This is a genomic window from Spirochaetota bacterium (assembly GCA_017999915.1).
Taxonomy (GTDB): domain Bacteria; phylum Spirochaetota; class UBA4802; order UBA4802; family UBA5550; genus RBG-16-49-21.
Window position 1 is genome coordinate 57672 of record JAGNKX010000017.1, and the last position, 44232, is coordinate 101903.

At 55.2% G+C, this 44232-nt stretch carries 38 protein-coding genes and 1 tRNA gene (1 of these 39 cut by a window edge); 13 read left to right on the plus strand and 26 right to left on the minus strand.

The window, feature by feature from the left end:
• The 4 genes from KA369_20635 to KA369_20650 all read right to left on the minus strand — a co-directional run.
• Positions 1 to 3646 carry the 5' portion of a hypothetical protein gene (locus KA369_20635; protein ID MBP7738394.1) on the minus strand. The gene continues 2207 nt to the left of window position 1, outside the view, so the window shows 3646 of its 5853 coding nt (coding positions 1-3646); it begins with the start codon at positions 3644 to 3646; its stop codon lies beyond the left edge, outside the window.
• Positions 3647 to 3745: 99 nt separating this feature from the next.
• Positions 3746 to 4489 (minus strand): biotin--[acetyl-CoA-carboxylase] ligase, encoded by a 744-nt coding sequence (locus KA369_20640; GenBank protein ID MBP7738395.1) that lies wholly within the window; start codon positions 4487 to 4489, stop codon positions 3746 to 3748.
• Positions 4490 to 4496: 7 nt separating this feature from the next.
• Entirely contained in the window at positions 4497 to 4748 is a 252-nt protein-coding gene (locus KA369_20645; GenBank protein MBP7738396.1) for a hypothetical protein, read from the minus strand.
• A gap of 193 nt (positions 4749 to 4941) precedes the next feature.
• Positions 4942 to 7524, minus strand: coding sequence for a sodium-translocating pyrophosphatase (locus KA369_20650; protein MBP7738397.1), 2583 nt, complete (start codon positions 7522 to 7524; stop codon positions 4942 to 4944).
• Between the two features lie 472 nt (positions 7525 to 7996).
• Here KA369_20650 and KA369_20655 point away from each other — a divergent pair, with 472 nt between their 5' ends.
• Together KA369_20655 and KA369_20660 are read left to right on the plus strand one after the other, a co-directional pair.
• Positions 7997 to 9514 carry a sodium:proton antiporter gene (locus KA369_20655; protein MBP7738398.1) on the plus strand — a complete coding sequence of 506 codons (1518 nt, stop codon included), beginning with the start codon at positions 7997 to 7999 and terminating at the stop codon, positions 9512 to 9514.
• 80 nt (positions 9515 to 9594) lie between these two features.
• Positions 9595 to 10005 carry a universal stress protein gene (locus KA369_20660; GenBank protein ID MBP7738399.1) on the plus strand — a complete coding sequence of 137 codons (411 nt, stop codon included), beginning with the start codon at positions 9595 to 9597 and terminating at the stop codon, positions 10003 to 10005.
• Positions 10006 to 10053: 48 nt separating this feature from the next.
• Here the strand turns inward: KA369_20660 and KA369_20665 are convergent, their stop codons facing one another.
• The 6 genes from KA369_20665 to KA369_20690 form a co-directional block, all read right to left on the minus strand.
• Positions 10054 to 11775: a PAS domain S-box protein gene (locus tag KA369_20665; protein ID MBP7738400.1), complete on the minus strand. Its 1722-nt coding sequence runs from the start codon at positions 11773 to 11775 to the stop codon at positions 10054 to 10056.
• 144 nt (positions 11776 to 11919) lie between these two features.
• A complete protein-coding gene (locus tag KA369_20670) occupies positions 11920 to 12801 on the minus strand; it encodes a lysophospholipid acyltransferase family protein (protein ID MBP7738401.1) in 882 nt (293 codons plus the stop codon).
• Positions 12802 to 12921: 120 nt separating this feature from the next.
• The gene (locus KA369_20675) at positions 12922 to 13701 is read right to left on the minus strand and encodes a glycosyltransferase family 2 protein (protein MBP7738402.1); all 780 of its coding nucleotides are present in this window, start codon (positions 13699 to 13701) and stop codon (positions 12922 to 12924) included.
• Positions 13668 to 15380, minus strand: coding sequence for a DegV family EDD domain-containing protein (locus KA369_20680; protein ID MBP7738403.1), 1713 nt, complete (start codon positions 15378 to 15380; stop codon positions 13668 to 13670). Before KA369_20680 ends, KA369_20675 begins: the two co-directional genes overlap by 34 nt.
• A complete protein-coding gene (locus tag KA369_20685) occupies positions 15361 to 16320 on the minus strand; it encodes an SAM-dependent methyltransferase (GenBank protein MBP7738404.1) in 960 nt (319 codons plus the stop codon). Before KA369_20685 ends, KA369_20680 begins: the two co-directional genes overlap by 20 nt.
• A 61-nt stretch (positions 16321 to 16381) precedes the next feature.
• Positions 16382 to 17935 (minus strand): aromatic amino acid lyase, encoded by a 1554-nt coding sequence (locus KA369_20690; protein MBP7738405.1) that lies wholly within the window; start codon positions 17933 to 17935, stop codon positions 16382 to 16384.
• Positions 17936 to 18078: 143 nt separating this feature from the next.
• Here KA369_20690 and KA369_20695 point away from each other — a divergent pair, with 143 nt between their 5' ends.
• Entirely contained in the window at positions 18079 to 18489 is a 411-nt protein-coding gene (locus KA369_20695; GenBank protein MBP7738406.1) for a hypothetical protein, read from the plus strand.
• Positions 18490 to 18505: 16 nt separating this feature from the next.
• On the opposite strand, the gene KA369_20700 is transcribed toward KA369_20695, so the two are convergent.
• Together KA369_20700 and KA369_20705 are read right to left on the minus strand one after the other, a co-directional pair.
• On the minus strand, positions 18506 to 19021 hold the full coding sequence (locus KA369_20700) for a hypothetical protein (GenBank protein ID MBP7738407.1): 516 nt from the start codon (positions 19019 to 19021) through the stop codon (positions 18506 to 18508).
• A gap of 283 nt (positions 19022 to 19304) precedes the next feature.
• Positions 19305 to 20462 carry a hypothetical protein gene (locus KA369_20705; GenBank protein MBP7738408.1) on the minus strand — a complete coding sequence of 386 codons (1158 nt, stop codon included), beginning with the start codon at positions 20460 to 20462 and terminating at the stop codon, positions 19305 to 19307.
• Between the two features lie 275 nt (positions 20463 to 20737).
• Here KA369_20705 and KA369_20710 point away from each other — a divergent pair, with 275 nt between their 5' ends.
• Positions 20738 to 21283 carry a hypothetical protein gene (locus KA369_20710; protein ID MBP7738409.1) on the plus strand — a complete coding sequence of 182 codons (546 nt, stop codon included), beginning with the start codon at positions 20738 to 20740 and terminating at the stop codon, positions 21281 to 21283.
• Positions 21284 to 21352: 69 nt separating this feature from the next.
• Here KA369_20710 and KA369_20715 read toward each other — a convergent pair whose 3' ends face one another.
• Positions 21353 to 21961 (minus strand): HAD family hydrolase, encoded by a 609-nt coding sequence (locus tag KA369_20715; protein ID MBP7738410.1) that lies wholly within the window; start codon positions 21959 to 21961, stop codon positions 21353 to 21355.
• A gap of 132 nt (positions 21962 to 22093) precedes the next feature.
• On the opposite strand from KA369_20715, the gene ispE reads away from it, so the two are divergent.
• The 7 genes from ispE to KA369_20750 all read left to right on the plus strand — a co-directional run bounded on the left by ispE (position 22094) and on the right by KA369_20750 (position 27205).
• Entirely contained in the window at positions 22094 to 23005 is a 912-nt protein-coding gene (ispE, locus tag KA369_20720; protein ID MBP7738411.1) for a 4-(cytidine 5'-diphospho)-2-C-methyl-D-erythritol kinase, read from the plus strand.
• 70 nt (positions 23006 to 23075) lie between these two features.
• Positions 23076 to 23146: transfer RNA gene (locus tag KA369_20725), tRNA-Gln, on the plus strand.
• Between the two features lie 72 nt (positions 23147 to 23218).
• The gene (locus tag KA369_20730) at positions 23219 to 23905 is read left to right on the plus strand and encodes an NTP transferase domain-containing protein (protein ID MBP7738412.1); all 687 of its coding nucleotides are present in this window, start codon (positions 23219 to 23221) and stop codon (positions 23903 to 23905) included.
• 12 nt (positions 23906 to 23917) lie between these two features.
• Positions 23918 to 24859 (plus strand): ribose-phosphate pyrophosphokinase, encoded by a 942-nt coding sequence (locus KA369_20735; GenBank protein MBP7738413.1) that lies wholly within the window; start codon positions 23918 to 23920, stop codon positions 24857 to 24859.
• Between the two features lie 37 nt (positions 24860 to 24896).
• The gene (locus KA369_20740) at positions 24897 to 25568 is read left to right on the plus strand and encodes a 50S ribosomal protein L25 (protein ID MBP7738414.1); all 672 of its coding nucleotides are present in this window, start codon (positions 24897 to 24899) and stop codon (positions 25566 to 25568) included.
• A 69-nt stretch (positions 25569 to 25637) separates the two neighbouring features.
• On the plus strand, positions 25638 to 26264 hold the full coding sequence (locus KA369_20745; GenBank protein ID MBP7738415.1) for an aminoacyl-tRNA hydrolase: 627 nt from the start codon (positions 25638 to 25640) through the stop codon (positions 26262 to 26264).
• Positions 26265 to 26494: 230 nt separating this feature from the next.
• The gene (locus tag KA369_20750) at positions 26495 to 27205 is read left to right on the plus strand and encodes a hypothetical protein (GenBank protein ID MBP7738416.1); all 711 of its coding nucleotides are present in this window, start codon (positions 26495 to 26497) and stop codon (positions 27203 to 27205) included.
• A gap of 16 nt (positions 27206 to 27221) precedes the next feature.
• On the opposite strand, the gene KA369_20755 is transcribed toward KA369_20750, so the two are convergent.
• From KA369_20755 to KA369_20800, 10 genes are all read right to left on the minus strand, one after another.
• Positions 27222 to 28013: a HEAT repeat domain-containing protein gene (locus KA369_20755; GenBank protein ID MBP7738417.1), complete on the minus strand. Its 792-nt coding sequence runs from the start codon at positions 28011 to 28013 to the stop codon at positions 27222 to 27224.
• Between the two features lie 63 nt (positions 28014 to 28076).
• Positions 28077 to 30362: a transglycosylase SLT domain-containing protein gene (locus KA369_20760; GenBank protein MBP7738418.1), complete on the minus strand. Its 2286-nt coding sequence runs from the start codon at positions 30360 to 30362 to the stop codon at positions 28077 to 28079.
• Between the two features lie 7 nt (positions 30363 to 30369).
• Positions 30370 to 31221 (minus strand): hypothetical protein, encoded by an 852-nt coding sequence (locus tag KA369_20765; GenBank protein ID MBP7738419.1) that lies wholly within the window; start codon positions 31219 to 31221, stop codon positions 30370 to 30372.
• Positions 31222 to 31274: 53 nt separating this feature from the next.
• Entirely contained in the window at positions 31275 to 32231 is a 957-nt protein-coding gene (locus KA369_20770) for an MBL fold metallo-hydrolase (GenBank protein MBP7738420.1), read from the minus strand.
• A gap of 339 nt (positions 32232 to 32570) precedes the next feature.
• Positions 32571 to 33818: an acyl-CoA/acyl-ACP dehydrogenase gene (locus KA369_20775; protein MBP7738421.1), complete on the minus strand. Its 1248-nt coding sequence runs from the start codon at positions 33816 to 33818 to the stop codon at positions 32571 to 32573.
• A 28-nt stretch (positions 33819 to 33846) separates the two neighbouring features.
• The gene (locus KA369_20780) at positions 33847 to 34236 is read right to left on the minus strand and encodes a MerR family transcriptional regulator (protein MBP7738422.1); all 390 of its coding nucleotides are present in this window, start codon (positions 34234 to 34236) and stop codon (positions 33847 to 33849) included.
• Between the two features lie 65 nt (positions 34237 to 34301).
• Positions 34302 to 35912 (minus strand): hypothetical protein, encoded by a 1611-nt coding sequence (locus tag KA369_20785; protein ID MBP7738423.1) that lies wholly within the window; start codon positions 35910 to 35912, stop codon positions 34302 to 34304.
• A complete protein-coding gene (locus tag KA369_20790) occupies positions 35894 to 37189 on the minus strand; it encodes a helix-hairpin-helix domain-containing protein (GenBank protein MBP7738424.1) in 1296 nt (431 codons plus the stop codon). The genes KA369_20785 and KA369_20790 overlap by 19 nt, the downstream gene beginning before the upstream one ends.
• Positions 37186 to 38208 (minus strand): hypothetical protein, encoded by a 1023-nt coding sequence (locus KA369_20795; protein MBP7738425.1) that lies wholly within the window; start codon positions 38206 to 38208, stop codon positions 37186 to 37188. Before KA369_20795 ends, KA369_20790 begins: the two co-directional genes overlap by 4 nt.
• 252 nt (positions 38209 to 38460) lie before the next feature.
• On the minus strand, positions 38461 to 39354 hold the full coding sequence (locus KA369_20800; GenBank protein MBP7738426.1) for a nitroreductase family protein: 894 nt from the start codon (positions 39352 to 39354) through the stop codon (positions 38461 to 38463).
• 172 nt (positions 39355 to 39526) lie between these two features.
• On the opposite strand from KA369_20800, the gene KA369_20805 reads away from it, so the two are divergent.
• On the plus strand, positions 39527 to 40627 hold the full coding sequence (locus KA369_20805) for a hypothetical protein (protein ID MBP7738427.1): 1101 nt from the start codon (positions 39527 to 39529) through the stop codon (positions 40625 to 40627).
• Between the two features lie 5 nt (positions 40628 to 40632).
• Here KA369_20805 and dtd read toward each other — a convergent pair whose 3' ends face one another.
• The gene (gene dtd, locus KA369_20810) at positions 40633 to 41082 is read right to left on the minus strand and encodes a D-tyrosyl-tRNA(Tyr) deacylase (GenBank protein MBP7738428.1); all 450 of its coding nucleotides are present in this window, start codon (positions 41080 to 41082) and stop codon (positions 40633 to 40635) included.
• A 3-nt stretch (positions 41083 to 41085) separates the two neighbouring features.
• A complete protein-coding gene (trxA, locus tag KA369_20815; GenBank protein ID MBP7738429.1) occupies positions 41086 to 41406 on the minus strand; it encodes a thioredoxin in 321 nt (106 codons plus the stop codon).
• 245 nt (positions 41407 to 41651) lie between these two features.
• Between trxA and KA369_20820 the strand changes: the two genes are divergently transcribed.
• On the plus strand, positions 41652 to 42341 hold the full coding sequence (locus KA369_20820; protein ID MBP7738430.1) for a hypothetical protein: 690 nt from the start codon (positions 41652 to 41654) through the stop codon (positions 42339 to 42341).
• A gap of 71 nt (positions 42342 to 42412) precedes the next feature.
• On the opposite strand, the gene KA369_20825 is transcribed toward KA369_20820, so the two are convergent.
• Positions 42413 to 44232, minus strand: a 1820-nt coding sequence (locus KA369_20825; protein ID MBP7738431.1) for a hypothetical protein, incomplete at its 5' end; no start/stop codon positions are given.

The window sequence follows — 44232 nt, forward strand, 5'->3', positions numbered from 1 at the left end:
CAGGGGTGTTAAGCCGTTCCCTGTCGTGGTAGGGGTTGTTCCGGTCCATGGGCAGAAGGAGATCAATGACGGTGCCATCGTTGGCGCGATAGGCCAGTATGCTTCTATTTCGGATCTCCCGCGAACAGGTCATTTTCATGTCGACGGTCACAATGCACCGTAAATTGTCGATGTCGTGGATACCATTAATGCACGCCGAGCATATGCGTTTCAGATCCTTGAAGGGCAGGGCTCGTTCCGAATCGTCGCTGTTCCATGTAAGTGTGGCGTCCCGAACAATGATCTCGATCCACGCGCCGCCGCACTGCTCTACACTCTGGTAGAGCCTGATCACCTCCGATGCCTCGGTAAAGGCCGTTTTAATGGAGGCTTCAAGGCCAGGGCCATTGCCGTTAAGGGCCGTTGCGAAGGCCATGTAGGAGGGGGCGGCTTGAGTGTCGGGGGGCTCCAGCAGCACCACCGTCACGGAGGCCAGCGGAGACCGGAGTCCCCTGATCCCGAAGTTTTTTTGAAGCTTCGATATCCGTGCCGCGATTTCCGGGCCGGCCCCTGCCGGCATGGCGCCGTTCTCTGTCTTCGGCGCCGCCAGAGACTCTGCGCATAGACGGATCGAGTCCTCCCTGAATCGATTTCGAAGATGGCCCTCCAGGAGCTCGCGGTCGGCCAATAACGAAAGGTCCATGGGACGGGAAGAGATGCCGCCGCCGGGGAACTGTGATGAAAGGATCTTTTTTATGAATTTCAAAAGGGAGTCGTCCCGCTCGGCCTGCTCCTGCTCCATCAGCCGTGCCAGGGTGTCGAACATGTTCTTTTTCGGATGGCGGACGCCGGTCATGACATGAACGATTGTCTTTATCGTATCGGTCCGGTCGAGACAGAACTGGTAGGCCCTCTTGAACAGGAGGAACACGTACTGGTGCGCCATCCGGCTCATCTCGGATTTTCCGTCCCAGCGGGAGATGCCGTATGAATCAAGGAGGCTCTTCAGGAGCCGCTCGAAGGGACGGGACGCATCGGAGAGGCCGTCATGGCGGCCGGCGATATAGAGGCCCAGCTCTTCCTGGAACGAGAGACCGTCATCGGATACGACCGGAGAAAAGAGTTTTTTTATGTTCGCGTAATGGATGATTATATCGTTCATCGTGTCGATGGTTTCGCCGGTGATCTTGGCGCTGTCCCAGTCGTCAGGGACCTTCTTTATCATCTCCTCGAGGGAATCGACCAGGGCGGGCTGATAGACGTACCCCTTGGCCGCGGCATACACAAGATCGATGGCGGTCGTGAACAGCCGGCCGGTTACGCCGCTTCCGGAAGCCGTGCGGGCGACGCGGCCGAGGCCTTCGATGAGTGATGCCGGCGAGGGGAGCGTGACGATTGCGGCGCTATCAGGTTCCGACCCGGCTTCAGCTTCAGCTGCTTCATATTCTTTTTCAACCGCCGCCAGGAGCTCCCCTTCCTGTATACTCCGCCCGATTATGCGGCCCCCGGAGGTGCGCGCTATCTGGAGCCTGGCCATATCGCCGTCCTCGATGAGATAGACGATGCGGCCGCCTTCCGGGGAGGCGATGACGGTCTCCATCTTCATGGAGGACAGTATCAGCAGGGGTTCTCCCGCTTCCACCCTGTCTCCCGGTTGTATGTCACGGCAGAAGGAGACAAAAGAGCCCTGAAAGGGGGATCTGATCCTCTGAACTCGATCGTCCTCGGAATATCCCTCCGGGATGATCCTCACCCGGTAGTAGTTGATCTTGTTGGATTCGTCCTTCATGCGGATGTCGATATAACCGCCGTGGCGGTTTACCCTGACGCGGTACGAACTCGCTCCGAATATGATGAGCACGTCATCGCAGCGGTCATTCATTGCGGACAGGATGATCTCGCCGTTGTAGGTCCCGTTCACGAAGGCGTAAAAGGAATCGATGCCGGTCTGTATGAATTCCAGCAGGTAGCGCCGCCAGCCGTATTCAATGGTGTATCGGCTCGGCGTATCCGTGGCCGTCGGCGCCTCGGTTATATTTCCCACCGTGACGATTATGATGAATTCCTTAACCGCGTTCTGAAGCATCATGAGGTGCTCGGTGAAAGCGCCGAATATGATATGCTTCAGGAAACGACGGTCCCCGGGGTCCCGGGGGCCGTCGGACGGCTCAAGGGAATTGAGCTCTTTGTTGTCTTTCAGGAGATTGTTGGTGTAATCGCCATGAATGAATACCGGGTGCCTGACGATCCTGAGCAGCTGGGGGATGTTGGTCTTGACGCCGTTGACGTACAATTCCTGGAGGGCCCTCTCAAGGCGGATGATGGCTTCTTTCCGGGTCGATCCGTGGGCGATCAGCTTTCCGATCATAGGGTCGTACATGGGGAGGATCGTGTCCCCCTCCATGAAGCCGAAATCGCACCTGATGCCGTTGAAGGTCGGGAGGTCCATCTCGATAATGGTCCCCGGTGAAGGAAGGTAATCGTTTTCCGGCTCTTCCGCGTATATCCTGCATTCGATGGAATGATCGTTCTCGGAAACCCGGTTTTTCAGCCTGTCGATGCCGATAATCTCGTTCTCCCTTCCGTCAAAGATGAGAATCTGCCACTTGGCGATATCTATTCCCAGGGACTGGTCAGTGACGGCGTACTCGACCTGGAGGCGCGTATTTACCTCCATGAAGCCGAACCTGCCGGTCTCGGTGTCAATGAGGAACTCGACCGTGCCGGCGCCCCCTCCTTTGCTGTATCCCGACATGTCGGCGATTTTTTCCGCCGCGGCCAGGAGGGAGAGTGCCACATGGTCGCTCAGGAAGGCATGGCCGCTCTCCTCGATGATCTTCTGGTTGCGCCGCTGCACGGCGCATTTCCGTATGCCGATGGCCCATCCATTGAATATCTGGACCTCGATATGGACCGGTTTTTTAATGAACCTCTCCAGATAGAACGTATCGTCATGGTAAAGGCTTCGGCCTATACGGGAGGCCGATGAGACGGCCGCCGCCAGTTCCGCCTCGTTAGAAGCGGGGTACACGCCCTTGCCTCCGCCCCCGGAGCAGGGTTTCACCATGACCGGGTATCCGATGCGGGACGCCTCTTGTCGGGCGGTTTTTATATCATCGCCATCAATAGTACCGGAACTTTCAAAAAGGGGAATGTCGTTCTGCCGCGCGAGGCGGCGCGCGTTCATCTTTTCACCCACGGAGCGCATGGTGTCGTAGCAGGGGCCCATGAAGATGATTTCACGGCCGTAGAGCGATGCCGCCGATTCCACGGTGCGCACAAAGGACATGTTTTCCGAGAGGAACCCGTAGCCGGAGTAGATGGCGTTCGCCTTGACAAGGAGCGCCGCCGCAATGACGACCGGAATTGATCCATAGTTGTCCGGATCGCCGATGAAGATCACTTCATCGGCGAACTCGTACCATGACTGGCCGCGGTCCGGATCGGTTACGATGGAGACCGACGGGATTCCCTCCTCATGGAGGGCCAGGAAAAAGCGCTTGGCGATCTCGGCACGGTTCGCGACCAGGACTTTCTGCAGGCGGTGATTTCTCGGACCCAGGGAGGAAGGGAAATCCGATTTTCTGTTTCCGGAGATATTGGGATTGATATCGTGAAGCATTGTCAAGGCTTCATCGATGCTGTTTTTTATCGAGGTGGTATCCATGGATGGTTTTTTTGCTGTTGTTTTATACTTAGTACTCTATCGTGTATTTGTAAAGCAATTTTGGTCCGGATTTGGACAATGAGCCCGGGATTAGGATGCTTAGATATCATCGGGAAAGAGAACTTCGCCGCGATAACCGCTTATGGATTCGCCACGGTCGCTTTTGATCCTGAGGGAACAATCACTGTTTATTCCGGATAAAATGCCATGTTCGAGGCTGTTATTAATGGCAAACCTGACCGGGGCGCCAATGGAATGGGAGGCCTCCACCCATTCCTCGATCATGCTTTCATCGAGGGGAACTTTGAAATCAGATAAGAGTTCCATGCAACGGTGATGGATGGCGCTGAACAGTTCCTCCAGCGGATAATCAGCGCCTGTTGCTGTTTTCAGTGACCCGGCCGTGGTCCTGATCTCTTCCGGGAAATTGGTGCGGTTCACATTGATGCCGATGCCGATGATGACCGTCGATTTTCCCGAACCGGGAACCATCTCGCAGAGGATCCCCCCGATCTTTTTCTCGCCGAGGCGGATATCGTTGGGCCACTTGAGGTTTAGCTCCGTGCCGCAGTACGGCGCCAGGGCACGGCGGACAGCCAGTCCCGCCAGAAGGGTGACGCAGGAACAGTCGGACATACCGCCTGGCGGCGTGAATACCATGGAAAAGGTGAGGTCAAGGCCGGGCACGGAGAGCCATGTCCGGTAAAACCGCCCCCTTCCATCGGTCTGTTCCCGGGCCACTACGGCGCAGAACTGACGGTCCCACAAATCAGGATGGCTCCTGATATAGGTGTTGGTTGAATCCACGGTATCAAGCCGTATGATGAGAGGGCCCTGTGTCACGGTATAACTATTTTTTCCTGGTGCCGCGGCGTTTCACCACATAGGAATAGAGCCACGCAAAGGCGAGGAGGAAGACGACGATCCCCCATATCCTGGTGTTTTCATTTTTGATAAGATAGATGCCTGCAATGGCGGCGAAAAGAAGGAGAAGTATGTTCCTGGCCTTCCTTAAAATATTGGATATCCTTACCGCGCCATCCTCCATTTTTTTTGCCGTTGCGTCGATGATCTTGTCGGCATCTACTTTGAATTTTTTCATGATGTTTCGTCCCGGTATCCTTGAAGGACATGAATATAGGGCGGATGGGACAATTCAATAAAAAAATGAGCGGTTAAGTAAATTGTCAGTTGCGGACGCCCGGCAGAGGTGTCGCATCGGCGGGGAATAAAAAGGGGGCGTCTCTATGAGACGCCCCCGGTCATGCGATTAAGCGATAAGGATTCAATACCCGTTATACTTTGGGAGGAATCCTCATGGCGTAGAAGGACCGCCATACGAAGATCAGGCCGATGATGAAGAACGGAATGGCTATGAAAATTGTCCAGTCCGTCGTTGCAGCCTTGATGGCGTGCAGCTTCATTTCGATGGCGATTTCGGTGGCCAGAAGGCCGAACAGGGTGGAGAACTTGATGATCGGGTTCATGGATACGGAAGAGGTATCCTTGAAGGGGTCACCGACCGTGTCGCCAACGACTGAAGCGGCGTGAAGCTCGGAGCCTTTTTCCTTCAGGTCGACTTCAACGACTTTCTTCGCGTTGTCCCAGGAGCCGCCGGCATTGGCCATGTAGATGGCTTCAAAGAGGCCGAATACGGCGATGGATACGAGATAGGCGACGAAGAAGTTCGGATCCACGAAGGCGAAGGCCAGGGTCAGGGTCATCAGGGCTATGAAGATGTTCCACATGCCTTTCTGGGCGTACTGGGTGCAGATCCTGACGACCGTTTTGGAGTCTTCAAGGTCGGCTTCAGCCTTGTCCAGGTTCAGGTTCTTCTTGATGAACTCGACCGCCCGGTACGCGCCGGTGGTGACCGCCTGCATGGAAGCGCCGGCGAACCAGAAGATGACCGCGCCGCCGCAGATGAATCCGAGTAAGACCGGTGCGTCGGTGAGGGAAAGCTTCAGGAATCCGACCTTCTTGAGGAGCAGGATGATCGCGAAGATCATGGTCGTTGCCCCGACAACCGCGGTACCGATAAGAACCGGTTTGGCGGTAGCTTTAAAGGTGTTGCCCGCGCCGTCATTGGCCTCGAGGAAGTGCTTGCCCAGCTCGAAATTGGGGTCAAAACCGAAATCCTTTTTGATTTCCGCTTTGATATTGGGAATGGCTTCGATCTGTGACAGCTCGAAGATCGACTGCGCGTTGTCGGTAACGGGACCGTAGCTATCAACAGCTATGGTGACCGGGCCCATGCAGAGGAAGCCGAAGGCGACCATACCGAAGGCGAAGATCGACGCGTAGGGTCCCATGACATCGGCCAGTCCATAGAGGCTGGTGACATAGGCGCCGGTCATGAGGCCGGCGATCAGAATGCCCATCCAGAAGGCGCTGAAGTTACCGGCAACGATACCGGAGAGGATCGTCAGGGACGAGCCGCCCTCGCGGGTAGCGGTAACGATCTCGTTAACGTGCTTCGACTTGGAGCTGGTGAAAATCTTGGTGAATTCGGGGATGAGCACAGCGGCGAGGGTTCCGCAGCTGATGATCATGGCCAGTTTCCACCATATACCGGCATACGAAGCAAAGGCAACTGTCGCGGTGACGCCTTCAACGCCGACATTCTTCAGTTGGTCGGCCGTCATGGTCAGTTCAAGGTTTCCCAGCAGCAGGTAGCTCATACCGAAGGATACGCTGATGCAGAGGACAGCGGCGATCCAGATGAGCCTCATGAGGGGCTCTTCGAAATCGAACTCTGTTTTCCCTTTGTATTTGACCGTGGAGATCACCTGGTTCACGAAATAAGAGCAACCTGACAGGAAGTCCATGAGGAACCGCATGGCGAAGATCCAGACGATGAGCTTCGACTGGAGCTCGGCCTGGAAGAGGGCGGCGATTTTATCGATGGATTCCTTTGCTACCTCGGCAACGCCGGCGGCGGCAAGAATTTTTGCTATGTCGATGCGGCCCATGATGTCGGGAACGGTGATGGCCAGCGTGATGAAGGAGATCAGGGCAACGCCGGTTACGCCGTACGTTTCGAAACCGTCAGCCGTGGGGCCGACGCTGTCGCCGGCGTTGTCACCGGTACAGTCGGCGATAACGCCCGGGTTCCGGGGATCGTCTTCTTTTACTTTAAAGACGATTTTCATCAGGTCAGAGCCGATGTCGGCTATCTTCGTGAAAATACCCCCGGCGATACGAAGGGCGGACGCGCCCAGGGACTCGCCGATGGCGAAGCCGAGGAAGCAGTATCCAACGATATTGCGGGGAACGAAGAGGAGGATGATAACCATCATGACCAGCTCGAGGGAGATCAGGAAAAGACCGACGCTCATGCCGGCGCGGAGCGGGATGTTAACCACGTTCCAGGGTTTTCCTTCAAGGGACGCGAAGGCCGTGCGGGCGTTGGCAAGGGTATTGACCCGGATGCCGTACCATGCGACCGAGTAGGAACCGACCATGCCGACGATCGAGAAGAGCAGGATCTGTGCAAGAACCGGAACCCCTTCGCCTTTCATCACCAGGAAGTAAAAAGCCATTGCCGCGGCGATGAATGCAAACAGCATTAATAAAAACTTACCTTGCTGCAGCAAATAGGTGCGGCATGTCTGAAAAATAATTTCCGCTACCTTGAGCATTGACTCATGGGCTTTTTCTTTTTTAATCATGAAAAACTGAAACAAGCTGATGCCAAGGGTGCCGCATATAACGAGCGCACCGTAGAAAAGCAACTGCCACGCCGTGATTGTTCCGCCGAAGAGCGTATAGCTGCCAGCATGAAGATCGGGAATCGCAAGATCCGCTTCGCTGGCGAATACGTTGACTGCCGAGAACAAGAAAGCAGATGAAAGCAGTATTCGTTTAAAAACTTTCAAAGTGTAACCTCCGTGAAGAATTATGTGGTATATATAAAGGTATCCTTTACAGGTACCGAAACTCTAATTATTCTTCCTTAAATAATAATAAGCTTATTGCGTAAGGAAGTTTAATGTCAGGATGCGAGTAAACACATCCTCTATGGTTTGTTACCTTTATTGTTTTATATGCGATCCTTGTTTAATAAACGAGGATCAGTGTTGTTCGAAAAGCCCTCTTTTTTGCGCATACTTATAGAGCTTTTCATCTCCATAAGTGAAGATGAGCCTGTATTGTCAACTAATTTTACCTGCCGGACATATCACTAAAAGATAGGAAAATTTTTATTAATTTGACAAGTGGGGTTTCAAAGAATATATGATATCCAGTCTGGACAGGTATCAATTTGTGTTATACTCAGTGCCGATACAATGAAAACATTCACGTTCAATATGGGGTCAATATGTATTAATCCTGCGAGGAGAGCGTAAAATGAAACGATTGCTCATCATTATTATTGGTATAATTACTGTTTATATTGCTCTTCCGGTATCCCTTTCCGCTGAAGGAGGGGTGAATAAACAGATAACGGCGACTGAAAACGTGTCATCTGAAAAGGATTCACCGAAGCCTGAATCTCCCCGGGAAGGGTCTCTTCATTCATCGGATAACCTGGGGACGGCTCTTTCCCTATGGTGGATCATTCCCTTCGCCGGAATTCTTCTTTCGATTGCGCTTTTTCCCCTGCTGGCGCCTCATTTCTGGCACCATCACTATCCCAAGGTGTCCGCTTTCTGGGCCCTGGTCATGGCCATACCCTTTATTGTCATGTACAAGGGAGTCGCAATCTATGAGATAGCGCACATCTATATCATCGACTATATTCCGTTTATCATTCTCCTCTGGTCCCTCTTCACCGTGGCCGGGGGGATATATGTCAAGGGCACCCTGAAGGGGAGTCCCCTGGTCAATACCGTCATACTGATCATCGGCACGATCCTCGCTTCCTGGATCGGGACCACCGGGGCATCGATGCTCCTCATCCGGCCCATCCTCCGGTCCAACGAATGGCGCACCCACAAGGTCCACACGATCATCTTTTTTATATTCCTGGTGAGCAACATCGGGGGTTCCCTCACTCCCCTGGGCGATCCTCCCCTGTTCCTCGGGTTCCTTCACGGCGTTCCCTTTTTCTGGACCCTGCACATTCTGCCCCATATGCTCTTCGTGTCGGCCATACTGCTGGTGATCTATTTCCTCATTGACTCGTTCTATTATAAAAAAGAGGACAAGTCCCTCATGACCACGGGCGAAAAGGAGCCCCTCAAGATCGAGGGAGGCCATAACTTCCTCTTCCTGGGCGGCGTCATCGGGGGCGTGCTCCTGAGCGGCCTCGTGAAAATAGGCGAGGTGAACATATTCGGCATACATCAGTCCATCGAGAATTTCATCAAGGACGCCATCCTGATCCTCATGGGCATTCTCTCACTCAAGACGACCAGCGACGCCGTCCGCAAGGGCAATGACTTCAGCTGGGCCCCCATCAAGGAGGTGGCCTACCTCTTCGCCGGGATATTCATGACCATCATCCCGGCCCTGGCCATACTCAAGGCGGGCGAAAACGGGGCCCTGGCGGTCCTGATCAAATCGACGGAAAAGCCGGCCCATTACTACTGGGCCACGGGCATCCTCTCCAGCTTCCTGGACAACGCGCCGACGTACCTCACGTTCTTTAACAGCGCCCTGGGCAAGTTCTATCCGGGCATGACCGAGGCCGAGGCGGTGTCGAAGCTCATCGTGGAGAAGGTCGATTACCTTGCCGCCATTTCGGCAGGAGCCGTGTTCATGGGGGCCAATACCTACATCGGCAACGCGCCTAATTTCATGGTGAAGTCCATTGCCGAGGAATCGGGAGTCAAGATGCCGAGCTTTTTCGGATACATGTTCAAGTATTCGATCCCGATACTGGTCGTTTGTTTCATCATTGTCACTCTGGTTTTCTTCAGATAAAACGGGCGTCGGACGGCGCAGGCCTCATGCCGTCCGCGTATCTGTCTGATCCGAAAATATTATACAAGAGAGGTTGAGCCATGTTGACATTTAAAAATATTGTTTTCCCCATAAATCTTGATTCGAAGAATCTGTCCTTCGTTAAGAAGGTCGTTGAGCTAGCCATTGAATTGTCAGGGCGGCTTCACTTTATTTACATCAATGACGAGCAGGCCGGATATCGCCATCCCACCGACAGTGAGGACGTTGTTGCCCTTAAGGTTAAAGAGGTCGTTCCGCCCGAGCTTCTGGAAAAACTCCAGGTGGTCTATGCCGTTTCCAAGGGAAGCGTTGCCAGGGAGATAGAGGCGTATTGTAAAAAAGAGAAGATCGATCTCATTATCGTCGGGCACAAGCACCGGAGCAAGATTTACAGCTTCCTGTTCGACAGTCCCGACGTCAATATCGTCGATTCGATTAATATTCCCATCCTCGTGGTTCCCAAGCAATAAGGCCGGCAAAGCGGGGCGGCAGGCGCAGTCATGCCGCTCCCCGGGCCGTCATGAATCCGACCGCACCCGTATGGTGAAACGGGTTCCCCTGTCCACGTCGAGAGAGAGTGTCGCGTTGATCTGCCTGGCCAGGGCTTCGATGATCTGCATTCCCATGGAGGTCTTCTGCTCGGAACTGAAGATCTCGGGTTCCATCCCGGGGCCGTTGTCCGCGATAATCATGGTTATCCAGCCCTCTGACTCATCCATTGTGAGATCAATGGCGCACGGCCCGGATTCGCTGGATCCGTGCTTGATGGAATTGGTGAGTATCTCGTTGATCAGAAGACCGAAGGGTATCGCTTTGTCCATCCCCAGAAAAACCGGCTTCAATCGAGGCTGGATGGTAATTGTACCCTTCCTTCCTGAATGAAGGTTGAGGAGGTCCTTTGACAGCTCGTTGACATAGGCCGCCATGTCAACGCGGGAAAAGCTTTCGGTGCTGTAGATTTTTTCATGGATGCCGGCCATGGAATGGATCCGGCCGATGGCGTCCCTGAGGGCCTGGTTCGCCCGGGGCTCGTCAACTGAGTCCGCCTGCATGTTCAGAAGGCTCGAAATGACCTGCATGTTGTTCTTGACCCGGTGATGGATTTCCTTTATGAGAACGGTCTTCTCTTCCAGGGATTCCCTGAGGGCTGTCTCCGTCTTCTTCCTGTCTGAAATATCGCGTACCGCCGCCAGGATGACATCCGCGCCGCGGCGCCTCAGGTGTCTTACGCCGACCTCCACATCAAAGACGGAGTTGTCACTGAGGCGCCGGGCTTTCCACTCGTACAGGGTTTTTTCGCTACCGGCGATTTTTCGCACACTTTCGTCGATGACACTGCTATCCGGAATCGGGGCCGACAGGTCCCGGATGTTTAGCTGGAGGGCCCGGTCGCGGTCCACGCCGTACATCTCCAGCATACGGTCGTTGACATCGAGTATTCCGCCTTCGACATCGAAGATGATCATTCCATCATGGGTGCCGTTGAATATGGAGAGGAGCTCCGCTTCGGATAAGCGCAGGGCCTCCTCGGAGCGGATCAGCTCCTCGTTCTGCGCCTCGTATTCCTCGTTGGCGGCGATAAGCTCCTCCGTCGTGGCCTGGAGCTCCTCATTCGATTTTTGCAGGGCCGTGTTGCTGATTTCGTATTGATCCAGGGCCCTGTTGTTTATGGAAAGGATATTGTATGACGTGATGGCGATGAACAGGAGCGAGATCGTTGTGTCGGCAAGAAAATCGGGGAACGAGCCTCCGGGCAGATGAAAGTGCTCGCGTGTATGGAGCATAAAAATGAAAAGAACGAAAATATTGACGCCTCCATAGACAAAGACCAGGAACTTTTTCCGGGTGATGAAAATGGGCATGGCCATGAGGATGCCGATCACGATAACAATCGTGTCGAGCCGCGAGATAACATTTGAATGGTCCCTGAACATCACCGCCCATACGGTAATAAGGATAACGGAAATCATGAGATGGGCGGATATGAAAAAGTATCCTCGTAAGAGAAAAATCGTTATCCCGACTATGATGGCATAACCGATGATTTCCATGGAAATCACGGGCCAGTTGATGGAATAATTGAGGTCAGGATCGTGGAGCTGGATATATACGGAATAAAAAATCATGATCGGTATGAACAGGAGAATGACGCCGGTGAGGTAAAGAAGAAAACGAGCCTTGTATTTAACGACAAAACCGGATTTTTCGTAATGCCGGAGAAGTCTGTCAATAACGTTCATATCCTTCCCGTTTTATAAAGAATGCTTCAGGCGGTACTATCCAATTCAATAATTGACTCATACTATTGCATAATTTCATCACGTCAAACTATTAATCGGTGCTCCAGGGTAAATGTCGCTCGCTTTTGGCTTGATGGGGCGGTTTCAGCCGTTCTTCCTGCCGAGAAATTCCTCAAAGTGGTACCATTGCCGCGGATATTCAGCGGCCTTGGCAGCGAGGATGTCGGCGTAGCGCTGGGCCGATTCCCGGATTGCCCGGGGCCGGTCCGCCCGGGAGGAGGCGGTCACCCGGATCGGGCCGGACAGGGACATGTGGTACTTCCCGCTGCCGGTACGGAAGGCGAAAAAGATGTAGAGGGGCACGCCCGAGAGAAGGGCGATGCTGTGGGGCGCCTCGGGAAGGCGCACGGTATGGCCCAGGAATGTCACCGCCACGGTACGCTGCGCTTCGGACCAGACGCGGTCCCCCGTGAGGGAGACGAGGCCCCCCTCCTTGAGGAAATTCAGGCCCTCAAGGATGTCGAAGGGCGATCCCCCGTCCTGCTCGACAGCGACTATCTTCAGGCCCTGTTCGGCCAGGCTTTCCTTCTGCATTTTTTCCAGCTGCTCCTTCTCCCGGGACCCCATGTAGAGGAGCAGGCGGAGCCCCCGCCGGCGCAAAAGGTGCGCGGCCACGTCCCAGTTACCCATGTGGGACATGACGATGATGCCGCCGGTCCTGTCCTTCGCGGCCTCTTCGATGATCTCCCATCCCTCGGAGGTATAGGATAGCTCGCCGGCACGCTGGAGCAGGAACCGGTCGAGGAACACGTCAGTGAAGCTGTGGAACTGCCGCCAGGTGCACCAGAGATGATGGAGTCGGCCCCGGTCGGGAAAGAGGGCGCCGTAGAAGCGCACGCCGATGGCGACCCGCTTCGGGAATAGAATGAAGTAGCCGGTGGACACAAAACGGGAAAAGACCCTGAAGAACCAGGGGCCGAGGGCCTTTGAAAAAAAAGTTATGAATTTATAGAAAAGTTTAATCATGGTTTGGGTCGACCGAATCCCCCTCCCTTGATGGGAGGGGTTAGGGGAGGGTGATTGGCAGCCTGGCATCAATGATGAAATTTTCACCCCCTCCTATCCTCCCCATCAAGGGGGAGGGACTCAATTCCTATACGACATCTTTCTCCTGATGAAACGCGGTATCAGGATACGCTGAAAAATCATGCGGCAAAAAGTCCCGGAATTTCTCCAGAAATCCACGAAGGGCCTGAAGTGGGATATGCGGGGTGTTCCCGGCGTGTAGCTCACGGTGACCGGCGCCTCGATCACGGGGAACCCGTTCCACCCGGCCTTGGCCAGTATCTCCACTTCGAACTGGAACCGGTTCGCCCGCACCTTCGTCCTGGCACTCTGGGGCAGGGGATAGATCCTGAAGCCGCTCTGGGTGTCCCTGAGGCGGGGGCCGCCGGAGGTCCATACCCAGAAGTTGGAGAACTCCCTGCCGAATCGGCTGGTCCAGGGCACGTCGTCCCCCACCATGTTCTCCCGCATGCCGATGATGATGGGCCTGACGGCCTTTGCCAGCGCGTCCTCCGGTATGGCCCTGATCAGGGTGCGGGCGTTCTCCGGGTCATGCTGGCCGTCGGCGTCGATGGTGATGGCCCAGTCGGCCGAGGCGGCCGCGGCTTCAAAGGCGCTCTTCAGTGCCGCACCCTTCCCCCTGTTCTTCTCGTGGCGGATGATGGTGACGCCCGCCATCTCTTTTATGGCGTCATGGGTCCCGTCGGTGGAGCCGTCGTCGACGACGAAGACCGGGAAGCCCAGCTTCAGGGCGCCCCGCACCACGTCAGCCACGCGCTGTTCATGGTTGTAAACCGGGATGATGACGGCGAATCTGCCTTTGTACATTATTGTTTCTCCGGTAAAAAAGCCAGTGACCATGTCCCCGGTCCGGCGTGAACGCCGGTAGTTAGGGAAAGGGGTTGGAGCTTGATCTCGGCGCCGGGATGGCGGCTCCGTATCTCCGGCATGATAGTATCTTCGACCAGGGAGCGGTTGTCCGTGTACTGGATCAGCATGAAGGGCCGGGAGCCGGGACGGACGCTCTCTTCGAGCCTCCTCACGGCAAAACCGATCTGCTCCTCAAGGTTCCTGAGCTTGCCCACGGTGATGACTCCTTCCGCAGTGGGGGTAACCACCGGCTTCATGTTCAGCATGTTGCCGAAGAAGGCCTTGGTTCTGGATATCCTGCCGCCGGCGGCGAGATACCTGAGGGTATCGATGAACAGATATTCCTGGCATCGGATGACGGCGTCAGCGGCGTAGGCAATGACTGCCTCGGCGTTGTCGGCTTTTTCCGAAAAAAAGGCCGAGGTAAGGGCTATGGCGCCGAGCCTTCCTGAGGCGGCGCCGGTGTCAATGACGGTGAGCCGGTTTTCCCGGTCATGGTTCTTTTTCCATTCCATGGCCACGCTGTAGTTGCCGGTGAAGGCGGAGCCCACGCAGAGATAGAGGACGCGGTCGTGCCGGTCCGTCACGCTCCGGTATAGCTCGTGGCGCTCGAATTCGGAGGCCTGGGACGTGGAGGCCCGGGCGCCGCGGCGCATGGCGTCGTACACGTCGGCGGGATTCACGCAGGTCTCCGGAGCCGCCATGTCTTCAACGGTGACGTAGCTGTCGAGGAGGGTCATGCCGAGGCGCTGCGCGTCATCCCGGGTCACGGATCCCGCCGCGTCTGACATGATATGAACGGCCCGTCGGCGCTCCCGGGCGCCGAATTCCCGGACCTGCGCTCCCAGGTCCTCGTCGGTCCACCGGATGATGCCCCCCAATGATTCCAGCTCCTTCTTGACGCCGGTTCTGTCGGCGGTATGGAGGTGGACCTTGACGAACCTATCGCCGGGAATGACCACGACGCTTTCACCCAGGTCGGAGAGACGGCTCACCGTGTCGTCTCCACCAACGGCATCCAGGGTTATATCGACGCAGAATCCGTCCTCCTCCTGGATGGAAAAGGAGGAATCGATGCGCAGCTGGTCGCCGAAGAGGGACATGATGGGCCGGAATTCATCGGTATTGCCTGCCAGGGTATTGAAAAAGCCTTCAAGGTAGATAAACATGCCCAGGGCTCCGGAATCGACTACCCCAGCATCCCTTAGCTTTGGAAGGAGCTCCGGCGTTGAGCGCACCGCCTTCTCCAGCGTGTCAATGACCGGGGTGAATTGATGGGGGGTGTCCGCCGTCCTTTGGCCGAGGGCCTCGTCAAGGGCGTCAAAGACCGTGAGCATGGTCCCCGGCTTCGGATCATGGACAGCCTTCCAGGCCCGGTCCCTGCCCAGGCGCGCCGCCGCTGGAATTCCCTCGATTGAATCGGCGGTGAGGAAGCCGGAGAAGAACCGGACTGCGATGTTGCCGGAATTTCCCCTGGCGTTCAGGAGAAGCCGGTGAACCGCCGCATCGCGGTCTGCGCCGAGGTCGCGAAGGGGCGCCAGGCTGATTTTCAGGTTTCTGCCGGTATCGCCGTCCGCGATGGGGAAGACATTGATGCTGTCCAGAAGGTCAGCCCAGGCTGCCACCCGCTCGGCACCGGTGATGAAGGCCTTACATATCTGATCGTTCATGTCGTTTCATCAGGTCTTTGTATGAGATGAATTCATAATTTATGGAGTAATAACTGAGCCATTCCTCGGCGATAGACCGTATCTTTTCGCGGTTACATGCGTACCATTGCTTTTCCACGTCCGGATAATTGTGGAGGGCGTCTTTAAAGCGCCTGAAGGGCTTCCGCAAGGCTATGGACCGGGAGAGGTCCGCTGCAGCCCGGCCTTCAGGCAGCTTGGCGATAAAGTCCTCCATGATTTCATGGCCGCGCCGCGATTCCATCGGCTCGATGGGTATGAAGCGGTCCCCGCAGTATTCTTCCCGACAAAAATCCGGGGCAACTTCAACATCTCCAAATTCATCCTCGGATTCGCGCTCCGACTGGAAGATGATCTCCCCGGTTTCACGGTCCAGGTAGTAATGGGCGAAGTCGCAATGGTCATCAATGGCGTCAATGAGATCGTCCAGGATGATGGGAACCGTTTGCCGGGTCCGCGGCTCCTTCCAGTAGTTTTCCGTCAGCTCATCGGCCCAGGTCGGCTGCGCCACCGGCCCACGGGGCAGAAATTCCTTCATGACCGGCTTGATGTCTATGACCGGCGTTCCGTTTATGGCGTCGAGGTCCCTGACGAAGATGCTGGTCCCTTCTTTCCGGATGAGCGTGGCCATGGCGGTGCCGATGAAGTTGGGCCTGTTTTTTTTTCGCTGCGCGAAGATGCCCGTAGCGGGCCACCGGGGATTTTCCCGGGGGTGGTCAGCGCCGGTCATCGGCGTATCGCTGACGGCTTTATGGAAAAGATAGATGATTTCGACATGAGAGAAAGCGTCGATTCCCTCGAGGGCGCTTTCAGGAAAGGCCGGGTCCAGCCGAATTTCAGAGACGATGCCCCCCCAGAAATCATCGGATAGATCGTTCCTATCATTAATCACCGTTCCGATCGAATGTATGGTGCAGTCCATGATATGCTTTCCTGATGCTGGTGGCGGCGCCTTGGGGAAACAGGCTCGATGCCGATACTGGTTACGAGTCTCTGGCCGGGTTAAACAGCTCCCCCCTGGAGATGGACGATGCAATGGCGGCGATATCGCCGTCCATGGGCCGGTCGTTGATGACGGGACCGGCTATGGACCGTATATTTTCCAGGATCGCCGCCAGCCGCGGCCGGGTCCGGATGTTGCCACGGATGTCGCAGGCCTGGGCCGCCGCCAGCATATGGATGGCGACGACCCGCTCGGTCAGCTCGCAGACGCGCGCCGCATCCCGGGCGCCGATGGTGCCCATGCTCACCTTGTCCTGGTTGTGGGACTCCGTGGAGCGCGAGAAGGAGGAGGCTGGCATGGTCGCCTTGAGGGCCTCGGCCGTGAGGGCCGATGAGGATATGGACATGGCCTTGAATCCGTGGTTGTACATCGCCTCGTCCCGGGGCGCTCCCACCAGGTCCGCCGGGAGGCCGCGGTTCACGTGGGGGTTCACCATGAGGCCCACCTGGCGGTCCGACATGTCGGCGGCGGAAGCTATGGCTGATTTCAGCGAGTCCATGGCGAAGACGATGTGGCCGCCGTAGAAATTGCCTCCCATGAGCACGGTCCCCGCCTCCGGATCGAAGAGGGGATTGTCGTTGGCGCTGTTCGCCTCGATCTCCACCCAGCGGGTGATCCAGTCTAGGGCGTCGAAGAGTACCCCCAGAATCTGCGGGGAGCAGCGGAGCGAGTAGGGATCCTGGAGCGACTCCAGGGTCTTGGCCGCCAGCTCTTCCTGGTCCTCGTCGGTTTGCAGCAGATGCGCGATGGACCGGGCCACATGGTCCTGGCCGGGATGGGGCTTTGCCCTGGCTATGACCGGGTCATAGTGATGGGCATTGCCCATGAGGGCGTGGATGGAAAGCGCCGTGGCGCAGATAGAGGCGTTCAGTATCCTCTGGGCCCGATCGATGACCAGGGCCGAGATTCCCGTCATGATCGAGGTGCCGTTCATCATTGCCAGGGGCTCTTTGGGCTTGAATGCGTAGGGTGTCAGACCGGCCTGGCTGAGGGCCTCCGAGGCCTTCATTCTGGTATCGCGGAAGTAGACCTCGCCTTCTCCGGCAAGGGCGGCGGCAATGTACGAAAGGGGAGTAAGGTCTCCAGAGGCGCCCACCGATCCCTCGCAGGGCACCAGGGGCGTGATGCCGCGGTTCAGAAATTCGGCCAGCTGGACAATCAGCTCCATGGAGGTTCCCGAGTATCCACGGGTAAAGCAGAGGATCCGCGTCACCATGGCGGCCCGGATTTCCTCGATGCCGAGAAAATCCCCGGTCCCGCAGCCATGAAACCTGATCAGGTTGGAGCCGTTCCGGATGGCCACTTCCACGGCCATGCGCTTGCCGCAGGATTTTCCATAGCCGGTATTGACGCCGTACACCGGTGTTCCCTTGTCAAGGGCCGCTTCGAGCACCTCCTGGGAGCGTTTGATCGTTCGGGCGAAGTCGGGACTGGAGCTGATCCGAACCCCGAGACTCCCCTTGGCCACACCGAGTATTTCTCGCAGTGTCAGGGCGTGACCGTCTATGGTGATTTCAGTTCTTTGCGTGTTCATGGGAAGAATTCCGGATCACAGGCGACTTAAAAAACAGAGTTAATCCTCTGTCGGCCGCTCACCTTTTTGTCAAGGTTTTTTTGTTGCCTTAATCAGGGTATGGGCGAGTATGAGCCTGCTGGGGCCGGCCCAGGCCGCCCGCGATGCCATGGAACGGAGAATCGCCATTGAGTCTGTTTAACCTGATCGCCGCGCAGGTAAGCCGCACCGAATTCGCCCGTAAGGCCCTCGAGGAAAAGGCCGATCTGAGCCCCTTCAGGGAAAAGCCCTCGGCGCGGATACTCGTCGGCATTTTCCTCATGGCCTTCAGCTACGTTATCGGCTGGCCCGCCGTGGCACTCTTCGGCATACTCTCCGTCTATTTCAGCCAGCCCCTCATAGTCATTCTGGGCGGACCGGCCATATACGGGACGTCCCACCTGGTGTTTCTGGCGGGGATGTATCTTGCCGGGGCCAAATACACCTATATTTTTTTCCGCTGGGCCACGAGGAAGTTCCTGGAAAAATACCTCGCCCGGGTTCCGGATCCCGTCGGAACCGACGGAAATTCCTGATTTTCAAGACCGGGCTTTATTCCGATGTAGAGCTGCTTGAGCCGGATGAACTCGAGCTCGTCGAGCTTGAATCTGTCTCGGTATCAGCAGCAGCTGTTTTTGTCAGATTGCTGTCATCATCCACGTCATAGGACAGCACGAGGGTATTCGAGCATGAGGTGTAGGTGCTGCTGGTGCACGAGGCGAGATTGCTGAACTTGTCTATTTTGTTGTTTTTGTATACCACGATTGTCATGGAGGATGTCTCATCCTCCTTGGTCGCCGTTATCGTTACTTTCCCCCTTTTTCCCATGGGAAGCTCCGATGTGGTGCTGTCGGTCCCTTCCTGCGTGTCGGAGATAATGTATTCATTATTTACGTAATACTCGACGGTAAAATTATTGCTGGTGGTGCCGCCGTTGCAGATCACCAACGGTGTGATTGAATAATCATCAGTTGAATCGCTGAACTCGCAGGAAAAGAAAATGCTTGCGAGGGTGAATGCCAGGAAAAAAATTATCAGGGTGTTAATTGAGATATCCATGCGCTTCATTACAGTGCTCCTTGCAGATGTCATCGCGGAACCATGGCATTTCAGGGGGCGCCCGGGAGCACCGGCCTTGATCCTTGATTTAAATAAAATAAAATGAAAAAAGACATTGAGATCGACCAGCCCGCTAAGGCAGGACACTGTTTTTAGTAAGAGAGAATATTAATGGGGATCTTGGGAGGGGAAAAACCAAAGCGCCTCTTCAGGGCGGCGCTTTGGTGCCGTCATAAAAAAAATAGAATTGTCCAATGTCTAAATAAGGAGATTTCCGACAGTTAGAAATGACTTAATTGAATGTTAGCTTGTTTACCGTATGGGAGACCCGGGTAGCCTCATCGTCGGAATAATTCAGGGATTCGTCGTTCATGAAGCCCATACCAAGGAGGCTGTCCTTCGAATAGACGTAGACGTAACAGGTGTCTATGGCTGTGGTCATCGGCTCGTACTGTATCATTTTATGAATGGTGCCGTCTTCATTGAATTCGTAGTGGAATTTGATCAGGCTCATGTTGTAGCTTCCCACAAGTCCCGGCATCCTCAATCCGAGGGTGATATCGAGGAGCGGGGTGGCGCCGGAATCGTCCCAGGTGCAGGTTGAATAGGAGCCCCAGACCAGTCTCTTCGTCTCCTCGGGGTCGCTGTAGCTTGTCATGGACGCTATTCTGCCCTTGGTGTCGTATGTAAATACGTAGGAACTCACGAAGGCGCTTTCGTCATCGGAATAATTGATGGCCCGCACCATTTTTCCGCCGCTATCGTACCGGTAAAGGACGGTTTTAGCCAGAACATCGTCGTCGGTGCCGAATTTCCCATCAGCGCCTGCGGCATAGTGGTAGGTTTTTGTTTTTCTGTTGTTTTCGATAATGTAGTCGATCATGACGCTCGGGGTGACGCCGAAATCGCTATACATGAGCTGGCGGTACCGGTCCTCCAGCTTGGTTGTTTCAAAATAGCCGTAGAGAGGGTCAATGGTGTCATCGGAATTCATCCAGATGCCGTCGGTCCCGGCGCTGACCGATGACGACATTTTATTCAAGGCCCAGAACTGCGTCAGCAGGGGGGTCTGCTTGACGTAAGCCATCAATGCAGAGGAATCGCTGCTTCCTGAAATAATACTCTTGATGATATCTGATATCATCGCAATAGAGAGCTCAAATTCGAGCTCGACACCGGCGTACATCTCATACATGGATTTCATGCTGGGTTGCGTATTCTGCGCCGACATGTTCGCTATAATCTGCTCCGAGGCGCCGATGATATTTTTGTCCATGTCATAGGTGGTTGATCGCATGGTAATGGGACTGGATGTCAGGCACCCCAGGCCGACACCGAGGACCGGCGTAGTTTTATCTTCTGTTTTATCATAACTCATGTCGCAGCCGGCTGTTCCGGCGACGACCAGCAGACACAGGGATAGGGTTCGCGCATGTTTCTTCAGGCTCATATACATCCTCCATATGTTGTATGTTATATATATGTTTAATCACGATCCTGATGCTAAAGAAGATGTTTTATTAATCAATATTAATTTTATTTTGCCGTAAAAATTCTGACGCGTCAGTTTTTTCGATACGGCTTCGCTTTTATTTTTCTGTCTGCGAAAGGCATGGGGGCATCCTGTCCCTTTAGCGCTCCGGCTGGTGCGATAATATTCTTGACAGGTCCGGATATTGTCTTATTTACAATTATAAAGGCCAAATCATTCCGGGAGGAAATCCTATGAAAAAACATGCTATTGCAGCTGTCATCATCGGCATCATCGCGGTTCTGGGAGCAGACGCAGGGGCGCAGCAGAAACAGAAATCCGTCATGGATTATTACCTTGACCTTCCGGATGAGGCCTTCTACTGCGAGATGAAACCTGAAAATCTTTCAAAGGAATTCAAGAAAAAGCAGATACGCAAATCGAACCTCAGGGCCGGGTACATCCTGGCCAGATCTGAAAACATGCCCCTGGAGGTGGCGCTCTTCACCGACGCGTACCTGGGCATAACCGTGGTCGCGGTTAACCGTGTCTGCGGCGAGGGGTGCATGTGCAATTACTTCAGGCTGCTCCGGCCCTCGGGAAAGGGAGCCTGGGCCGACTTTGACGCCTTTCCCTCCTCTGACGAGATCATGAAGGCTGCGGGATTGACTGAACCTGATTACGAACTGGTCCTGCCGGAAATCGGCACTGACATAAGGGTCGTAAGCCGGGACAAGAAAAAACTCCTCGCCCTGATCGGGTGGAGCGGCGGCCAGTTTGCGATAAAGAGAAAGAAATGAAGATGTTATGGATGAAACGGTTCCGGATAGGGCCGATAGGGCCGGCCGGGACCTGTTCCGATAGCGGATTCAGATATGGAGAAGAAGATCCTCGACGGACTTGATGCCGGGTGTGTTATCGCCTCCCACCCATAGATAGTCGATCCCGGCATTTAACGCCGCTGCCCGGTCGGAGTCCGTGTCCCCCAGGTAGAGGGCCCCTGTTTTTTCCACGCCGAAATAGTCAAGGCATTTCAGGAGCATTTCCGGATGGGGCTTCGGCTCCGCGTCGACCGTGGAGACGCGGAATTCGAACCAGGCGTCAAGCTTGAAAAACCGGAAGAGCCTGTCCAGGGACCTCCCGCGGTTCGTGGCCATGGCGAGATGAAAATTCTTGCGCAGGGCGCCGAAAACCGCGGGAAAATCAAAGAGGGGATGGACGTCGGGCAAAAAAGGCGTGTAATCCGTCTCCTGGCTGATGCGGAAAAGCCTCTCGGCCTCGGCCGGGTCCGGGAAGAGCTCGAACATGAGCTGACGCGTCGACATATACACGACCTTTTCCTGATCTTCTTTCCCGAGGGGCGGATACCCCCCCTGCTTGAGGCAGCTGTTGAAAAAATTCAGGTTTGCGTCATGGGAGTCGATAAGGACGCCGTCGCAATCGAAGATTAAAAGATGTTTGGACCTTAAAAATGTCATTTTTTCCTGAATTATCCAAAAAATTTATCATCGATTAACTTGTCAATAAGTTATTCAAAAAATAATTATTTCTTGACAAAAAAAGTCCGTCATAATAGTTTTGCCTCTCCAAAAGGACGAGTACTGGCAGTATTGACCGATTCAATCAGAGCACACGCGAAAGTTAATCTCCATCTCGAGGTACTGAATCGAAGAGATGACGGGTACCACGCCATACTAAGCCTCATGGCGAGTGTTGCACTGCATGATCTTTTAAAACTTGAAGAGAGTACCGTCCGGGAATTGTCGGGAGGGATCGACATAGCCGTCGCCGTCAGGGGCGCCGGCGGGACCCATGGCGGCGTCATTGACGCGATCCCGGCCCACGAGAACCTGATCGCCCGCGCGGCAACGCTCTATTGCGAGCGTGCGGGCCTGAACGGCGCCGCGGTCTATTCCATCGTAAAGAACATTCCCGCGGGCGCGGGACTGGGCGGCGGGAGCAGCGACGCGGCGGCGGCGCTGAAGCTGATCAACGGGCGGCTGGGCAGGTTCACCGATGAAGGCCTCGCCGAGATCGGCGTAAAAATAGGCGCAGACGTACCCTATTGCCTCCATGGCGGGTTCGCGATCTGCCGCGGCATCGGGGAGATCATCATGCCGGTCCCGGGGAAGCTTAAGTCGTGGGTCCTGATCATAAACGACGGTATCCATGTCGATACGGGCCAGGCCTATCGCTCCCTCAAGAGGGGCGCCGGGATTGATCCCGCCCGGGAAGCGGAGGTCGGCAAAACCATTCGGCGCATTACGATGGCCCTTTCATCGGGGTCGCCGGAGGCGCTGAAAGAAGCGGCGAAGAACGATTTCGAGACGCCGGTGTTCGGCCAGTACCCGGAAATCGGCCGTATTAAAGAAGCACTCTACGGCTGCGGGGCCGGGTTCGCCATCATGACCGGATCCGGGTCAAGCGTGGTGGGGCTCTTCGCGGAAAAGGACGCGGCGGAGCGTGCGCAGGCGCGGCTCGGGAAGAAATACCGTGAAGCGATCCTGACGCGGTTTGTGTGAGCGGCGGCAATTGTGCATATGATAGATGTTTCACCGGCGGTGAAGCATGTATCATGTCTGCAAGACATATTGAGGTGTGGCCAAGCGGTAAGGCATCGGGTTTTGGTCCCGTGACCCCAGGTTCGAATCCTGGCACCTCAGATTACTGAAGCAGGGAGTTCACGTATCAACAACATATCTTCAATCGTGCTGGCCGGCGGGAAAGGCGTTCGCATGAAGTCCGACCTGCCGAAGGTTCTCCAGCCTTTTCTGGGCAGACCGCTGATTGCCCACGTGTTAGACAATATCGAGAAAGCCGGCGTTTCGGACATTTACGTCGTGGTGGGATACCGGGGCGAAATGGTCATTGACGCGATAAGCGGCCGCGCGAAGACCGTGTGGCAGCATGAGCAGCTCGGCACCGGCCACGCGGTCATGCAGGCCGAGGAAGCTTTGGCCGGTTTCAGCGGCAGGGTCATCATAGCCTGCGGCGACGTTCCCCTTATCAGGCCGGAAACCTTCCGGTCGCTAATCGACGAATCGGACGGGGAGAACGTGAAGGCGGTGGTGCTTACCATGATGCCCCAAAGCCCGAAGGGGTACGGCAGGATCGTCAAGGACGGGGCAGGCCGGTTTGAACGCATCGTGGAAGAGCGGGACGCCTCCGAGGAGATAAAGAAGATCCGGGAAGTCAATTCCGGGACCTATATATTCGACGCGCGGCTGCTGTTCGAGGGGCTGCGGCGGATCAATACCGACAACGCGCAGGGCGAGTATTATCTCCCCGATGCGCTGCAGCATGTCAGGTCATCCGGCTATATGGTCAAGACCCTGCTCATGAAGGACCCCGTCGAGGGGAGCGGCGTGAACACCGTTGAGGAGCTTCAGCGGCTGGAAGAGTACTGCAGAACGAAGGTGTGAGGACAGACACGTATGGGCGACAGTCTGCTTAAAATATTCTCGGGATCATCAAATCCGGACCTGGCCAGGGAGATCGCGGATTACCTCAGCATCGACCTGTCCAAGGTCGAGCTGAAGCGCTTCAAGGACGGCGAGATATCGGTGAAGCTGAAGGAGAACGTCCGGGGACACGACGTCTTTATCGTCCAGTCCACCTGTTATCCGACCAACGATCACGTTATCGAGCTGCTCCTCATGATCGACGCGGCGCTGCGGGCGTCCGCGGGAAGGATCACGGCGGTCATCCCCTATTTCGGGTATGCCCGGCAGGACCGCAAGGTGGAGCCGCGGGTGCCGATCTCGTCCAAGGTGATGGCCAACATCATCCAGGCCACCGGCGCGGACCGGGTCCTCACGATGGAGCTTCACGCGGAACAGATACAGGGTTTCTTCGACATACCGGTGGATAATCTCTATTCGAAACCGGTCGCCATCGACTATTTCAAGGGGCTCCAGATCAAGGACCTGGTCATGGTTTCGCCCGATTCGGGAGGCGCCGAGCGGGCCCGATTCTACGCGAAGAACCTCAACGCGGGCCTGGCGATCATCGACAAGCGCCGTCCGGAGCCGAACGTGGCCGAGGTGCAGTATGTCATCGGCGAGGTCAACGGCAAGAACTGCATCCTGGTGGATGACATGGTGGACACGGGCGGCTCGATCTCGAAGGCCGCCGGAGCGCTCCGGGAACGCGGCGCCAAGGATGTTTACTGCCTGTTCACGCACCCGGTTCTGTCCGCTGACGCCATCGATAAAATGGAAGCGGCCGGTTTCAAGGAGATTATTTTCACCAATACGATCCCGTACCGGGCATCCAGGCCGATGAAAGGCATGAATATCCTTTCCATCGCGCCCCTTCTCGGCGAGGCTATCCGGAGAATTCATAACGGGGAATCGGTAAGTTCGTTGTTCGTGTAGAAATTATTTCATAATCATTAAAATAAAGAGGATAAACATGGAAGCTAAATTGTTAACCGTAGAACCGAGATCAGATTTCGGCAAAAACGCGAGCCGCAGGGTGCGGAGGAACGGCTTTATCCCGGGCATCATCTATTCGCACGGCCAGGCCGAGGCGATACAGATACCGCGGAAGGATTTCTTCAAGCTCTTTAAAGGAAAAATATCTGAAAGCGTCATATTTGATATACAGAGCAGCGCGAAAAAGGACGATATCGAAAAAATGGCCTATGTGAAGGATTATCATCAGGACCCGCTTTCCGGCGAGATCCTTCATGTCGACCTGTTCAGGGTCACCAAGGACGAGAAGATACACACCCACGTGCCGATCGTGTTCATCGGCACCGCCAGGGGCGTCAAGCTGGGAGGCATCCTCGAAGTGGACATACGGGAAATCGAGGTCGAGTGTCTGCCGAAAGACCTGCCCGAGAAAATCGAAATTGATGTAACCGCCATGGAGGTCGGGAACTCCATACATGTGAAGGACATTGCCCTGCCCGAAGGCGTGGTGGCCAAGGGGAATCCCGAAATGTCCATAGCCTCGGTCCATGTGCCGAAGGTGGCCGCGGCCGAGACCAAGGTCGAAGAGGCGGCAGTCGTCGAAGGCGAGGGCGAGGAGGCCAAGAAGGCCGCCGAGGGCGAAGAGGACAAGGAGAAGGAGAAAAAGTAATTCCGGCGGCGTTTCATTACTGCACCCGGCCATGGGGCCGAGATCATTTTATTACAGGGAGCGGTATTTTTGAAGTTAATCGTTGGTTTTGGAAATCCGGGCGAGAAATTTGCGAACAACAGGCAAAACATCGGCTTCAAGGTTATAGATATCATCGGCAATAACGAGAATATTGATGTCCGCATAAAGAAAAAGAAATCTGTAATCGGCAGGGGAAAAATAAAGGGGACCGACGTGGTCCTCCTGAAACCCCAGACCTTTGTCAACCTGATCGGCGAATCGGTGCTCTACATAGCTTCATTCCTTCGGATCAATGTGCGTGACATTATTTGCATTGTCGAGGATTCCTCCCTCAAGCTGGGGGAAATGAGGGTGGATTACCTGTTCTCGAACCTGCCCCACGCCGGCATAGAATCGATGACCAGGGCCCTCAAATCGGAACGGTTCGCGAAGATTCGGGTCGGCATCGGCACGCCGCCGAAGAACGTCACCATGGAGGAATACCTCCTCCAGGATTTCACCGATGACGAGAATCTCATCCTCATCGACGTGCTCAATAAAACGGAAAAGGTCGTCAACCTGCTCATCACGCAATCTATCGAAGAAGTGCAGGACAAGTGCAATCTCGAAGGGGCTGTCAAGATCAAGAAAAGGAAAGTCAAGGCCATCCATATCGACCATAGAAAGAAGAGATAGGCCCGTCCTAGAAACTCAACCGGGGAACGCATTTTTTCTTGACTTAATTGTTCATTAATGCAAACCTTCCTTATTTAGTATACTTGAAGTACTCTATTCAACAAAGGGAGATGTTAGCGATGAGAAAAGGAATGCTCTTGGTTATGTCATGTATGGTATCGATTCTCATTTCGACGGCATACGCGCAATCTTATAAATTCGATTATCATCCCGCTTACGGGCCGGCGCCGATGGGCGGAAACCCGAGGTCAATAGCGCAGCAGCTCAGCTACGAGAATTTCCGCTCCATCAAGCTGCTCAACACGGCGATCCTGAACTACGGCGGCGGGGAGGGAGAAATCGACAAGCTCATCGACCAGTATGCCGAGGCGAGCGCCCTCTACTTCCAGAACAAGATGCTGGAGTCTGCGAAAACGTTCAAGGAAAACCAGGCGGCGATCATGACCACCGCCAAGAAACTTTCACAGAAATACAATCAGGACACCAACGCCCTTCTCAAAGACAGCATTGACATGAACGTGCGGACCAAGCTGAAGCTGAACCTGAAGAGAGTAGAAGGCCGCTCCACCCTGGACAAGTGCCTGGAGCAGGGCCAGGCAGGCATCTTAAAGGCCAATGACTACTATGATCGCTTCAAGGACGCCAAATCGGCGTCCGCCATGGATCTCATCACCGCTATTTACTATTACCGCGGCGCCAAGGACAGCATGTTCCTGATGATGAAGATCATCGCCGATTACCAGGGCAAGGCCCAGGCCGAAGCCGAAGTGAACGACATGGTCGCCAAGAAACAGCTGCCGCGCTCCAAAAAGGAATCGACCATCCAGGAAAAGGCGGACCAGAAAAAGAAGGACCTGGAGGCGCGGTACCTCGATAAATACGCGCGGGATATGGCGGACAACAAGAACCTCGTATACGTGTCCAAGGAAAAGGAAAAATAGCGCGAGAGCGGCATTATCATTGAGATTTAGTCAGGATCCTGTCTTTCTTAAGAACCCGCAGGGCCAGGATCCTGATCTGCTGATTGTTATGAACGAGAAGGCCTATGACCTTCTCTTTTGTTTTTGGGTCAAGCCGGTACCCGTTCAGCGCGGCGAGGGAGGCCTCGATCTGCGAATAATTGTACTCCGTGGCGCTCCTCAATTTTTCAGCTATGGCAGTGTATATCCGCTCATCCTTGATCTTCACTCCCCGGAGGGCCGCCAGCATGACGGCGGCATTGGGATCGTTGATCGCCTTGATGATCGAGGGAACCAGTTTTTCCCTGATGACGGCATCATCGAGGGCGCATATCCCTTTGATCGCTTCCTCCCGTATCAGCCAGTCGCCGCTGCCGAGACACCGGGCATAGGTATCGGCGCTGGAAGGATCGCTCAACGACCGGAGGGCCTGAAGCGCATACCATCTCACGTTGTCGTTGACGTCTTCCAATGCCGCCTTTGTTATCATGGATAGGGATGGGGCCGAATGAATCTTTGCGAAGCCCTGTACCACCTCGATCCGGACCGACGGATGGGGGTCACTGGCCGCCACGGTCAGGATCTCGAGGACCAGGTCGTTCCGGTCCTTCCCGTAGTAACGAACGATGTCGCGCGCGATATTCCGCCGCTCCGTCCAGTTCTCCGCGTCATACCGCGCGGCGGCCTCTTTCTGCTTCCGTATCCGCGTCAGCTCTGATTTTCGGGAGATGCCGCATCCGCAGGAGAGCGTGAAGACGCACAGCAGCAATAATGAAAAAATACTTTTCACAGGGCTTGACCCGCTATCTGCAGGTAACATACCAAATTAAAAGGGCGCCGGCAAGGCCAGGCCTCATTGATTCCCTGTTTTTCCGCCGCGGATGAGGCCGTACTGGGTGACGAATTTATCGGTGCGCAGTATGTAATACCGCGTCTCGATAAAGGGAGTGAATTCCGTGAAGTAATCCATGTCCTCGTTTTTATACCGCTCCTTCCACTTGTCCACGTTTCCCGCGCCGGCGTTATAGGCCGCCACCATGTACTGGTAGTTGCCCCTGAATTCCCGCATGAGACCGGATATGTACTTGGTCCCGAGCTGTATCGAGGTGCACGGGTCGGCAAGGTCGTAATCCTTGAGGCGCAGGCCCCGGGCGATGCCGCGCGCCGTGGAGGGCATAAGCTGCATGAGGCCCGATGCCCCGGCCGAGGATACGGCGTTCTGCTTGAAGAGCGATTCCGCCTTCATCAGGGCATAGATGATCTCCGTATCCACCGAGTAGAGGGCGCCGTATTGGGAAACGCATTCCTGGAAGGGAACGGGGAAGAGCATTTCCACCGTTTCAGAAGGCATGAGGGCGATGTTTTCCTTCAATTCGAACAGCTTCAGGAGCTCCAGGCAGGAAAAGACCTCGAGAAAGGCGTACCGGTATTTCCTGCTGAAATGGGCCAGGGCGATATATTTATCCTTCCGCGCTTCCCTTGTCCTGGGAAGGAGCTTCATCTCCCGGTTGATCCCGGCGCTGTAACCCAGGGCGAAATACGGCTCAATTCGTTTCAGCACCCCGCCGTAGCCCGATGATGTTTTCATGGCGGCGATCGATTTTTCAAGGTCCCTGTAACGGGAGATGTCAGGGGAATTTAATTTTCCGATGCGGGCCGTGCGCTTCGCCATCGATCGCTCCTTGACAAAGATGAGCGCGTGCCAGTAGAGGGCCGCGTCGCCGTTCTTTTCATCCAGGGCCTTTTTGAATCCGCCCTCGAGGCTTTCCAGTGTGCCGGCGGCGGCCTGCTGCTTCAATAGCAGCCACGTATAGGGAGAGTCGGGATTCGTCACCGCCATCTGTATGGCCGCCTTCAGCGCCTTGTCGTTGTCCCCCCTTGCGGAATAGATCTTGTGGAGCCAGAACCTGCTCTCATCGGAATGGCTCCCGGACGGGTACCTGGAGACTGATTCCTCCAGCAATTGAAGGGCCTTGTCGTTGTTCTTGCCGCGTATCAGGTTGCGCGCCATGAGCCAGAGGAAATGTCCCGAGTGGTCATCGGAATACCTGTTCTTGTAATCGGTGAGATACTGCTCATGGCCGGCCCGCTTGTTCTCCTCAAGGAACTTGGCGGTTCTCTGGAGGGCCGCCTGGGCGTAGGGCTCGGTCCCCGCCCTGACGACCTGCTGGTACACCGTGATGGCGCTGCCTTTATTGCCCATGCTCCAGAGCTCGTCCCCGTGGACCTTTAGCAGCGCTGCGTCATTGGAGCGCTCCCTGATCAGGGACTGGACCGCGGCCGCGGCGTTGTCGCGGGTCAGGGCGCGAACCAGGAATGAGTCCACATCGGCCCGGTCAGCCGAAGCCGGCGCAAGGGCTCGGAGGATGACTATGGATTCCTTATATTGCTTTCCGTGATAGAGGGCCTTTGCAAATAGGAGATTTTCCCTGAACTGCAGTTTCCGGGGATTTTTTGTCAACAGGGCCTGCAGGAGATCTGCCGCTGACGCGGCCTGCCATCCCTTTACGTCAACCTCGAATACCCGCAGATACTGATTAATGGCGCCGGTGAAATCGGCTTTCTTTTCCAGGAGGGACCCTGTCCTGAGGCGGATGATGGACTTTGAATCGGGATCGTCATAGTCATTTTCAAGCTTCGTGAGGACCGTGCGGGCATCGTCATACTTTTTTAGCGTCGACAGTGACTTAGACTTGAGAAGCATGGCATCGCGGTACAGGGCGCTGCGGCTTTTTGACATGAGGTCGACGAATTTGATCACGGAGCCGTGCTCTCCGTAAAGAAAGAAAAGATCCGCCAGCTCGAAAACCGCGTCGTCGTAATATTCCGACTTTAGGTGGTATCCCTTCACGAAATGGTATATCGGCTGCGAGAAGAGGCGGAGCCTGGGATCGCGATGGCTTGCGAAACAGCTCTGGGCGAAATGGAACATGGCGTTCTTGTATTTTTTTTCTTTCTTGTAGGCGACGCCGAGGAGGAAATGCTCCCGGTATCCTTTTCGGCCGGCCTCGAGCCGGGCTATGATCGTCCGGGGAGGTGAATAGAACCCGAGGGTCGAAAGACCGTTCCCGCTGGTGGGAGGATTGCTGCATGCGAACATTGCCATCAATACGGCGATAAAGGCGTTTCTTGTTTTCATGGGCGTCTCATTTTATTTCCATGTATTCGTTATATTCTTTGATCTCGGTGAGGTCGGGCTTGTCCCATATGATATCATAGAACGATTTCTCGTCTTTCGATCGATAGTAGTTGTCGGTATGGATAAGAAGCAGGTTGTCGCGCCGGTCGGGGGCTGACGCCTCGGTTATCAGTTTTTTCAGCTCGTCATAGGTGTGGCGGCCGAACTCTTTTTTCCTGTCCCTGACGCCTTCGACGCCGATCCCCTTTTTCTTGTCCTCGTAATATTTCGTCTGCAGCAGGGAGAAGAGGGCGTATCGCTTGCCGTGCTTCACCTTTTTTATCGCCTTGGAGTAGCGGTACAGCCGCATCGAATAGAGGCGCTCGTCGAAATTGTCCGCCATGAGGAGGTCTATCCCCGCGTCGGTGGCGTCGCGGTACCCGAGGCGCAGGTAGTGCCGGGCCAGGTAATCGTTTGTCCTGACGACGGCGGGGGCGAATCCGTTGAGAAGCTGACGGGCCATGGCGATGTCCTTTCTCAGGGTTTTCCGGTACAGGTCTATCAGAATTTTCTGCGACTTGAGTATTTCATCGAAGGATTCGCCGAACATGAATTTCATGTACAGGTTCTGGGCGATGATGTCGCGTTGAATGGCTTCCTTGAAATGCTTTTTTTCCTCGTCGGTGCCGAGGTTGGTTATGGACATGTTGATGAAATAGAAAAAATAGCGGTTGTCCTTCAGCCCCTTCTCCGCGTTTCTCTGTTTTCCCGCGCTCAGGCTCGATTTCGTCCTCTGCGCGCCGGCGGGAGTGACGATGCAGAAGATGACCGTTGCCAGTACGATGAGGTTGATGCAATAACGGGTTGATCGATGTTTCATTATCGTTTTATTATCACGCGGGACGGCGCGGTATCGGAACGGCTGCGGCCGCGTCATAGATTGAACGTCATGCCCTCTGTGGCGATATGTATTTGTGTCGTATCATTCGCGCAATTTTCCCCATGCTCGATCGCGGCCAGGTAGTTTTCATAAAGCTTGGTGTCGGTATAGGCCGGCTCGTGATGCGTCATGACCAGGTTCTTGACCTTCCACCGGAGTCCGCAGTTGACGGCCATGGTGTAGCTGGTGTGACCCCAGTCGAATTTCATAAAGGATTCATCCAGGGTATACTGGGAATCGATTATGAGCAGGTCAGCGTTCTGGAAGAATTCGTAGATCTGGTCGTGGCCTTTTTCAAAGACCTCGCCGGTGAATTCCGCGTCGGTCGCGAAGATGAAGGTCTTGCCTGCCTGCTTGAAGCGGTAGGCAAAGCTCCCACCGGGATGCTTCAGGGGGAAAAAGTCCACATAGAGATCATCCTCAAGCTTCAGGGGCTCTCTTTTTTTCGGGTCCAGATGGATGTACTGTTTTGTCGATTCAGTGCCGTCGAAGAGTGCCGGAAAATAGGGCGGCGCCATCTGGTCGGTAAGGAATTTCTGCTGATTGCCGTATGGAGAATAAAAGTTGAGGACGTTTCCTTTTATATACAGGGGTGTGAAAAAGGGGAGTCCCTGGATGTGGTCCCAGTGGAAGTGGGTCATGAAAATATCGACGTTTCCCTGGCCCTTGCCGCAGGGTCCTTTCATCAGCTCATAGCCCAGGAGCCTGATGCCTGAGCCGCAGTCGAGAATGTATATCTTGCCGCTGTTCGAGGTCACGCTGACACAGGTCGTGTTGCCTCCGAAAATATACCTGAGGTCGTCCGGGAGCGACTGCACGAACTCGGCTATGCCGGAGCTGTTTTTTAATCCCGATTTAATCGCGAGATCCAGAATCCGTACTATTTTTTTAGAGTACTCATCGTTGCTAGTCGGAGAAGGAAGTGAACCCCGGACCCCCCACAGTTTTATCTGCATCAATGATTTCCTTTGTCCACAGAAATATAGCGACTATCGTTCCCTCGTGGCGGTGTTACCCATGCCATGGCGGTCATTGATTCATACGCGGATGCCGGTCCGCATGAATAGGAACGTATATCATATTAATCGTACAACTTAAGCATGCTGTATAGTTATAAAAAAAATTTCAATCAAAATAATTTCAAGTGTCGACTAAAAAACCGCATTTTTCATCTACTTTATCTTCATTTATACAGATAAAGTAAGATGCCGATGCGGTTCTTTATTCTTTTATGTGCCGGTATCGAAACTCAGTGGTTCCGGTGACGGTTTATTTGTATGCACAATGCACTATTCGTATACCTTTTCCTCGACCTGGTCCGCCCCGACAGCATCCTGCTCAACGTCACGCACAGGATCTTTTGAGTATACCTTTTGATATTCCTTGTACCATTCCGTCTGTATGATGGACTGCTGGATCTCGTTGGTTCCCACCCAGATGGAGGCCAACCGGATGTCGCGGACGATGCGCTCAAGGGGAAAAACGTTGGTGTAGCCGATGCCGCCCATCACCTGCATGCAGTTGTTGGCTATCTGCCAGGCGCCCTCGGTTATGAATTTTTTGGCCTGCGAAGCCATGCGTCTCACCCGTCCCGGGTGGGCCGCAGGGCTATCGGCCGCCAGGGCGGCGGTGTATCCCACCGAGCGGATCGCGTCCATCATCATGGCTGAATCGGCCACCTTGAAGCCGACGGCCTGGAAGTTCATTATCGGCTGTCCGAAGGCCTTGCGCTTCGAGGTATAGCGCGTGGCGATCTCCACTGCCGGACGGACCGAACCGATGGTCATGAGAGCGGTCCCCAGCCGCTCGGGGATCATGTTTTTAACAAATACGTCGAAGCCGCCGTTGATACCGTTGATGGCGTAGCGCTCGGGGACGCGCACGTCATTGAAAATCACCCGGCCAGCGCCTCCTCCTCGCACGCCCATGAGACCGTACAGGTACTTGGTTTCCACGCCGGCGTCCCGCGGGATCAAGAAACAGGTGAGCCGTTTGTGAGCCGGCGCGCCAGGATCGGTCACCGCGTAAGTCATGAACCAGTCGGCGCCCTCGGCTCCCACGATAAAGCGCTTCTGTCCGTTGATGATCCAGTCGCCGCCGTCCTTGCGGGCGGCCGTCGTGGCGCCGAAAAAGTCGGAGCCGCCCCGCGGCTCCGTGAGACATTCCGCGGCGTATACGTCTCCCTTGAGGAGCGGCATTACGATGGCCTTTTTCAGCTCATCGGAGCCAAAGGTCGCCACCGCCTCGCAGACTATGTCGGCGCCCACGCCCCACAGGCAGGCGAGGGAATAGCTGGCAACGCCGATCTCCTCCGCCACGATGCCGTCCTCCACCCAGCCGAGTCCGCGGCCCCCCAGCTCCTTCGCGATCCGGATGCCGAGCAGGTTCCGCCTGCCGCATTCCTTGAGATATTCATGGGGGAAATGAAGCTTCTCGGAATCCATGTCGAGAATCATCTCCCGCGGCACCCACCGGGTAAACTCGCGCGCCTCGTCCCGCAGCTTTTTCTGCTCTTCAGTCATAATGTAGTCAAACATGGCGAACCTCCTGTTGTTGCATCGCACGTTATTTATTCGTCAGTTCCCGCCGCCTTTTCAGAAGCTTGCGCTTCAATGCCGCAAGGTCGGCCTGAAATAGATCGAGATCCTTCTTCTGCCTGATGATGTCGTTCATTTTCTGCTCAATGTAATAGAGGCTGGTATCGATCTGGCTCTTTTCGTTTATCACGTCATCGGCCATGCCGACCATCTCCGCGATCTGGTCCAGGGTGGCGCCGAACCGTTTTCCGCGGAGGATGAGCTTCAGGCGCCCCCGGTCCTGCCGCGTGTACACGCGCTGGTTCCCCTTGGTCCTCCCCGGGGTGATGAGGCCCTTCTGCTCGTAAAAGCGGATCGTCGAGGGATTTATGTCCAGTTCCTCTGCCAGCTCGGAGATGGTGAATGTTTCGTCTTGCATCGGCCTGATAATTAAACTTAAAGTTAACTTTAAGTTAATAACGAATCCTGTTTTTGTCAAGATTTTTATTGAAAAAAGCAGCTTCCCGACGCCTCCACGCGGCTTTGAATGACCTGTTTGCCGGAAAACCGGTGAAGATATTCAGCTGAAAAGCGGCATCCCTGGAATCTGAAGAGGATTTTCCCCGAGATGCAGTGGGATGAGGTGCGGATGAACGTGCCGCGGCTGATGGAATCCGACGGCCGTGAGGCTGACGCGTACAGTGGATTGGCGCCGGCGATGAAATAGTATGAATAGCGGACATCAAGGAGAAGCAGGCGGAAAAGGGCGAACCTGGTCCCGCAGCTGACGGAGCCGGAAAGGCGCCCTGAGCCGGTTCGCCGGATGGAACCGCCGCAGCCGAGGAGTATCGATCTCAGGATATAGAGCCGGGCCGATGACGTGAGTTGAAGATAGCGGCGGGTCCCGTCTTTCGTCCCTTCTTCCGCATCTGAAATTCTTACCGAGAACGAACCCTTCAGGGGGACGCTGTACCTGAAAGAAAGCTGTTCCCGCCGGATGAATCGGAGGTAATGTTCATTTCCCGAGGGAATACGATTTTTTTCCATGAAGAACGAACATCCCATGGTAAAGGGTTTCGCCGGGCGAACGGAAAGGGAGATGGTCCAGGCCGTTTCGGGAAACGCTGATCCTGAGCTGTAGGGAGAGTAAAAATTTTTATCGGTCTGCTTTCCCGTAAAAGAGACGGAGCAGGCCTGATGGCGGAACGCGAGGCTGTACATGAGGGCGTAGCCGCGCACGGTTTTTGATCTTCCGGCGGTTGTGCCAATGATCCTGTTCGGGAAGCAGAGATCAAAAAAGATCAGGACATAGTCATCCCGGTACTGGCAGTAGAACCCGTAACCGTAAAATCTCTTTTCCCCGGCCGGAACCGACGTGGTGTCGAAGTTCCACAGGAGATCGCGGGTCCCGGAGCGCTTGATGAAGGTGTAGATGAAATAGGATTGCAGTGAAAAGCACCGGGCCGCCGTGAGGAGAAAACTGTATCCGCAGTCCTGTATTTCAACCGGCTCGGAATACCGGAAATCCTTCTTTGTCCTGATGAGTATTGAAGCGAGCGATGTCCCGGTTATGTCGGGGTGATACCGGTCATTTCTCACGAAGCGGTTCCTGAATGAATAATAGCCGTGGAGGGAGAGGGTGACATGTTCCGACGGGTACCGTATTCCCGCCGCGATGCCCTGAAAGCAGAAGTACGGGTTCCCGCTGCTGCACGGCGTAAAGGATATCCCCCGGGAAACGGCGAGGGAGCGGCCGAAGAGGTCCGGCGAGAGGGCGATCTTTTTTCCGACCAGAATGCCGGCTCCGAAATTTGCGTAATAATGACCGATTTCGCATTCGAAATAGGGAGATAACTCCCGGATGGATAGATTCAGGGTGAAACGGTTTTCCTTTTTGTTCAGACCGATATTGACATGGGTGATGCTGAGGGAACTTTTCCCAAAAGACAGCCGGGCCGATTCCCGGACAAACCGTTTTTCAACATTGTCATAATCAAGGGCGTCCTGGCGGTATTCGGCCTTGATCAATAACTGTGGTGCGGGCCTTCCCTTTCCGCTTTCCGCCATGGCGGCGCAGCTGACGAGGGCAGCGATGACTATCGTGATCCGGAGCATAGTCCCACCGCCTGTTTCCGTGCCGCGGCTCCGAGGTCGGCCATGGCATTGATTCTGTCAGCGCAGCTCTTGCTTTCTCCCCTCAGGGCCATGTCCGCGCATTCCAGGGCGGAGGCGGCGGGAACGCCCAGGACGACCAGGCGTTTAAATAGATCCTTCTGTATTTTCTCGATGCGGTCCAGGGAGCGCCGGTCCGGGGCTGGGCTTTTTTCTTCCTGTGCCAGGCCCGTGATATGGGGGAGGAGGTCGGCGATATCCTTCTCTGTCAAACCGATCTGGAGGAGACCGGTGCGGGTCAGGGGACCGATGGTTTTGCGGTATTTCATGATACGCTCCGCGGTCTGTCTGTCCAGGCCTGGAACCGAGAGAAGCGTCTCCATGGAACAGGCGTTGATATTGACCTTCTCCATGTTCCGGCGGTCGCTGGCGCGGGAAAACATGCTGCCGTAGCTGAGGGAGTCCAGGGTCATCTCCGTTGCGGAAAGGGTGATCCCCACCGTGTGGGTCAATCCCAGGTGGGGATGATATTTCAGGCCGTATGAGGCCGCAACGTATTTATAGATGAAGGAGATCGAGCCGGCGCAGGTCATTGCTTCCCGGGCGTATCCAACCCTGAGGGAAAAATATTTCAGCACGTTGGCGGACGCCGCGATGGTGTTAACGTACCCGTGGGGAGTTTTATTTATGTTGTACATGATGGCAAGGCCTTTAAAGGGCTTGAGGGCCGCCCCGGCGCTCCATTCGGGAAACATCAGGTCCCTTCTTTTTTTGATGAACAGGGAGGCTATGTTCTCCTGCTGAAAAGCGGCCTCGATCCAGGGGAAGGGCGCGATCACGATGGAAGCCCTGCAGTCGGCCTGGTGGGTTTTGAGGGAAGCCTCGGCGGTCCTGATGGAAAGATTGTAGTAGGTTACGCCGCTCCCTATGGAGATATACCTGATCGGCATGTATGCGATATTGACCTCCACGACGTGCTCCATGTACCCGCCGATGCCGAAGCGGTCCCACACGGCCTGGATGGCGAATCCCCGCACCGCGTAGCCGGCTCGCAGCGTGGTGGCTTCGAGACCGTCCTGTGTGTAGGGGCGGCTGCCGGAGCAGTGCAGGTAGGGATAGGGGATCCGCGGAAGGTACGCCGGATTCGAAATAGCGTCGGGGATGGAATGATCGTTGGCCGACTGGCGGAACGGAAAGAGAGACGCCGGCGGCGTCACCCGGTAATCAAAGGCATTGAGGAGATTCCCGGATATACAGAGGATAAGCGCTATCTTGATCATTGGTATTTGCTCATGATAATGTAGATAATCTCTTCGCTGGCAAGGCGCAGGGAAGGGTTCACCGCCTCGATCTTGCACAGGTACAGGCCGGTGACGACGCTGGACCGTTGAAATGCGGGATTCCAGTAAAGGTTGAAGAGCCCGGGATTGATCGAAACGAACAGGGGAGATTCATGGACGAGGATGCCCGTCATTGAAAAGACCCGGAGCTTGAGGCAGCAGGGAATGAAGACAAAGACCGGAATGGCGCCGCTGCCGAAGAGGTAGTGACCGGATATGAAGGTGATCTTTTTGCGCATTGCCTTGAAGAGACGCTTCCCCATGAAGATCGGGATCGTCATGTTCGGCTTTCCCGGGGTCTGGATGTTCGTCACGGTAAAGTCGGCCAGGCCATTCGTGTCGGCCAGGCTGTTCCGTGATACGCTCATATGGGCCATGAGTCCGTCCGTACCGATCGATACCGAGCCCTGCTGGATGTCGGGCACGGCGCTCCCCTGCCACTGGCCCTGTTCGCGGGCCGCCGTGACGTAGGAGACCACGGTTTCGTTGGGGCTCCCGTCGCGGTTGGAGTAAAACACGAAATCGGTGATGCCGCCGTTGGCCGGGTTGTCGTCGCTGTCGATGGCTATGACGCCTTCGGTGTTCCAGAGGCTCGCGTAGTAATTGTTGCAGTACAGATCGATGAAGCCGTTGCCGTTGGTGTCGCCGGTCAGGTCGGTTTCGTCCGGAGTGGCCGGGTCGGTGAGATGCACAACGATAAAACGGTCGTCGTAGGTCGTTTCGGAGCGGTCATAGCTGTAGATGGTGACCGGGTCGGCGCTTAAGGATTCGTTCTTTCCATAGTAGGTGGTGACATAGAGTTTTGATATCTCCATCTTTTCTTTGGAATTGCCTGTCATGGTCAATTCGACCCAGTCCGAGGCTGTGCTGGTCACGAATTCATTGATCATGAGACCGGCCAGAAGCCGCGTCTCCGCAAGGAGCATAAAAAGGAAGATGAAGCTGATTGTTTTTTTCATGGCGTCCCCTCATCCCGGTAAACGAAGGGGGGGCGCTGATGTGAAAAAATAATTAAAGGAATTTAAATTTTATAACTAAGCTGATCGAGCCAGTGTCATCGCGAGCTTGGCGAAGCGATCCTGTTTTTGAATATAGCTGAATATAACAATCTCCGGATTGCTTCGTCGCTGTGCTCCGCGCAATGACAAGAGGAACGGTTTCCATCCGAGAAAAGAGGGCAACGGCGCATTATCTGCCAACGGCAGAGATCTTCATATTATGCGTGCAGAATATTTTTTCCGCAGGGCCGGCTTCTCGAATTTAACGTCAGGATATCCCGCAGCGAGGACCGCGTGTATCCTGTTGCCGGACGGTATCCCCAGGTAGGCTTTGATCGAGGAGCTCCTGTTTATAGACTCCACCGCATAGCCGATATAACAGGTGCCCAGCCCCAGGGCGTGGGCGAGGAGTGTCATGTTGTACGAGGCAAACTGGGCGTCCTCCAGGGGAGTGCTTCCCTCGGTCGTGCCATGGATAATGATGAGGGCCGGAGCGCCGTGAAAGAGGAGGTCGTTGCCCGCTTCCGACTCTTTCAGCGCCCTCTCAACGCTTTCCATATTATTGTTGTAATACCTGATCAGGGCCGTTCCGATAAAGGGGACCGAAAGATAGCGGATCAGTGGATTTTTCGCCAGCCCGTTGAGCCTGACGAAGAATTTCCCTATTTCCCGGGCAAGACCCCAGACCTTGTCGCGTCCATTGACGGCGAGGAATTCCCATGTCTGACAGTTGCTCCCTGAGGGGGCCGTGACGGCGAATTCGAAAAGGTCGGATAGGACATCGTCATCCAGGGGCTTTCGCTTGAATTTTCTCACGCTCCGGCGGGATCGGGCGAAATTGACGAGGTCGCCGGGTTTGAACGCGCCCGGGGCTATGAGCTGTTCCTTATATGCGAAGGATCTCATCGTTATGGCCCTGAGCGCTTCGGGGTCAAAGCTGATGGCGCCGAAGCGGCACACGGAATAACAGTGGGAGCAGAGCATGCATTCTTCTTCCACGGTTTTTATCGTGTCGTGCTCCACGACGAGAATCCGCTTGGGACAGACATTGACGCAGCGTTTGCAAAGAGTGCATAGTTCATGGTCGATTATGGGTACAGAGATCATGGGTCACCTCGCAGAACTAGCACAGGCGTTCATGGCTGCGGCTGTCAATAGTTTTATCTTTGGCGGATGCATAATCCGGCCGTTATTTTTTTATTTATGTTAAAAAATTCTCGACAACGGCAGGGGGTCATACCAATTGGAATAAAATGACGTGCGTGGCTTTGGGGTCGATATGAAGAGTGAGCTGCAATTGCGGGGAGGACGATTCGAGGAATTCGCCCGTACCTGTTATGAAAAAATCGTGCCGGCTTCATCAAAGATGGAGGCCCTTACAATCATTGCCGAATACGCGTCGCCGCGCATCGAAGAGTATTCTCTCAGTGCCATTGAAGAGCCCGATGAAATAACGCAGAATTTTATCGAGCTTATTGACCATGTCATTTTCGAGCTTACCGAAAACATTCCCGCTGACTCAATGGTCCGCCAGTATGTCTCCGATGACCTGTTCGCGCGCCTCTCGATTTATCTTGATGTGTTCAGGGACCGCGAAATCTATTCGGTCTCCCTGAAGAAGAGGCTCCTTGTCCATGACGATACCGTCATCATCCGGCAGCTCGGCATGAAGGAGCAGGTGCCCCTGCTGATGGCGGAATACTACGAGCAGCCGGCGCTGCAGCGGTCGATTCTGCAGGCCCTGGTCTCCTTCGAATGCGACGAGCTTCTCAATTTTTTCTATACCATCGCCAAGGAGGCTGGCAGTGCAGAGATAAAGGCCCTTGCCCTGGTGGGCCTGAAGAGGTGCGGGACCCGGTTCAGTCACTGGCGACATCTGGCCACCGACAGCGAAGAGCACAACCTGATGATAGCCTACGCCCAGGGGTTCGACTGCTCTTCCATTGAAAAGAATGACATCCCCGATGATCTTTTTTCCTCCATGTTCGTGCTGCAGTACGTTGAATCGAACCGTCGCCTCCTCGCCGGTTCCTCCTCGCTGTCCTGGGTGATGGACCTGGTGCGGGCCACCCTCGATATGGGGTACTTCAATTCATATCTTGCGGATCTGTACACGTCAATTTGCAACATCATCATCTTCGCGCGGACCGAAACGCTCTGGGAACTGCTCGGCGCCGACAGGCAGGTCAAGAACCTGGTACAGGTCATCGATTTTCTGCCGCGGGAGTATTTCGACCGTATCATGCCGAAGCTTTCCCTGCTGGGCCCTGCTTTCCTTCACCGGGTGCAATTCATGCTGACAGCGGCGAAGATAAAGCTGGATGAGCGGGAGTCCAACACTCACTCGTATCTTCTCTGGAAAACCGGGAATAACCTGTAGCCGGCCTAAAAAGCCCTGGCGCTGTCGATGAGGATGGTCACCGGCCCGTCGTTGAGAAGGGTCACCTTCATGTCTGCGCCGAATACGCCGGACTTCGTCCGTTCATGGAGGGCGCGGCAGCGGGCGACAAATGTATCAAATGCCTCACGGGCGATCTCCGGCTTCATGGCGCTTGAATAGGAGGGACGCTTCCCCTTGCGGGCGTCTCCGTAGAGGGTGAACTGCGACACCAGCAGGATCTCCCCGCCGGTATCGGCCACGGAGAGGTTCATCACCCCGCCGGCATCGTTGAAGATCCTGACTCCCAGGAGCTTGCCGATGACGTAGTCCATGTCCTGTTCGGTGTCCGATTCGTGGAGGCCGGCAAGGACCATTATGCCCCTGCCGATGGATGCCACGGTTTCCCCGTCGACCTGCACCGAAGCCTGCAGCACCCGCTGGATCACCGCGCGCATGGCCTACGCTTTAAGGAGCTTTTGCTTCAGGACCGCCTCGGGCTGCACGCCGACAAAGCGCTCGACCTCGGCGCCGGCCTTCATGAGGATCAGGGTGGGGATGGACGATATGCCGAATTTCTGGGCAATATCCGGATTTTCATCCGTGTTGATTTTGGCGATGGTGGCCTTGATGTCCGGCGACTGGGCCAGCTTTTCCAGGATGGGAACCTGCATCTTGCAGGGTCCGCACCAGGGGGCCCAGAAATCGATCAGGACCGGATCGCCGGATTTCATGACCTCTGTGTCGAAATTGGAACTGTTGACCTCGATCAGCTTAGCCATTGTCTCCTCCATGTTGATTCTGGTAATGTCGCATCGCCGTGGGATTGGATCGCATTGGAACAGTGACAGCCCCGGCCATATCTATGAGACATATTTTTGACGGGTATCCGCAAAGAGTCCACTATTTTTTAATAATCGCCGGCAAAATTGCCGATAAAGAAGTGGATCAGGTATGCCGGTGTACGAGGGGGCCGGCTCGCCCGTCGATCGGTAAATAGATTTGTCGCATTATTCGAGGTATGCCTATGAAACGGATGTTCATCATCATGATTCTTTTTGCAATGACTGTGTCATACGGTCAGGAAAAGAAAGAGACAAAGGAACCGGCCAAAAACGCGGCCAGCGATAAAAAGGCTTCATCCAATATTCCCGGCGGATATGAGGCGGTCGCCTGGGGCGTGAAGCTTTCCGACGCCAGGGACAAGATCAAGGGGAAGCTTGTGTATACCGATGACAAGAGCATCATCATATCGAAAGACGGCGACCTTGAATACTATTACGGATTCTTTTACGTGGACCCGGCCCTTGAGAGCGTAGAGGCCGCCAAAAAAGGTGAAAAAAAGGAAGGGGAGAAAAAAGAGACGCCTCCCAAGGAGGGAGAGAAGAAGAGCGAGGGAGCCGAAAAAGTCGACGAGGGAAAGCTCTTTTACGTGGCCCTCAAGTTCCCCTACCTTTCCATGGACGAGGTGAAGAAAAAAATCGAGGAAAAATACGGTCCCTCCACCAATGAGAACCTGGAAAAAATGCAGGGCGCGTTGGCATGGAACGGTGAGAACACCATCGTGATCATGTGGGTCGACCGGTACGAGAACAGGCCTTTCTGCCGCCGCATCACCTACGTGGATAAAAAGATAACCAAGGAGCTGAGCGATTACCAGTTCAAGGTCTTCAACAGGGTCGAGCTTACCATACTAAATCAACTGGGACTTAAATAATATAAGAATAACCGGGATGTACAAAAAGCGCGGTTTAACGGCCGCGCTTTTTTAGTGGAGTACCGGCGCCGCTACGCGTGGCAGATGAAGACCGGCACCAGGCCGATGCCGTCCCCGAGAGAATCCAGTGCCTTGCCGAGAACCGTTCCTATTTTGTCAAAGGAATCAATGACGCCGGCCATGGCGCACCCGGGCGTGGACGATGTGACGATGGGATCCCCCGGATGCAGCGGCTTCTGCCGGGCGTCCACGCGGCACAGGACCGTGCCGGTGAGGGCGACGGGATAGACCTTCTTCTTTCCGCCGTTTGAATTGATGATCACCGTCGGGTTTCCGGAGACAACTCCGATGACGGAGCGGTTATACTCCTTCCGGGTCCTCGAAAGGACCGACTTGCCTCCCTCGCTCGCAACCAGGATATCCCCGGGCTGTATATATTCGGCATCGTCAAGTTCGAAGATCTCCACGAGGTTGGCCGGGAATTGTTCCGATTCCCCGGAAGACATGTTTTGGATATGGAGGGCGCCGTTGAAGCGCGACAGGCCGTTAACGAGGAGGGCATCGCCGTTCCCGGTGAGGTCGAGGGAATCGTCATACTGCCTTATGGCGCCGTAGCCGTCAGCCACGAGGGAAAATCCGTGCTCGCTGGCGAAGATGCCGCCGGCGCCGAAGCGCGAAATGCCCATGACACCGCACCCCTTGCCGTTCTCCTCGGTCCCTCCGGATGACTGGCCCCGGACTCCCACATGGCCGCTGTGGCCGACAACGCCGTAGGCATTGGCCTGGTTCGCCGCTGTGATGCCGGCGACGCCGGCCAGGCCGATCGAACCGGAGTCGGACGATTCGTTCTTAGCGAAAATGATCGTCGATCCTTCCGAGGGCGGTGTAACCTGGGTGAAGGACTCATTCCTGCTGCCGCGGACGGCTATGGTACCGGTATGGCTGTTGTGCTCGTGGGTCACCGGCGCGTAATCATGGACATGGGGAAGGGGAGGCCTGGCGTTGTTGAGACGCTGATCGTCCGATTGCACTACATGGCCCTGCCTGGTTTCGTTGTTTTTTGCCAGTGTCACGATGCCGGGGGTTTTCTCGGTGGCGGTCTTGATGCGGCGGTCATTGCCCTGGACCGCGACGCCGGCGCTTTCTTCGCCGTCTTCCGCCAGCTCGACGATGCCCGTGGATGTGGTGGTGGCATTTTTAAGCCGCTTATCGTTCCCCTGTACAACGACACCGGCCTTGGTTTCGCCGTCCTCGGCAAGCTCGACGATGCCCGTGGACGTGGTGGTGGCATTTTTAAGCCGCTTATCGTTCCCCTGTACAACGACACCGGCCTTGGTTTCGCCGTCCTCGGCAAGCTCGACGATGCCTTTGGCGGCGGTGGTTGCGTCCTTGAGCCGTTTATCGTTCCCCTGGACAACGACACCGGCCTTGGTTTCGCCATCCTCGGCCAGCTCGACGATGCCTTTGGCGGCGGTGGTTGCGTCCTTGAGCCGTTTATCGTTACCCTGGACCGCTACACCGGCGTCAGCTTCGCCATCCTCGGCCAGCTCGACAATACCCTTGGCAGATGTGGTGGCGTTTTTGAGTCGTTTGTCATTGCCCTGGACGACGACGCCTGCTTTGTTTTCGCCGTCTTCAGCAAGCTCGACGATGCCTTTTGCCGAAGTGGTGGCGTCTTTCAAACGCTTGTCATTGCCCTGGACTACGACGCCCGCTTTGTTTTCGCCGTCTTCAGCAAGCTCAACGATGCCTTTTGCCGATGTAGTGGCGTCTTTCAAACGCTTGTCATTGCCCTGGACTACGACGCCCGCTTTGTTTTCGCCGTCTTCAGCAAGCTCAACGATGCCTTTTGCCGATGTAGTGGCGTCTTTCAAACGCTTGTCATTGCCCT

Excerpts from the sequence above, each read along its gene's own strand:
- dtd (MBP7738428.1), bottom strand. The coding sequence starts at position 41,082 with ATGCGCGCGGTGATCCAGCGGGTGCTGCAGGCTTCGGTGCAGGTCGAC.
- KA369_20805 (MBP7738427.1), top strand. The coding sequence starts at position 39,527 with ATGAAGAGTGAGCTGCAATTGCGGGGAGGACGATTCGAGGAATTCGCC.
- KA369_20675 (MBP7738402.1), bottom strand. The coding sequence starts at position 13,701 with ATGGTCACTGGCTTTTTTACCGGAGAAACAATAATGTACAAAGGCAGA.
- KA369_20710 (MBP7738409.1), top strand. The coding sequence starts at position 20,738 with ATGAAAAAACATGCTATTGCAGCTGTCATCATCGGCATCATCGCGGTT.
- KA369_20750 (MBP7738416.1), top strand. The coding sequence starts at position 26,495 with ATGGGCGGAAACCCGAGGTCAATAGCGCAGCAGCTCAGCTACGAGAAT.
- KA369_20680 (MBP7738403.1), bottom strand. The coding sequence starts at position 15,380 with ATGAACGATCAGATATGTAAGGCCTTCATCACCGGTGCCGAGCGGGTG.
- KA369_20700 (MBP7738407.1), bottom strand. The coding sequence starts at position 19,021 with ATGAAGCGCATGGATATCTCAATTAACACCCTGATAATTTTTTTCCTG.
- KA369_20660 (MBP7738399.1), top strand. The coding sequence starts at position 9,595 with ATGTTGACATTTAAAAATATTGTTTTCCCCATAAATCTTGATTCGAAG.
- KA369_20645 (MBP7738396.1), bottom strand. The coding sequence starts at position 4,748 with ATGAAAAAATTCAAAGTAGATGCCGACAAGATCATCGACGCAACGGCA.
- KA369_20790 (MBP7738424.1), bottom strand. The coding sequence starts at position 37,189 with ATGATCAAGATAGCGCTTATCCTCTGTATATCCGGGAATCTCCTCAAT.
- KA369_20655 (MBP7738398.1), top strand. The coding sequence starts at position 7,997 with ATGAAACGATTGCTCATCATTATTATTGGTATAATTACTGTTTATATT.
- KA369_20735 (MBP7738413.1), top strand. The coding sequence starts at position 23,918 with ATGGGCGACAGTCTGCTTAAAATATTCTCGGGATCATCAAATCCGGAC.
- KA369_20740 (MBP7738414.1), top strand. The coding sequence starts at position 24,897 with ATGGAAGCTAAATTGTTAACCGTAGAACCGAGATCAGATTTCGGCAAA.
- KA369_20785 (MBP7738423.1), bottom strand. The coding sequence starts at position 35,912 with ATGCTCCGGATCACGATAGTCATCGCTGCCCTCGTCAGCTGCGCCGCC.
- KA369_20760 (MBP7738418.1), bottom strand. The coding sequence starts at position 30,362 with ATGAAAACAAGAAACGCCTTTATCGCCGTATTGATGGCAATGTTCGCA.
- KA369_20665 (MBP7738400.1), bottom strand. The coding sequence starts at position 11,775 with ATGAACGTTATTGACAGACTTCTCCGGCATTACGAAAAATCCGGTTTT.
- KA369_20730 (MBP7738412.1), top strand. The coding sequence starts at position 23,219 with ATGAAGTCCGACCTGCCGAAGGTTCTCCAGCCTTTTCTGGGCAGACCG.
- KA369_20765 (MBP7738419.1), bottom strand. The coding sequence starts at position 31,221 with ATGAAACATCGATCAACCCGTTATTGCATCAACCTCATCGTACTGGCA.
- KA369_20800 (MBP7738426.1), bottom strand. The coding sequence starts at position 39,354 with ATGATCTCTGTACCCATAATCGACCATGAACTATGCACTCTTTGCAAA.
- trxA (MBP7738429.1), bottom strand. The coding sequence starts at position 41,406 with ATGGCTAAGCTGATCGAGGTCAACAGTTCCAATTTCGACACAGAGGTC.
- KA369_20795 (MBP7738425.1), bottom strand. The coding sequence starts at position 38,208 with ATGAAAAAAACAATCAGCTTCATCTTCCTTTTTATGCTCCTTGCGGAG.
- KA369_20775 (MBP7738421.1), bottom strand. The coding sequence starts at position 33,818 with ATGTTTGACTACATTATGACTGAAGAGCAGAAAAAGCTGCGGGACGAG.
- KA369_20780 (MBP7738422.1), bottom strand. The coding sequence starts at position 34,236 with ATGCAAGACGAAACATTCACCATCTCCGAGCTGGCAGAGGAACTGGAC.
- KA369_20820 (MBP7738430.1), top strand. The coding sequence starts at position 41,652 with ATGAAACGGATGTTCATCATCATGATTCTTTTTGCAATGACTGTGTCA.
- KA369_20685 (MBP7738404.1), bottom strand. The coding sequence starts at position 16,320 with ATGGACTGCACCATACATTCGATCGGAACGGTGATTAATGATAGGAAC.
- KA369_20695 (MBP7738406.1), top strand. The coding sequence starts at position 18,079 with ATGCCATGGAACGGAGAATCGCCATTGAGTCTGTTTAACCTGATCGCC.
- KA369_20705 (MBP7738408.1), bottom strand. The coding sequence starts at position 20,462 with ATGAGCCTGAAGAAACATGCGCGAACCCTATCCCTGTGTCTGCTGGTC.
- KA369_20690 (MBP7738405.1), bottom strand. The coding sequence starts at position 17,935 with ATGAACACGCAAAGAACTGAAATCACCATAGACGGTCACGCCCTGACA.
- KA369_20715 (MBP7738410.1), bottom strand. The coding sequence starts at position 21,961 with ATGACATTTTTAAGGTCCAAACATCTTTTAATCTTCGATTGCGACGGC.
- KA369_20670 (MBP7738401.1), bottom strand. The coding sequence starts at position 12,801 with ATGATTAAACTTTTCTATAAATTCATAACTTTTTTTTCAAAGGCCCTC.